Source organism: Bacillus sp. JJ1562 (genome assembly GCF_036962705.1).
Classification (GTDB): domain Bacteria; phylum Bacillota; class Bacilli; order Bacillales; family Bacillaceae_L; genus Ferdinandcohnia.
Genome location: NZ_JBALOQ010000003.1, coordinates 115,344 through 173,014 on the forward strand (window position 1 = coordinate 115,344; position 57,671 = coordinate 173,014).

Annotated in this window: 53 protein-coding genes and 1 other annotated feature (2 of these 54 cut by a window edge); of the genes, 1 reads left to right on the top strand and 52 read right to left on the bottom strand. The window is 37.9% G+C overall.

Features of this window, described 5'->3' with window-relative positions; all coding sequences use genetic code 11:
- From pknB to V7097_RS01560, 13 genes are all read right to left on the bottom strand, one after another.
- Positions 1 to 830: the 5' end (the start) of a Stk1 family PASTA domain-containing Ser/Thr kinase gene (gene pknB, locus V7097_RS01500; RefSeq protein ID WP_335701817.1), read on the bottom strand. The gene continues 1,126 nt to the left of window position 1, outside the view; 830 of the gene's 1,956 nt are visible here — the first part of the coding sequence; the start codon lies at positions 828 to 830; its stop codon lies off the left edge, out of view.
- A gap of 4 nt (positions 831 to 834) precedes the next feature.
- Positions 835 to 1,584, bottom strand: coding sequence for a Stp1/IreP family PP2C-type Ser/Thr phosphatase (locus tag V7097_RS01505; protein WP_335702043.1), 750 nt, complete (start codon positions 1,582 to 1,584; stop codon positions 835 to 837).
- Positions 1,585 to 1,589: 5 nt separating this feature from the next.
- A complete protein-coding gene (gene rlmN / locus V7097_RS01510) occupies positions 1,590 to 2,684 on the bottom strand; it encodes a 23S rRNA (adenine(2503)-C(2))-methyltransferase RlmN (RefSeq protein WP_335701818.1) in 1,095 nt (364 codons plus the stop codon).
- A 4-nt stretch (positions 2,685 to 2,688) separates the two neighbouring features.
- Positions 2,689 to 4,032, bottom strand: a complete 1,344-nt coding sequence (gene rsmB, locus V7097_RS01515; RefSeq protein WP_335701819.1) for a 16S rRNA (cytosine(967)-C(5))-methyltransferase RsmB — start codon at positions 4,030 to 4,032, stop codon at positions 2,689 to 2,691.
- Positions 4,019 to 4,972 (bottom strand): methionyl-tRNA formyltransferase, encoded by a 954-nt coding sequence (fmt, locus tag V7097_RS01520; RefSeq protein WP_335701820.1) that lies wholly within the window; start codon positions 4,970 to 4,972, stop codon positions 4,019 to 4,021. Before fmt ends, rsmB begins: the two co-directional genes overlap by 14 nt.
- An 8-nt stretch (positions 4,973 to 4,980) precedes the next feature.
- Positions 4,981 to 5,454, bottom strand: a complete 474-nt coding sequence (def, locus tag V7097_RS01525; protein WP_335701821.1) for a peptide deformylase — start codon at positions 5,452 to 5,454, stop codon at positions 4,981 to 4,983.
- A gap of 59 nt (positions 5,455 to 5,513) precedes the next feature.
- On the bottom strand, positions 5,514 to 7,928 hold the full coding sequence (priA, locus tag V7097_RS01530; RefSeq protein ID WP_335701822.1) for a primosomal protein N': 2,415 nt from the start codon (positions 7,926 to 7,928) through the stop codon (positions 5,514 to 5,516).
- Complete coding sequence (gene coaBC / locus V7097_RS01535) at positions 7,925 to 9,127, bottom strand: bifunctional phosphopantothenoylcysteine decarboxylase/phosphopantothenate--cysteine ligase CoaBC (protein WP_335701823.1); 1,203 nt, start codon at positions 9,125 to 9,127, stop codon at positions 7,925 to 7,927. The genes priA and coaBC overlap by 4 nt, the downstream gene beginning before the upstream one ends.
- A 245-nt stretch (positions 9,128 to 9,372) precedes the next feature.
- Positions 9,373 to 9,600, bottom strand: coding sequence for a DNA-directed RNA polymerase subunit omega (gene rpoZ / locus V7097_RS01540; RefSeq protein WP_335701824.1), 228 nt, complete (start codon positions 9,598 to 9,600; stop codon positions 9,373 to 9,375).
- The gene (gene gmk, locus V7097_RS01545) at positions 9,600 to 10,217 is read right to left on the bottom strand and encodes a guanylate kinase (protein WP_335701825.1); all 618 of its coding nucleotides are present in this window, start codon (positions 10,215 to 10,217) and stop codon (positions 9,600 to 9,602) included. The genes rpoZ and gmk overlap by 1 nt, the downstream gene beginning before the upstream one ends.
- Positions 10,218 to 10,229: 12 nt before the next feature.
- The gene (gene remA, locus V7097_RS01550) at positions 10,230 to 10,493 is read right to left on the bottom strand and encodes an extracellular matrix/biofilm regulator RemA (RefSeq protein ID WP_010282579.1); all 264 of its coding nucleotides are present in this window, start codon (positions 10,491 to 10,493) and stop codon (positions 10,230 to 10,232) included.
- Between the two features lie 59 nt (positions 10,494 to 10,552).
- Positions 10,553 to 11,428: a YicC/YloC family endoribonuclease gene (locus tag V7097_RS01555; protein WP_335701826.1), complete on the bottom strand. Its 876-nt coding sequence runs from the start codon at positions 11,426 to 11,428 to the stop codon at positions 10,553 to 10,555.
- Between the two features lie 191 nt (positions 11,429 to 11,619).
- Positions 11,620 to 14,310: a calcium-translocating P-type ATPase, SERCA-type gene (locus V7097_RS01560; RefSeq protein WP_335701827.1), complete on the bottom strand. Its 2,691-nt coding sequence runs from the start codon at positions 14,308 to 14,310 to the stop codon at positions 11,620 to 11,622.
- Between the two features lie 168 nt (positions 14,311 to 14,478).
- Between V7097_RS01560 and V7097_RS01565 the strand changes: the two genes are divergently transcribed.
- Positions 14,479 to 16,191: an Rqc2 family fibronectin-binding protein gene (locus tag V7097_RS01565; RefSeq protein WP_335701828.1), complete on the top strand. Its 1,713-nt coding sequence runs from the start codon at positions 14,479 to 14,481 to the stop codon at positions 16,189 to 16,191.
- Between the two features lie 21 nt (positions 16,192 to 16,212).
- On the opposite strand, the gene pyrE is transcribed toward V7097_RS01565, so the two are convergent.
- The 39 genes from pyrE to V7097_RS01760 all read right to left on the bottom strand — a co-directional run.
- Entirely contained in the window at positions 16,213 to 16,845 is a 633-nt protein-coding gene (gene pyrE / locus V7097_RS01570; protein WP_335701829.1) for an orotate phosphoribosyltransferase, read from the bottom strand.
- A complete protein-coding gene (gene pyrF, locus V7097_RS01575) occupies positions 16,842 to 17,558 on the bottom strand; it encodes an orotidine-5'-phosphate decarboxylase (protein WP_335701830.1) in 717 nt (238 codons plus the stop codon). The genes pyrE and pyrF overlap by 4 nt, the downstream gene beginning before the upstream one ends.
- Complete coding sequence (locus V7097_RS01580; protein ID WP_335701831.1) at positions 17,558 to 18,469, bottom strand: dihydroorotate dehydrogenase; 912 nt, start codon at positions 18,467 to 18,469, stop codon at positions 17,558 to 17,560. Before V7097_RS01580 ends, pyrF begins: the two co-directional genes overlap by 1 nt.
- Complete coding sequence (locus V7097_RS01585) at positions 18,466 to 19,245, bottom strand: dihydroorotate dehydrogenase electron transfer subunit (RefSeq protein WP_335701832.1); 780 nt, start codon at positions 19,243 to 19,245, stop codon at positions 18,466 to 18,468. The genes V7097_RS01580 and V7097_RS01585 overlap by 4 nt, the downstream gene beginning before the upstream one ends.
- Positions 19,242 to 22,454, bottom strand: coding sequence for a carbamoyl-phosphate synthase large subunit (gene carB, locus V7097_RS01590; protein ID WP_335701833.1), 3,213 nt, complete (start codon positions 22,452 to 22,454; stop codon positions 19,242 to 19,244). The genes V7097_RS01585 and carB overlap by 4 nt, the downstream gene beginning before the upstream one ends.
- Entirely contained in the window at positions 22,439 to 23,539 is a 1,101-nt protein-coding gene (locus V7097_RS01595; protein WP_335701834.1) for a carbamoyl phosphate synthase small subunit, read from the bottom strand. The genes carB and V7097_RS01595 overlap by 16 nt, the downstream gene beginning before the upstream one ends.
- Positions 23,536 to 24,822, bottom strand: a complete 1,287-nt coding sequence (locus V7097_RS01600) for a dihydroorotase (protein WP_335701835.1) — start codon at positions 24,820 to 24,822, stop codon at positions 23,536 to 23,538. The genes V7097_RS01595 and V7097_RS01600 overlap by 4 nt, the downstream gene beginning before the upstream one ends.
- Positions 24,819 to 25,721 carry an aspartate carbamoyltransferase catalytic subunit gene (locus tag V7097_RS01605; protein ID WP_335701836.1) on the bottom strand — a complete coding sequence of 301 codons (903 nt, stop codon included), beginning with the start codon at positions 25,719 to 25,721 and terminating at the stop codon, positions 24,819 to 24,821. Before V7097_RS01605 ends, V7097_RS01600 begins: the two co-directional genes overlap by 4 nt.
- 158 nt (positions 25,722 to 25,879) lie before the next feature.
- Positions 25,880 to 27,193 carry a solute carrier family 23 protein gene (locus V7097_RS01610; RefSeq protein WP_438824181.1) on the bottom strand — a complete coding sequence of 438 codons (1,314 nt, stop codon included), beginning with the start codon at positions 27,191 to 27,193 and terminating at the stop codon, positions 25,880 to 25,882.
- A 143-nt stretch (positions 27,194 to 27,336) separates the two neighbouring features.
- Complete coding sequence (gene pyrR / locus V7097_RS01615) at positions 27,337 to 27,885, bottom strand: bifunctional pyr operon transcriptional regulator/uracil phosphoribosyltransferase PyrR (RefSeq protein WP_335701838.1); 549 nt, start codon at positions 27,883 to 27,885, stop codon at positions 27,337 to 27,339.
- Positions 27,886 to 28,106: 221 nt separating this feature from the next.
- The gene (locus V7097_RS01620) at positions 28,107 to 29,015 is read right to left on the bottom strand and encodes an RluA family pseudouridine synthase (RefSeq protein WP_335701839.1); all 909 of its coding nucleotides are present in this window, start codon (positions 29,013 to 29,015) and stop codon (positions 28,107 to 28,109) included.
- A complete protein-coding gene (gene lspA, locus V7097_RS01625; protein ID WP_335701840.1) occupies positions 28,990 to 29,478 on the bottom strand; it encodes a signal peptidase II in 489 nt (162 codons plus the stop codon). The genes V7097_RS01620 and lspA overlap by 26 nt, the downstream gene beginning before the upstream one ends.
- A 109-nt stretch (positions 29,479 to 29,587) precedes the next feature.
- Positions 29,588 to 29,962: a TraR/DksA C4-type zinc finger protein gene (locus V7097_RS01630; protein ID WP_335701841.1), complete on the bottom strand. Its 375-nt coding sequence runs from the start codon at positions 29,960 to 29,962 to the stop codon at positions 29,588 to 29,590.
- A gap of 290 nt (positions 29,963 to 30,252) precedes the next feature.
- A complete protein-coding gene (ileS, locus tag V7097_RS01635; protein ID WP_335701842.1) occupies positions 30,253 to 33,021 on the bottom strand; it encodes an isoleucine--tRNA ligase in 2,769 nt (922 codons plus the stop codon).
- Positions 33,022 to 33,128: 107 nt separating this feature from the next.
- Positions 33,129 to 33,393: a binding site (T-box leader), on the bottom strand.
- 71 nt (positions 33,394 to 33,464) lie between these two features.
- The gene (locus tag V7097_RS01640; protein WP_335701843.1) at positions 33,465 to 33,965 is read right to left on the bottom strand and encodes a DivIVA domain-containing protein; all 501 of its coding nucleotides are present in this window, start codon (positions 33,963 to 33,965) and stop codon (positions 33,465 to 33,467) included.
- A gap of 103 nt (positions 33,966 to 34,068) precedes the next feature.
- Positions 34,069 to 34,842, bottom strand: coding sequence for an RNA-binding protein (locus tag V7097_RS01645; RefSeq protein WP_335701844.1), 774 nt, complete (start codon positions 34,840 to 34,842; stop codon positions 34,069 to 34,071).
- A gap of 58 nt (positions 34,843 to 34,900) precedes the next feature.
- Positions 34,901 to 35,161, bottom strand: coding sequence for a YggT family protein (locus V7097_RS01650; RefSeq protein ID WP_335701845.1), 261 nt, complete (start codon positions 35,159 to 35,161; stop codon positions 34,901 to 34,903).
- Between the two features lie 6 nt (positions 35,162 to 35,167).
- The gene (locus V7097_RS01655; RefSeq protein WP_335701846.1) at positions 35,168 to 35,602 is read right to left on the bottom strand and encodes a cell division protein SepF; all 435 of its coding nucleotides are present in this window, start codon (positions 35,600 to 35,602) and stop codon (positions 35,168 to 35,170) included.
- A gap of 264 nt (positions 35,603 to 35,866) precedes the next feature.
- Positions 35,867 to 36,544: a YggS family pyridoxal phosphate-dependent enzyme gene (locus tag V7097_RS01660; RefSeq protein WP_335701847.1), complete on the bottom strand. Its 678-nt coding sequence runs from the start codon at positions 36,542 to 36,544 to the stop codon at positions 35,867 to 35,869.
- 7 nt (positions 36,545 to 36,551) lie between these two features.
- Positions 36,552 to 37,373, bottom strand: coding sequence for a peptidoglycan editing factor PgeF (gene pgeF, locus V7097_RS01665; protein WP_335701848.1), 822 nt, complete (start codon positions 37,371 to 37,373; stop codon positions 36,552 to 36,554).
- Between the two features lie 155 nt (positions 37,374 to 37,528).
- Positions 37,529 to 37,774, bottom strand: a complete 246-nt coding sequence (locus tag V7097_RS01670; protein WP_335701849.1) for a YlmC/YmxH family sporulation protein — start codon at positions 37,772 to 37,774, stop codon at positions 37,529 to 37,531.
- A gap of 178 nt (positions 37,775 to 37,952) precedes the next feature.
- Positions 37,953 to 38,735 (bottom strand): RNA polymerase sporulation sigma factor SigG, encoded by a 783-nt coding sequence (gene sigG / locus V7097_RS01675; protein WP_335701850.1) that lies wholly within the window; start codon positions 38,733 to 38,735, stop codon positions 37,953 to 37,955.
- A gap of 143 nt (positions 38,736 to 38,878) precedes the next feature.
- Positions 38,879 to 39,598, bottom strand: coding sequence for an RNA polymerase sporulation sigma factor SigE (gene sigE / locus V7097_RS01680; RefSeq protein WP_057996837.1), 720 nt, complete (start codon positions 39,596 to 39,598; stop codon positions 38,879 to 38,881).
- Positions 39,599 to 39,674: 76 nt separating this feature from the next.
- Positions 39,675 to 40,601, bottom strand: a complete 927-nt coding sequence (gene spoIIGA, locus V7097_RS01685) for a sigma-E processing peptidase SpoIIGA (protein WP_335701851.1) — start codon at positions 40,599 to 40,601, stop codon at positions 39,675 to 39,677.
- Between the two features lie 391 nt (positions 40,602 to 40,992).
- Positions 40,993 to 42,150 (bottom strand): cell division protein FtsZ, encoded by a 1,158-nt coding sequence (gene ftsZ, locus V7097_RS01690; protein ID WP_335701852.1) that lies wholly within the window; start codon positions 42,148 to 42,150, stop codon positions 40,993 to 40,995.
- Positions 42,151 to 42,196: 46 nt separating this feature from the next.
- Positions 42,197 to 43,489, bottom strand: coding sequence for a cell division protein FtsA (gene ftsA, locus V7097_RS01695; protein ID WP_335701853.1), 1,293 nt, complete (start codon positions 43,487 to 43,489; stop codon positions 42,197 to 42,199).
- Between the two features lie 124 nt (positions 43,490 to 43,613).
- Positions 43,614 to 43,976: a small basic family protein gene (locus V7097_RS01700; protein WP_010282644.1), complete on the bottom strand. Its 363-nt coding sequence runs from the start codon at positions 43,974 to 43,976 to the stop codon at positions 43,614 to 43,616.
- Positions 43,977 to 43,994: 18 nt separating this feature from the next.
- Positions 43,995 to 44,705: a DUF881 domain-containing protein gene (locus V7097_RS01705; RefSeq protein ID WP_438824182.1), complete on the bottom strand. Its 711-nt coding sequence runs from the start codon at positions 44,703 to 44,705 to the stop codon at positions 43,995 to 43,997.
- Positions 44,706 to 44,743: 38 nt separating this feature from the next.
- Positions 44,744 to 45,451 carry a DUF881 domain-containing protein gene (locus V7097_RS01710; RefSeq protein WP_335701855.1) on the bottom strand — a complete coding sequence of 236 codons (708 nt, stop codon included), beginning with the start codon at positions 45,449 to 45,451 and terminating at the stop codon, positions 44,744 to 44,746.
- Positions 45,435 to 46,238 carry a cell division protein FtsQ/DivIB gene (locus V7097_RS01715; protein WP_335701856.1) on the bottom strand — a complete coding sequence of 268 codons (804 nt, stop codon included), beginning with the start codon at positions 46,236 to 46,238 and terminating at the stop codon, positions 45,435 to 45,437. Before V7097_RS01715 ends, V7097_RS01710 begins: the two co-directional genes overlap by 17 nt.
- 205 nt (positions 46,239 to 46,443) lie before the next feature.
- Positions 46,444 to 47,352: a UDP-N-acetylmuramate dehydrogenase gene (murB, locus tag V7097_RS01720; protein WP_335701857.1), complete on the bottom strand. Its 909-nt coding sequence runs from the start codon at positions 47,350 to 47,352 to the stop codon at positions 46,444 to 46,446.
- An 82-nt stretch (positions 47,353 to 47,434) separates the two neighbouring features.
- Positions 47,435 to 48,523, bottom strand: coding sequence for an undecaprenyldiphospho-muramoylpentapeptide beta-N-acetylglucosaminyltransferase (gene murG / locus V7097_RS01725; protein ID WP_335701858.1), 1,089 nt, complete (start codon positions 48,521 to 48,523; stop codon positions 47,435 to 47,437).
- A gap of 107 nt (positions 48,524 to 48,630) precedes the next feature.
- On the bottom strand, positions 48,631 to 49,731 hold the full coding sequence (gene spoVE / locus V7097_RS01730; RefSeq protein ID WP_335702044.1) for a stage V sporulation protein E: 1,101 nt from the start codon (positions 49,729 to 49,731) through the stop codon (positions 48,631 to 48,633).
- 102 nt (positions 49,732 to 49,833) lie between these two features.
- Positions 49,834 to 51,186: a UDP-N-acetylmuramoyl-L-alanine--D-glutamate ligase gene (murD, locus tag V7097_RS01735; protein WP_335701859.1), complete on the bottom strand. Its 1,353-nt coding sequence runs from the start codon at positions 51,184 to 51,186 to the stop codon at positions 49,834 to 49,836.
- Positions 51,187 to 52,161: a phospho-N-acetylmuramoyl-pentapeptide-transferase gene (gene mraY, locus V7097_RS01740; RefSeq protein WP_335701860.1), complete on the bottom strand. Its 975-nt coding sequence runs from the start codon at positions 52,159 to 52,161 to the stop codon at positions 51,187 to 51,189.
- Between the two features lie 2 nt (positions 52,162 to 52,163).
- Complete coding sequence (locus tag V7097_RS01745) at positions 52,164 to 52,610, bottom strand: hypothetical protein (RefSeq protein WP_335701861.1); 447 nt, start codon at positions 52,608 to 52,610, stop codon at positions 52,164 to 52,166.
- Positions 52,611 to 54,074 (bottom strand): UDP-N-acetylmuramoyl-L-alanyl-D-glutamate--2,6-diaminopimelate ligase, encoded by a 1,464-nt coding sequence (locus V7097_RS01750; protein ID WP_335702045.1) that lies wholly within the window; start codon positions 54,072 to 54,074, stop codon positions 52,611 to 52,613. It abuts the gene before it with no gap.
- 188 nt (positions 54,075 to 54,262) lie between these two features.
- Positions 54,263 to 56,218, bottom strand: a complete 1,956-nt coding sequence (locus tag V7097_RS01755; protein ID WP_335701862.1) for a stage V sporulation protein D — start codon at positions 56,216 to 56,218, stop codon at positions 54,263 to 54,265.
- A gap of 147 nt (positions 56,219 to 56,365) precedes the next feature.
- Positions 56,366 to 57,671, bottom strand: partial view of a penicillin-binding protein gene (locus V7097_RS01760; RefSeq protein WP_335701863.1) — the 3' portion only. It continues 914 nt past the right edge of the window; the window shows 1,306 of its 2,220 coding nt (coding positions 915–2,220); the start codon falls outside the window, past its right edge — the gene reads right to left on this strand; the stop codon is at positions 56,366 to 56,368.

Here is a 57,671-nt window from a genome sequence, read left to right on the forward strand (position 1 = left end):
TTTAATCGATTTGGAAAAAGCGCAGTCTGCAAATTTTCTTCCATTTCTTCAACCGTATCATAGCGATGGAATGGGTCTTTTGCAGTTGCTTTTAGTATAATATTTTCAACACTCTGCGGTATTGTAGCATTCCATCTTTTTGGTGATGGTGTATCCGTTTGTAAGTGTTTCAAAGCAATTGATACAGCTGATTCACCTTCAAATGGAACACGACCTGTTAAAAGCTCAAACATGACAATTCCAAGTGAATAGATATCAGACTTTCGTGTTGACATACCACCTCGAGCTTGTTCTGGTGATAAATAATGAACAGAACCTAGCACAGAGTTTGTTTGTGTAATAGTTGTTGAGCTTAGTGCAACTGCAATCCCAAAATCAGTTACCTTTACTGTTCCATCATGATCAATTAAGATATTCTGAGGTTTAATGTCACGATGAACAATTTGATTTTGATGCGCTTGTGTAATTGCTGATGTTAGCTGTAACATAATATTAATCACTTCTTTTGGATGAAGCGGTGCATTTCGCTGTATGTATTGTTTCAAGGTTTGCCCAGGAACATATTCCATTACGATATAATAAATATCCTCTTCTTCCCCAACATCATATATGCTTACAATATTCGGATGTGCCAAGCTTGTTGCTGCATGGGCTTCACGTCTAAACCGTTTGATAAATTCTTCATCATTTGAAAAATCTAAACGGAGCACTTTAATGGCTACATCACGTTCGAGGATTACATCACGTGCGAGGTACACATTAGCCATCCCGCCCCCACCTATGACTTCGAGAATTTTATAACGTCCACTTAATCGTCTTCCAATAAGCATAGAATTATTCGCCCTCACTTTCAGACGTGTAATCGACGATTACGAGTGTGATATTATCTTCTCCACCATGATCATTGGCTAATTGAACGAGTCTTTCACCCTTATTTTCGATAGAGTCGTCACTTTCTATAATGTTTTTTAATTCAGATTCTGAGACTTTATTAGACAAGCCGTCAGAACATATTAAAAGCATATCGCCTTCATCTAAAATTAGCGTTTTTAAGTCCATTTGGACATGCGTTTCCGTACCTAAAGCACGTAAAACGACATTTTTACGTGGATGATGCTCTGCATCTTCCTTAGAAATATGCCCAGAACGAACAAGTTCATTAACAAGTGAATGATCTTCGGTAATTTGTTGGAACCCATGACTATTAAGCAGATAGCAACGGCTATCGCCAATATGAGCAACCGTTGTAAAAAGGTCAGTACATATTGCAGCTACAACAGTCGTTCCCATACCTTTGCACTCATCATTTTCTTGTGAATGTGTAAAAAGGTTTGTATTAATTTTAGAAATATGCTCTTTCAGCCAAGTTTCTGCTGATTCTGAAGTGGTAATCTTTTCACTTTCTTCCCAGAAGGACTGGAGCTGTGATGTTGTCATACTACTGGCAACATCACCAGCTAAATGCCCGCCCATTCCATCAGCTACGACAGCTATTACTTGTCCATCCTTGTTATGATAAACACCACAGCTATCTTCATTGATTTGTCTTACTTTTCCCCGGTTTGTCAAAAAGAACGACTTCATAAGTTTCACCTCGTCTCCTCTTTACGCTCCTTTGCTCGTAATTGACCACAGGCAGCATCGATATCATGACCTTGTTCACGTCGAATTGTTACATTCACACCATGCTTCTTTAATGTCTTTTCAAATTCAAAGATCTGTTCTTTTGGTGTTCTCACATAATCGCGCTCAGGAACATAATTTACTGGAATTAAGTTAACATGACACTTAATTCCCTTTAATAGCTCTGCGAGTTCTTCTGCATGCTCAACTTGATCGTTGACACCACCAAACAACCCATATTCAAAGCTAATTCTTCTCCCTGTTTTTTCAATATAATAGCGAACAGCTTCCATTAAATCAGGCAGTTTATATGCGCGATTAATCGGCATCAGCCTGCTTCTTATTTCTGTATTAGGTGCATGTAAAGAGATTGCAAAATTTATTTGTAATTTTTCATCCGCAAATTTATAGATTTTTGGAATGATCCCACTTGTTGAAACGGTAATATGGCGGGCACCAATATTTAAGCCCTTATCATGATTAATAATTTTTAGGAATGAAAGCATTTGATCGTAATTATCAAATGGTTCACCAATTCCCATGATAACAAGATGACTGACTCGCTCATCAAGCTCATCTAATGCTTTTTGAACCTTTACAACTTGAGCAACAATTTCGCCTGCCTCAAGATTCCGCTTAAGTCCTCCTAATGTTGACGCACAGAAAGTACAGCCGATACGACAACCAACCTGCGTTGTCACACAGATGGAGTTCCCATAGCCATGTCTCATTAAAACGGTTTCGATTGAATATCCGTCATGGAGTTCAAATAAAAACTTCATCGTACCATCAGCAGATGTTTGCTGAATGATCGTTTTAAGAGTCGTAATCGTAAAATGCTCAGCAAGCTTTTGTCGTAGTGTATTTGATAAGTTTGTCATCTCATCAAAGGTTGTAACCCGCTTCGTATATAGCCATTCAAAAATCTGATTTCCGCGAAATTTCTTCTCTCCATTTTCGATGACCCAGTTTTCAAGTTCTTCTAATTGAAGAGAATATATAGATGGTTTTGAATTTGGTAAGTTTTGTTTTTTTCTTCTAGTTGTTTGTACTTCTTCCAATACATTACACCTGCTTTCTTAATCTTGCAATATAAAATCCATCCGTACCAAAATAATGTGGATAAAGTTGAAGTTGTCCATTATTAATATATGGTTTCACTATTTCAGGCAGGTAATTTTCGATTGTTTCATCTAGTATAAAATCTTTATTTTGTTCAATGAAGGTTTTGATCACACCTTCATTTTCTTCGTAATCTATTGTACATGTGCTATACACGAGTATACCATCTTTTTTTAATAAAGATGAAACCTCAGTTAAAATGTCTAATTGTATTTTTGCAAGGTTTGCATTGTCTGATTCTGATTTTGAATATTTAATGTCTGGTTTTCTTCTAATAACGCCAAAGCCTGAGCAAGGTGCATCAACTAGAATTTTATCAAAGCTCCCGGCTTTGAAGCTTTCCCTTAATGTTCTACTATCAGTGGCTTTTGTTTCAACGTTTTCAAGCCCTAACCGTCTTACTGCTTCATTAATTAACTTTATTTTATGTTCATGAAGGTCGATTGAAAAAACCTTACCTGTAGTTTGTAGCAATTCAGCGATATGTGTTGTTTTCCCCCCAGGCGCAGCACAGCTATCAAGAATTTGATCACCTTTTTCTACTCCAAGTGCACGAGCAACGAGCATAGAGCTTTCATCCTGAATGGTTAAATAACCTTCCTTAAAGGCCTTAGTATTAACTAGATTTCCACGAACAGCTTTAATTGCATCAACAGAGACGCTTCCCTCTTCCGCTTCAATACCGTCCTCTTTTAGCATGTGAACAAGCTCTTCTTTCGTTGTTACCGCCGTATTAACACGGGCTGTTTGTTCTGGCGGGGTACAATTTACCTCACACATTTTTCGAGTTTCCTCTAGCCCCATTTGATTGACCCAACGCTTGATAAGCCAAATCGGATGACTAGTTTCAATTGCTAGTCTTTCCACTTCATCTGTAAGTTGATCTAATGATGGCAAGCCCTCACGTTGGATGGAACGTAGCACTCCATTTACAAGTGAAGCCGTACCTTTATGCCCTCTTTTTTTGGCAATTTCGACCGCTTCAAAAAAGATAGCTCGTTCTGGTACTCGGTCTAAATAGACCATTTGGTAAAGGGAAAGCCTCAATAGAATTCTTACCCATGGATCAAGTTTTTTGCTCTTTTTTAAAAATGGAGCTAGATAAAAGTCCAATGTATCACGGCGTTGGATTGTTCCATAGACAATCTCTGTGAGTAGACCTACATCCTTGCCTTTCACGTCATGCTTTTTAATCATTTGGTTCAAGAGGAGATTACTATATGCTTGATTTTTTTCAATATGCAGTAAGATTTCGAGCGCTACATTTCGAACATTAGTCTTCGTCATTATTGTCTCCTAACTGAGCCCCTACCTGTAAATCTGTACCCAACAAGAATTGCTCTGCACTCATCTTTTTCTTTCCTGCAGGCTGAAGCTGGGTGATTTTTATAAAGGTAGTATTCCCAGTCGAAACAATAAACCCATCCTTTTCGATTGAAACAACAGTGCCAGGATTTTTCGATATGGAGGATGATTCCTTTTCGCCCCACCATATTTTTATTACATCCCCATTTAAAGTGGTATAGGCAACAGGCCATGGATGTAGACCGCGAATATGGTTATAAATATCCTCCCCATCTTTTGTCCAGTCTATCTTTTCTTGATCACGTTTAATATTTGAAGCAAAGGTAGCTTTGGAATCATCTTGTTTAATCGGTGTTATTTTATCATCTAAAAGTAATGGAATTGTTTCTGATAAAAGCTTTGAACCAGCCACACTTAATTTGTCATGTAATGAACCAACATGGTCTGTTTCTAAAATTGGAACTTCTACCTGTGTTAATATATCCCCTGCATCTAATTTTTCGACCATATACATAATCGTAACACCTGTTTTTTTCTTTCCTTGAAGGATTGAATAATGAATGGGTGCTCCACCTCGTAGCTCAGGAAGTAATGAGGCATGGACATTTATACACCCAAACTTAGGAGCTTCTAATAATTCTTTTGGCAGGATTTGTCCAAATGCCGCGGTTATGATTAAATCAGGCTTATAGCTTAATACTTGTTCTATTTCTTGTTTTTCTCTTATTTTATTTGGTTGTAGAACTGGGATATTTTGTTTTAATGCCTCAACCTTAACGGGTGGAGGAGTTAAAACTCTTTTTCTTCCAACAGGTCTATCTGGTTGTGTCACCACAGCTACAACCTCGTATCCATCCTCTATTATTTGACGTAAAACAGGTACTGAAAAGTCAGGTGTACCCATAAATACAATTCGTTCCATATCATTACCTACCCTTCAATTTCTCCTTCTTCATAAAAACGATTTACCTTTGAGGTAAATAAAATCCCGTGAAGATGATCAATTTCATGCTGAATTGCACGCGCTAAGAAATCTCGTGCCTCGAATATATATATTTTTCCTCTTCGGTTTTGAGCTCTTACTTTTACGTAATCATTACGTGTTACTTCACCAAAAAGGTCCGGAAAACTGAGACAGCCTTCTGGACCTACCTGTTCACCTTTGCCCTCGAGGATTACAGGATTAATTAATTCAATAAGTCCGCTTTCGTCTCCTATATCAACGATGGCGATTTGTTTTGCAATTCCAACCTGAGGGGCGGCTAACCCAACCCCGTCCGCCTCAAGCATTGTATCATACATATCTTTTATTAGTTTTGCTAGTTTTCGGTCAAAGGTTGACACGATTTCACATTCAACCTCAAGTATTTCATTTGGATATTTAACAATTGGTAATAAAGACAAGCGAGTTCCTCCAACATTCTACTTTTTTATTAGTCTCTCTCTTTTTCCGTAACTTTAAACTACATCATGATATATGGGTTTAAATCAATTGATAATGTGAGTGAGTTTTGTGCAATTTCTCTCTGGTAGCGATCCAAAATTCCTTTTAAAAGCTTATTAAGATTTGGCTCATTTTTGTATTTTATCATGCATTGGTATCGATATCTATTATTAATCCGTGCAATCGGTGAGGTAACCGGGCCTAAGATGATGGACTGATTTGATAAAGACTTTCGTAAATAGATTGCAATTTTCTCAGCAACATCTACCGTTTTTGTTAGCTCCTGGTGTGTTATAGTGACTAGAGCAAGATAATAAAAAGGTGGATAAGCATGGGCCTTTCGAATGCGCATTTCATTTTGATAGAATCCATCATAATTATGATGGCTCGCTAATTCAATGCTATAATGCTCCGGAGTATAGCTTTGAATCACCACTTCACCTGGGAGTTCATGACGTCCCGCTCTTCCGCTTACCTGGGTAAGTAGCTGAAATGTTTTTTCTGACGAACGAAAATCGGGCAGATTGAGCATCGTATCTGCAGTTAATACGCCGACTAATGTGACATTTGGAAAATCTAAGCCTTTTGCAATCATTTGTGTTCCTAATAAAATATCTGCATTCCCGTCACCGAATTCCTTCAATAATTTCTCATGGGCACCTTTTCGGCTCGTTGTATCAACATCCATTCGAATGACCCTTGCCTCTGGTAAAACCTTCGCTAGTTCCTCTTCCACTTTCTGTGTGCCAGTCCCAAAAAATCGGATATGCTCACTTCCACACTCATTACATGTAGTAGGCATAAAGGTCTCATATCCACAATAATGGCATTTTAAACGGTGATGGGGTCTGTGATAGGTTAGTGAAATATCACAATGCGGGCAGTTTCCAACATACCCACAATTTCGACACATGACAAAAGAGGAATGACCACGTTTATTTAAAAATAAAACCGACTGTTCGTTTCGTTCAAGTCTTGCTGTTAATTTTTCAAAAAGGGGAGCTGAGAACATCGAACGATTCCCGTTACGTAATTCCTCACGCATATCAACAATTTCAACAGTCGGTAGAGGCCTTTGATTGACCCTTTCCTTTAATGTAATAAGTTCATAGACATTTTTTGAGGCACGTGCAAAGGATTCGAGAGTAGGTGTTGCACTTCCTAAAATGACAGGAGCATTATGCGACTGACCACGAAAAATCGCTACATCCCGCGCATGGTATCTCGGATTATCTTCCTGCTTATAGCTTGTTTCATGTTCTTCATCAATAATAATAATCCCGATATTTTCAAATGGAGCAAATATTGCGGACCTCGCTCCAACTACAACACTTACTTCCTTACGATAAATTTTTCGCCACTCATCATATTTCTCGCCGATTCCAAGCCCACTATGCATCACTGCAACTCGGGAACCAAAGCGCCCCTTGAATCGACTTACCATCTGTGGAGTAAGTGAGATTTCAGGGACAAGGACAATCGCTTCTTTTCCTTTTTTTAATACCGCATCAATCGCCTGCATATAAACCTCGGTCTTTCCACTACCTGTAACTCCATACATTAAAAACACCTTATGTAGTACATCTTCGATTGAGGCAAGAATTGGGGATATCACATTTTGCTGTTCAATTGTCAATGGCATTGGTGTTGTCTGCTCAAAATGCTTGTCCGCATATGGATCTCGGTAAACCTCTACATTTTGTTCGGTGATAAGACCTTTTTTTACCATTGTTCGAATCGTACTGTCGGTAACGCCAACCTCCTGCAAAAGCTCCTTTAAAAAGATTGGCTTATTATTTTTCAGAAAAAACTCAAGCACTTGTTTCTGTTTTTTCGCGGTCGCGGGTAACTCTTGAACCACTTTTTCAGTTTCCTCTATCGAATGTGATAGTTGGACTTGTTTTATCGTTTTCTTATTGCTACGATTTTTCACATTGTAGACGACCTCAAGAAGACCTTTTTTAATATCCTTTTGGTAAATATGCAATAAATCGTTCTTTTCAGCATCCTCCCAGTGAACCTCATTATGCTGTTCAAAAGAAGCTTGGATTGCCGGTTCCAATTCATTTCTTTTTGATGGATCTAGAAGTCTTATTTCCTTCTCATATTTCGCACGCATTGCGGATGGAAGCATCACTTGTAGAGCAGATATCGTAAAGCAAAGTGTTTTTTCCGTTAACCACTTTCCAATATGAAGAAGCTCTTCATTCAAAGCAGGTGTGAGATCAAGTAAGGAGTGAATTTCCTTCAGCTTTGCTACTTCGCCCTTTTTTGATAGACTCATTACGAAGCCTTGGACTTTACGAGGACCAAATGGGACGACGACCCTCATTCCTGGTACAATTACGTCACTCCATTTATCAGGAACGATATAATCATATGGTTTATCTGTTTGCATTGCAGGAACATCAACAATTATACTGGCAATATTCATTTCTTTTCGCCATCCATCATCTGTTTCACTTCACGAAGTAACGCTTTTGCAACATCAAGCTTTGTCATCATCGGCAGTTCGTTATGTGTTCCATCCTTTTTATAGATGGTTACAAGATTTGTATCCGTACCAAATCCCGCTCCTTGTGTAGTCACATTATTTGCAACAATCATATCAAGATTTTTCGATGATAGTTTCCGTTTTGCATATTCATCAACATTGTCTGTCTCAGCTGCAAAGCCAACTAAAAATTGGTGTTCCTTTTGTTCACCTAATGTTTTTAAAATATCCGTTGTTCTTTCAAGCTCAAGTACAAGGTCTCCAGCTTTCTTTTTCATTTTTCCATCATAGACTTGTTTTGGACGATAATCCGCAACAGCTGCTGATTTAATCACGATATCACTTTGTTTATAAAAGTTCATAACTTGTGTAAACATTTCTTCCGCGGATTCAATAGGAATCATACTCACATTAGGAGGTACGGGAAGATTCGTTGGTCCAGAAACTAAGGTTACTTCAGCACCCATTTTAGTTGCCGCTTCAGCAATCGCATAGCCCATTTTTCCAGTTGAACGATTTGTAAAGAAACGAACTGGGTCAAGCTTCTCACGAGTCGGTCCTGCCGTAATTAAGATCTTTTTTCCTTGTAGTAAAGGTGGCTCTGAAAAATAAGCAGCAATGAGTTCGACTATTTTTTCAGGTTCTTCGAGGCGCCCTTTTCCAACATATCCACAGGCTAAATACCCTTCAGATGGTTCAATAAATTGATACCCACTACTAGCTAAAATATCAATATTACGTATTACTGCAGGATGGTCATACATATGGACATTCATCGCAGGAGCAATCCAGACAGGAGCCGTTGTAGCCAGCAATGTTGTGGTAATCATATTATCTGCGATTCCATTTGCAAGCTTGCCGATTGTATTCGCTGTTGCAGGTGCAACGACAACTAGATCAGCCCAATCAGCAAGATCAATATGTGCAATAACAGCAGGGTTTTTTTCATCGAAGGTATCAAAGTACACATCATTTCTTGAAAGTGCTTGGAATGTTAACGGAGTAACAAATTTCATTGCAGATTCGCTCATGATCACTTTTACTTGGGCACCAGCTTGAGTTAGCTTGCTTGTTAAAGCTACAGTCTTATATACAGCAATCCCACCACTAACACAAAGCAGTATTTTTTTGTTGAGCATTTGAATCCCCCTATTCTAAAAGCTATAGCGCCTTTAAATGAACGTCTACTAAAAACTGCCACGTCCTATGGCAAACGTAGACGTCAGCACATCCTGTGCAAGTCCGACAAGCATAAGACGAACACATTCGAAAAATCCCGATTTCTGGAGTGATTTAACTAGTCCAGAGAGGGGCTAGGCGCTTTGGCTAGACATCAAATATTCTTAAAAAAATAACAACCTACATGAGAGGTTGTTATTTTTGGTTATTCATTAGTTGTTGAATCAACATCAGCTTTTTTATCAGTTGAATAAAAAAGAAGACCGGCATCGATTTCTTCTAGTGCTTTACCAACTGATTTAAAAGATACAGGCTTCTGTACCATTCCGTCATTTTTTTCTTGCATAACTCTTGCCCTCTTAGCAGCAACAGTTACAAGAGTATATTTGGAATTTAATTTATTTAATAGTGAGTCAATAGATGGATTTAACATTAAAAATCAACCTCCAGCATTTGTTTATAGCGTCTTGCCACACGATCACGTCTGCAATGTTCTGCCGTAACGATCGCATTAATCCGTTGGCAGGCACGTTCAACCTGATCATTTTCAACAACATAATCATAAGCGTCCATCATTTCAATTTCTTCTTTTGCAACCTTCATTCTGTTAAGAATTAAATCATCAGTTTCAGTACCCCTCGTAACGATTCTGTTCTTTAATTCCTTCAGACTTGGTGGTGCTAAGAAAATGAAGAGACCTTCTGGGAATGCATTTCTTACTTGAAGTGCTCCTTGTACTTCGATTTCAAGAAAAACATCTTTCCCTTCTTGTAAGGTTGATTCGACATAGTCAATTGGGGTTCCATAATAGTTCCCAACATACTCTGCCCATTCAAGTAGCTTGTTGTTCTCAATTAAACCTTCGAACTCTTCTTTCGATTTGAAGAAGTAATCGACACCGTCCACCTCTCCTTCTCGAGGCTTTCTTGTCGTCATTGAAATGGAGTATTGAAATTTTGTATCAGGTTGTGAAAAAATCTCTTTTCTGACAGTTCCTTTTCCCACACCAGATGGACCTGATAAAACAATTAGTAAACCTCTTTCTTTCATTCGTTCTTAACCCTACCCTTCGTCTGTTAGCTCATCTTCTTTTGATAGTCTCTGTGCAACTGTCTCTGGCTGGACTGCAGATAGTATAATATGGTCACTATCCATAATCATAACAGCACGCGTCCTTCTTCCATATGTAGCATCAATGAGCATACCTCGATCCCTAGCATCTTGAATAATTCGTTTAATCGGAGCAGATTCGGGACTCACAATTGAAATAATTCTGTTGGCCGAGACAATATTTCCGAATCCGATATTTATTAATTTGATTTGCACTTGATCTCCCCCATATGTACCCCTTTATTTTTACCGTGAAAATGGCTTTATAATCAAGCTTATTCAATATTTTGAACTTGCTCTTTTATTTTCTCTAGTAAGCTTTTCATTTCCACAACATGTTTTGCAATTAAAGGGTCGTTTGCCTTTGAACCGATTGTATTGGTTTCTCTGTTCATTTCTTGAACGATAAAATCGAGTTTTCTCCCAATGGGCTCATTTGTTTTTTCGGTTTCCCTAAATTGACTAATATGGCTTTCAAGTCGTGTTAGTTCTTCACTGATATCAGCTTTTTCCGCAAATAATGCAACCTCTGTGAGAATTCGATTTTCATCAAATTCATTTCCCACATACTCTTTAATTCTTTTTTCAATGCGGTCGCGATAAAGGGTGATTACCTTAGGTGCATATTCTTTGATAATATGTACATTCTCTTCGATTTGCCCAAGAAATAAAAAAATATCTTCAATTAACTTCTTACCTTCAACTTCCCTCATTTGTCTCAATTGCAGTGCCGCACTTTCGATGACCTCAAGGACTATAGATTCCAGTTCTTGGTTCGCCGTTTCTTTTTCTTCGATGGAGAGAATATTTTCATTTGAAAGTAACTGACCAGTTGTGATTTGATCAGTAAGCTGGTATTTTTCTTGGATTTTTCTAGTAGAGGTAACTAGGGATTCTAATAAATCCCAGTCAATGGAGATCGTTTTCGTAACAAGTCCTTCATCTTCAATTGCTAGAAATACTTCTACACGACCTCTTTTTACATGTTCTAATATTGCTTTTTTTATTTTATCCTCAAGGAACAGTAGTTGTCTAGGTAATCTTATATTGATTTCACAGAATCGATGGTTTACAGATTTCAGCTCTGCATGTACGGAAGAAGCATTTGTTTCTTTTTTGGCACGCCCAAAACCTGTCATACTTGCTATCATCATATCACTTCCATTTCTAACATAACAGGTGTATCGCTAAATGTATTGTTTGTAATCACAATACTTATTTTACCATTGTTTTCTAAAATCGAATAGTTCTAAACAAATGAAAAAAGGTAATAGAGTATGAACTCCATTACCTCATGAATTATAACATAGTTTTATATCTAAATTCCAAGTCATTCGCTTTTTTAAGCTCGAGCCGCAGTTCTCTTGCTTGTTAATAACGATCCTGCTAGTAGGAATGTTGGGATTGCGGACATTCCTAACACTAGAAGCCAATCTCTTGGTGCAATAGCATATGTTTTAAAGATTGGTTGTAGTGGCGGATAGTAAATCACGATCAACATTAATAAAATAGATGAAACAACCGCCCAAACTAGGTACATATTTTGGAATGGGTTACGGTGGAAAATGGAACGTTCACTTCGACAATCAAATACATGGATTAGCTGAGCCATGACAAGTGTTGCGAATGCGATTGTTTGCGCATAACCTAAATTGTTAGGGTCTCGATGGTACACCACCAAAAAGGCAGCTAGAGTCGCAATACCGATTAAGAATCCACGGCTAATAATTTTCCAGCCCAGTCCTCTAGCAAACACCCCTTCTTTTGGATGTCGTGGTCCATGCTTCATTAAATTACCTTCTGGTTGGTCTAGCCCAAGAGCCATTGCTGGCAATCCATCTGTTACAAGGTTAACCCAAAGTATTTGAATCGGTACGAGTGGCAATGGAAGACCCATTAACATGGCAAATAACATAACTAGAATTTCACCGACATTTGAAGCTAATAAATATCGGATAAATTTTCTAATATTTTCATAGATATTTCTACCTTCTTTAATTGCTGCTTTAATCGTCGCGAAATTATCATCAAGCAAAACTAATGATGAAGCTTCTTTCGCAACATCTGTTCCAGTAATCCCCATTGCAATTCCGATATCGGATGCTTTTATCGCAGGAGCATCGTTAACCCCATCGCCCGTCATCGCAACGATATGTCCCCTGCTTTGAAGGGCTTTAACAATTTTTAGTTTATGTTCAGGCGATACCCTGGCATATACATAGACATCATCAACAATGTCCTCTAGTTCTTCGACATCCATCTTTGAAAGAGCATATCCATCTAACACTTTACCACCAGCTGGTAGAATTCCAAGCTGGGTAGCAATTGCTTTAGCTGTAATGAGATGATCGCCTGTGATCATTATTGTCTTTATTCCTGCATCCTTACACTCTTTGACAGCTGCTTTTACTTCTGGACGTGGAGGATCAATCATCCCTTGAATTCCAATAAAGGTTAAATCGCTTTCTGCCTCACGTTCAGATGCTAATTTTTGATTCGGCCTTAATGGTTTAAAGCCAACCGCAATTGTCCGTAGAGCATTTGAAGCTAATTCTTCAATTGCATTTTTAATTTTATTCTCGTAATCTACTGATAATGGTTGTTGTCTATGATCCCAAAGAACCGATTTACTTATACCAAGTAAGACGTCTGGTGCACCTTTTGTCACAACAAACTGATTTCCTGCTTTATCCTTGACGATAACACTCATCATTTTTCTTGCAGAATCAAATGGGAACTCATCAACTATTTCAAATTGCTCTCCTAAAAATTCATTAGTAAGACCTGCCTTAATGCCCGCTACAAGAAGAGCTCCTTCTGTTGGGTCTCCATCAATGACGATTGTCTCTTCCGTTCGCTTCAATAAAGCGTTATTACATAAAACGCCAAAGGTTAATAATTGTTGAAGAGTTTTGTGATCAGATGGTTTGATTTCTTTTTCCCCTGAAAAAAACTTCCCATCTACATCATAGCCTGTACCTGAAACAGACCAGGTTTTTCCGCCAGACCATAGATGTGTAACTGTCATTTTATTTTGAGTCATTGTACCTGTCTTATCTGAGCATATGACCGAAGCACAGCCTAATGTTTCAACAGCCGGCAGGCGGCGGACAATTGCATTTTTCTTGATCATACGTTGAACACCTAGTGAAAGTGCAACCGTAACAATTGCAGGGAGCCCTTCTGGTATTGCAGCAACAGCCAACGAAACCCCCGCAAGGAACATTTCATATAGTTCATGTCCGTTTATAACACCTACAACCACAACTAAAAGTGTTAAAATTAATGCAACTGTTATTAAGATTTTTCCTAATTGCTCTAATCTTCTTTGCAATGGTGTGATCATCGCTTGTGCTGATTGAAGAAGCTCTGCAATTTGCCCCATTGCTGTATTCATACCAGTTCCAACTACGATACCAATACCACTTCCACGTGTCACCATCGTTCCCATAAAGGCCATATTTTCTTGGTCACCAAGTGAAACTTCTCCTTCACGAATCGGTTCAACATGCTTTGTAACTGGAACAGATTCGCCTGTAAGTGCAGATTCTTCAATTTCTAAGCTTTTCACATCAACTAATCGTATATCTGCTCCAATACGGTCACCACTTGTAAATTTAATAATATCCCCTACAACAAGTTCTTTCGAAAGAATACGAACCCATTCATTTTTTCGGAATACATTTACTTGAGGTGCAGAAAGCTCCTTTAAAGCTTGAAGCGATTTCTCAGCTTTTCGTTCCTGGAAAAAACCTAAAAACCCGTTGATTAAAACAATTGCCATAATTGCGATGGCATCGATGTATTCTCCTAACAACCCAGAAACTAGAGTTGCAGCAAGTAATACAAGTACCATGAAATCCTTAAACTGAGCTAAAAAAAGCAAAAGTGCTGAAGGGCGTTCCGCTTCCTTCAATTCATTATATCCAAATTGCTTGTGCCGCTGTTGTACTTCTTGGTCGTTAAGACCTGTGGAAAGGCTTGTATTAACTTTTTTTTCGACCTCTTCTGACCTAAGCTCATACCACTTCATCCGTCTTTTACACACCCCTCACATAAATCGTTACATCTCTATGAAAGCTTATTCAGTCTCGTCCAAAAAAATGCTATACTTTTTCTAAGTTACCTATTTGTTGGTACAATTAGATTGAAAAGATTTAGAAGGCTTACCTTCTATTGAATTAGAAAAGAGGATACTTGTATGACATTTGATGGGATATTCACAAAGCAAATTGTGAATGAATTAAAACAAACACTTGAAAATGGGAGAATTTCAAAAATCTATCAACCATATAAAAACGAATTAATTTTTCAGGTTCGATCAAATGGACGGAATCATAAGCTATTGCTATCTGCACATCCTAGCTACGCTCGTATTCATGTGACAAATGAATCCTATGATAATCCACATGAACCACCGATGTTTTGTATGCTGCTTCGCAAACATCTTGAAGGTAGCATTATTGAAAATATCCGTCAGGTAGACATGGACAGAATCATCATCTTTGACATAAGAGGTCGAAATGAACTTGGAGATGTCTCATTAAAACAACTAATCATTGAAATTATGGGTAGACATAGTAATATCATCCTTGTTGATACGGAAAAGCAGACAATCCTTGATAGCATTAAGCATGTTTCACCAGCGGTCAATCGTCACCGCACGGTATTACCAGGAAATACATATGTTGCGCCACCTGTCCAAGAAAAGACGGACCCTTTTACAGTCGATGAAGAAGCATTTTTGAAAAAAATCGACTTTAATTCTGGCAAATTAGATCAACAAATTGTGAATAAATTTTCTGGCATTTCCCCGCTATTTGCAAAAGAAGTTGTATTTCGAGCTGGAATAGCCAATCGCAAAACACTGCCAGGACCATTTTTGTCGATGATTGAGACCATTAAGCAAAATCAGATTAATCCACACATCATCACCAAAGGTCAGAAAGACTATTTCTATATCCTTCCTCTACATCATATTGGCGGTGAGGCTAAAGAATTCGCGACGATTAGTGGGATGCTAGATCGTTTTTATTTCGGGAAAGCAGAAAGAGACAGGGTAAAGCAGCAAGGAAACGATCTAGAGCGATTTATTCTTAATGAAAAAACGAAAAATGAGAAGAAAATCAAAAAGCTTGAAGCAACGTTAGTGGAATCGGAAAAAGCTGAAAAATATAAGTTATTTGGTGAGTTAGTGACAGCAAATATTTATGCAATAACCCGGGGCGATAAAGAGATTGAAGTTTTAAATTACTATTCAGATGACAATGAGATGATAAAAATCCCATTAAATCCCCAAAAAACACCATCTGAAAATGCACAAAGCTATTTTTCAAAATACCAGAAGGCAAAGAATGCTGTCGCATATGTAAAACATGAAATTGAGAAGGCTGATGAGGAAATTGCTTACTTTGACTCTCTGTTACAGCAAATCGAATCTGCTGCACCAAAGGATCTACAGGAAATTCGTGAGGAGCTAATGGAGGAAGGTTATCTAAAAAACAAGCAACAAAAAGGACATAAAAAAATGAAGCCTACGAAACCATCCATCGAGCATTATGTGGCGAGTGATGGTACAGAAATCCTTGTTGGTAAAAACAATAAACAAAATGATTATTTAACAAATAAACTAGCAGCAAGAGATGATATTTGGCTTCACACGAAGGACATTCCTGGTTCACATGTCATTATTAGAAGTAAACAACCAGCAAATGATACGATTCTTGAGGCTGCGACTATTGCAGCGTATTTCAGTAAGGCTAAGAACTCATCCTCTGTTCCAGTTGATTACACATTAGTACGTCATGTCAAAAAACCAAATGGTTCAAAGCCAGGCTATGTTATCTATGACAATCAACAAACCGTATATGTTACACCAGAAGAAGATGTAATTATAAAACATAGAAAACCCTAGGAACTCTTCCTAGGGCTTTTTTTATGCTTTACTTGTATTCCATTCAACTGGATTTTCTCTCCAGCTTTGTAGGCTTTCGATATCATTTTCTGATACGACATTTTTTTCAAGAGCTACATTAATTAAAGTAGGATAGTCTGTTAATGTATGAGCACAAAGCTTTGCAGCTTCTAAGCTAGCTGTCGCTGCTGGAAGGTTATATGTGAAGATCGCAACGATTCCTAAAACTTCACAGCCTGCTTCGCGAAGTGCTTCAGCAGCTGTAATCGCACTGCCACCAGTTGAAATAAGGTCTTCAATCACCACAACTTTTTGTCCTTTAACTACCTTACCTTCGATTTGATTTCCTTTACCATGTGCTTTTGCTTTACTACGTACATAGCACATCGGTAAATTTAAAACATCACTTACCCATGCTGCGTGAGGAATTCCTGCAGTTGCGGTTCCGGCTATCACTTCAGTTTCAGGAAAGTGGGTTTGAATCATGTTGGATAATCCCTTAGCGATTTCCTGACGTACATGTGGGAAAGAAAGGGTCATTCGGTTGTCGCAATAAATAGGGGATTTCAATCCTGAAGACCAGGTAAATGGCTCATTTGGCTGTAAAAACACCGCACCAATCTCTAATAAATGACCTGCTATTTCTTTATTCATACTCGTACCCCTTCCCATGCTGCTTGCATTTGTTTATATGTTCGTAACGGGTTAGCTGCACGTGTGATTGAACGACCAACCACAATCGCAGTTGATCCTAATTCACGTGCTTTTTCAGGTGTAACCACTCGCGCTTGATCGCCGATTTCATCATTTGCCTGTCGGATTCCTGGTGTAACTGTCATAAATTTTTTTCCTAGCTTGCTGTTAATGACTGGAACTTCAAGCGACGAACAAACAACACCATCTAAGCCGCTTTTTTTCGTTAAGGCTGCATATTCAACAACCACATCTAATAAATTACGTTCTATTAGCAATTCTTTTCTCATCACATCTTCAGTTGTACTCGTAAGTTGAGTAACGGCAATACACTTAGGTCTTAATTGTCCTGTAATTGTTCCGGCTTCTAGACCCTCAAGAGCTGCTTCCATCATCCTAGACCCTCCTGCTGCATGTACATTAACTAGGTCAACCCCAAGACCTGCAAGGCGTTTCATGCTCGAATATACAGTATTGGGAATATCATGAAGCTTTAAATCTAGGAAAATCGAGTGACCATGCTCTTTTAAAAAATGAATGACAGATGGCCCTTCTTGATAAAATAATTCCATTCCAACTTTTACGAAAAGCTGTTCCTCTTGAAAATCTTTTAAAAAACCTTTCGCATCTGTTAGACTTGGAAAATCAAGAGCGATTATTAGTGGTCGGTGCATTACTTCCAGCTCCTTCCCTGACAATCAGATATATGACTAAATCCATATTTATCTAGTAAACCTGGAAGCTCCTCTATGATGGTAGGGCAGACAAATGGATCAACAAAATTGGCGGTACCCACTGCAACAGCACTTGCACCAGCATAAAAATATTCAAGCACATCTTCAGCCGTTTGAACGCCTCCCATACCGATGATTGGAATTGACACGGTCTGACTCACTTCATGTATCATTCGAATCGCAACAGGTTTGATTGCTGGACCTGATAAGCCACCTGTTTTATTCGCTAAAATAGGTTTCCCGGTTTTCAGGTCGATGCGCATTCCGATTAATGTATTGATCATGGTTAAACCATCTGCACCCGCTTCTTCAATTGCTTTTGCCATTTCAACGATGTTTGAAACATTTGGTGATAATTTTACATAAACCGGTACACTTGATGCTTCTTTCACATATTTCGTAAGCTCTGCCGCAACCTCTGGAATCGTACCAAAAGCGATTCCTCCTGTTTTAACATTCGGACACGAAATATTTAATTCGAGTGCTTGAACATTAGGTGCTTTGGAAATTTCTCTTGCGACCTCGACATAGTCTTCAATTTGTGAACCAGCTACATTAGCGATGATAGGTACATCAAATTGCTCAAGCCATGGTAGCTCTTCAGATAGTACCTTTTCAAGCCCTGGATTTTGTAATCCGATTGCATTTAACATGCCTGCACTTGTTTCTGCCACCCGGGGAGTTGGGTTTCCGAATCTAGGTTCTACAGTTGTTGCCTTAATCATAATCGCACCAAGCCTGCTCAATTCATAAAATTTCGCGTATTCTTTTCCGAATCCAAAGCAACCTGATGCTGGCATGATTGGATTTTTTAGTGATAAACCGGGTAGCTCAACTTGAAGTCTGTTCATAGTACCACCTCTCCAACCTTAAATACTGGACCATCACTGCAAACCTTTTTATAGGAAGAGCCATCTGGGTCATTTTGAAGATGACATACACATGCAAAGCACGCGCCAATCCCACAGCCCATTCTTTCTTCTAATGAGATATATGCATTACGGTCAGGATATGCATTTTCAAGTGCCTTAAGCATCGGTGTTGGACCACAAGAATAAAGAGTATCAAATATAATTCCGTAATTTGTGATAACATCTGTCACAAACCCTTTTGTTCCAACAGACCCATCTACTGTGGCGATATAAGTTTTACCTAACTCACTAAACTTATCTTCATAAAAGACAGCAGATTTTGATTGGAATCCAAGCACGTGGATGACATTTACACCTTTTCCAACTAATTGCTTTGATAATTCATAAAGAGGTGGAACACCAATTCCTCCTCCAACAAGCAATGCTGTTTCCCCTTTCGTGATTTCATCTACTGGAAATCCGTTTCCTAGGGGACCAAGGACATCAACTGTTTGATCGATGTTTTTTTCAGAAAGGACCCGTGTTCCGAGCCCTTCCTTTCTGTAAATTAGTGTGCATTCTTGTTTTTCTAAGTTAATATTTGCAATACTAATGGGTCTTCTTAATAGTGGGTCAATTCCATCACTTACTTTTACATGGACAAATTGCCCTGGCCCACCCATTTCTTGAACCAATGAACCCGCTAGTGTGAGCTCAAAAATATCCTTAGCAATTTGAATATGGCTGACAACCTTCATTTGCTCCTTTTTAATCATGAATGTACCACCTCACGCTTTTGCACGTGAGAACCCATTGATTCACTTGAGAATGTCATCGATTCTAGTACTTTCAAGATTGCTTTAGCTGTATCTAATGAAGTCAAGCAAGCAACCCCATTTTCAACGGTTTCTCGGCGTATTCTAAAGCCATCTCTTGCAGGCTGCTTTCCTTTTGTTAATGTATTAATAACGAAATGTGCTTTTCCTTGACGGATGACATCAATTAAATTTGGTGTTTCTGATCCAATTTTATTGACAACCGTAACTGGGATGTTTGCCTTTTGGATGAAGCTCGCCGTTCCACTTGTTGCAAGTAGTTGATAGCCAATCGTATGGAATCTCTTTGCGATTTCAAGGGCTTCTTCCTTGTCTTTATCTGCTACAGTTAATAACACTGATCCGTAGGTTGGAATCCTGATTCCTGAAGCCACTAGTCCCTTGTATAATGCTTTTTCTAGCGTATAGTCTTTACCCATAACTTCCCCAGTCGATTTCATTTCAGGACCAAGGGAAATATCTACATTGCGAAGCTTAGCAAATGAGAAGACAGGAACCTTTACATATACTCCTTCACTTTCTGGGTGTAATCCTGTTGTGTATCCTAATGAAGGTAAATATTGTCCGAGAATTACCTTTGTCGCGATATTTGCCATTGGTACGCCAGTAATTTTACTTAAAAATGGTACTGTACGGCTTGATCTTGGATTTACCTCGATGACAAATACTTCTTCGTTATACACAACAAATTGAATGTTTAACAGACCGATAATATTTAAACCTTTCGCAAGTGAGATTGTATGGTCAATGATTTGTTGTTTTACATGCTCTGATAACGTTTGTGATGGGTATACGGCAATTGAGTCACCTGAGTGAACTCCAGCACGTTCGATATGTTCCATGATTCCTGGAATATACACTGTTTCCCCATCCGAAATTGCATCAACTTCAATTTCTTTACCTGTTAAATAACGGTCAATAAGGACTGGATGCTGCGGATTGATCTTCACTGCATTTTCCATATAATAAAGAAGTTCTTCAGTTTGGTAAACAATCTCCATTGCTCTTCCACCTAATACATAAGAAGGTCTCACAAGCACTGGGTATCCAATTGCTTCTGCAATCACCACTGCTTCTTCTACAGATGTTGCTGTTTTTCCTTTTGGCTGTGGAATACCAAGTGAAATAACTGTTTGCTCAAATTTATCCCTGTTTTCTGCACGATCTAAATCTTCTAGAGACGTACCTAAGATTTTTACACCACGCTCATCTAATGCACTTGCTAGATTGATAGCTGTTTGACCACCGAACTGGACGACAACACCTTCAGGTTGCTCAAGTTCTACGATATGCATGACATCTTCGATTGTTAATGGCTCAAAATATAGCTTATCTGAAATGCTGAAGTCTGTTGAGACTGTTTCAGGATTGTTGTTAATAATGATTGCCTCATAGCCTGCTTGTTTAATTGCCCAAACAGAATGAACAGTCGCATAATCGAACTCAACTCCCTGTCCAATACGGATTGGTCCTGAACCAAGTACGATCACGCTTTTACGGTCTGTTACAATTGACTCATTTTCATCTGCAAATGTTCCGTAGTAATAAGGTGTTGCTGATTCAAATTCTGCTGCACAGGTATCCACCATTTTATAGACTGGAAAAATTCCCGCTTGTTTACGAGTTTCATAAATTTCAATTTCTGTTTTATTCCAAAGCTTTGCAATTATTGAATCGGCAAAGCCTCTCTTTTTCACAAGTTGTAATGTTTCAAGATTACCAACATTTTGTCGTAAAGTATCTTCAAGCTTAATAATATTTTCAAATTTTTGCAGGAAGAATAAATCAATTTCACACCATTCGTGAATTTGCTGAATCGTGATACCTCTTCTAATTGCTTCCGCAAGATAGAATAGACGTTCATCTCCTGCTTTACGAATTCTTTTTTCAATTGTAGCAAGATCAGCATTTGTTGCATCTTCAAGTTCGATATGAATTACATTTGCCTCAAGGGAACGAACTGCCTTTAAAATCGACTCCTCAAAATTACGACCAATCGCCATGACTTCGCCAGTTGCTTTCATTTGTGTTCCTAGTCGGCGATTAGCAGATTCGAATTTATCAAATGGCCAACGTGGAATTTTTGTAACAACATAGTCGATGGTTGGTTCAAACGCTGCGTATGTCGTACCTGTTACAGGATTTTTCATTTCATCTAAAGTTAGACCTACTGCAATCTTCGCTGCTAGTTTTGCAATTGGATAACCCGTTGCTTTTGATGCTAAGGCAGATGAACGGCTTACACGTGGGTTAACCTCGATAATATAGTAAGTAAAGCTATTTGGATCAAGTGCTAGCTGAACATTACAGCCGCCTTCAATTCCAAGTGCACGAATAATTTTTAAGGATGTATGTCTTAATAACTGATATTCACGATCAGTTAACGTTTGGCATGGCGCCACTACAATAGAATCACCTGTATGAATTCCAACTGGATCCACATTTTCCATGCTACATACAACAATTGCATTATCCGCTGAGTCGCGCATTACTTCAAATTCGATTTCTTTAAATCCTGCAATGCTTTTTTCTAATAAACATTGTGTTACCGGACTATTTTTCAAACCACTTGTTACAATTTCAATTAATTCTTCCTCATTGTTACAAATTCCTCCACCGGTTCCTCCAAGCGTGAAGGCTGGTCTTACAATTACAGGGTAGCCGACTCTTTCAACAAAACTGTATGCTTCTTCTAAGTTATGGATAATATCACTATCTGGCACAGGCTCATTTAGTTCATTCATTAAGTTACGGAATAAATCACGGTCCTCTGCTTTTTCAATGGCAGAAAGGGTAGTTCCAAGAATCTCAACCCCACATTCTTCAAGAATACCTGATTTTGAAAGCTCTACTGCCATATTTAAACCAGTTTGTCCACCAAGAGTTGGTAGGATGGCATCAGGTCTTTCCTTGCGAATGATTTTACTCACAAATTCTAATGTAATTGGCTCAATATATACTTTGTCTGCAATTTCAACGTCTGTCATAATAGTTGCAGGGTTTGAGTTAATGAGAATAACCCGGTATCCTTCTTCCTTTAAAGAAAGACAGGCCTGAGTTCCTGCATAATCAAATTCAGCCGCCTGACCAATTACAATTGGACCAGATCCGATTACTAATATACTTTTAATGTCTAAGCGTTTTGGCATAGCTCTTCGCCTTCTTTCTTGAAGTTTTCAATCATCTGCAAAAAGTCATTAAACAAGCTATTTGCATCGTCAGGTCCTGATGATGCCTCTGGATGAAATTGAACCGTAAATGCTGGATATTCTAAATGGCGTAATCCCTCTACTGTGTCATCATTAAGTGCAATATGTGTAACTTCAAGCTTTGTTTTTTCTAATGATGTTTTATTCACTGTATAACCGTGATTTTGTGATGTAATCGCAATTTTACCTGTATTTAGGTCCTTCACTGGGTGGTTTGCACCTCTATGTCCAAATTTCATTTTTTCAGTTTCTGCGCCATTTGCTAAGGCAAATAATTGATGTCCTAAGCAAACTCCAAATAGTGGTATCTTTCCTAGAACCCCTTTAATCATCTCAATTGCTTCTGGAACATCCTTTGGATCTCCAGGTCCGTTACTTAAAAGAATGCCATCTGGGCTCAAGCGTAAAATTTCTTCTGCTGTTGTATTGTATGGAACGACAATGACATCACAGCCACGTTTATTTAATTCATGTAAAATACTATGCTTCATTCCGAAATCTACTAGTACGATGCGATGACCTCTTCCTGGGCTTGGGTACGCACTTGATGTAGAAACTTGTTTCACTAGGTTTGTTGGTAAAGTCATGTCGTTAAGTTGCTTAACAACATCTTTTACATTGACGTCCATCCCACAAATCGCACCTTTTAATGTGCCATGTTGACGGATCATTCTTGTAAGCTTTCTCGTATCAATTCCTGAGAGACCAGGGATGTTTTTTGATTTGAAATATTCGTCAAGGCTAAATTGACTTCTAAAATTTGAAGGGTGGTCACAAACCTCATTCACGATAAGTCCGCTAATTTTTGGGTGGATTGATTCAAAATCATCTCTATTAATCCCATAGTTTCCAATTAGTGGGTAGGTTAATGTGACAATATGTCCACAGTTCGATGGGTCTGATATGATTTCCTGATATCCCGTCATTCCTGTATTAAAAATAACCTCACCAATATTATCTGTATTGCTTCCAAATCCTTCTCCGATAAATACTGTTCCATCTTCTAAAATAAGCTGTCTCTTCATGCTAAAACACTTCCTTTCTGCCAAACAATGCTGCCATTTACGAGTGTCATGACTGGCCAGCCTTTACATTCCCAGCCACCAAATGGTGTATTTTTTCCTTTTGATTCAAAATTTTCAGGATTAATTGTTTCTTTAGAATTTAGATCAATTACAGTTAAATCTGCATTGTTCCCAACTTCTAACCTTCCAAATGGTAGCTTAAATGTGTTTGCTGGTTTGTTAGTTAAAAGGTCCACTAATTGCTTTAATGTGATTTTATTCGTTTCTACAAAATGAGTATAAAGAAGTGGGAAAGCTGTCTCTAAGCCAACGATGCCAAATGGTGCAAGGGCCATTCCTTGTGCCTTTTCTTCACTTGAGTGCGGAGCATGGTCGGTTGCGATAAAATCGATCGTTCCATCAAGAAGACCTTCAATCAGTGCATCCAAATCCTCTTTCCCGCGTAATGGAGGATTCATTTTATAATTTGTGTCTAGTCCTGGGATATCTTCATCACACAGTAATAAATGATGTGGAGTAACCTCAGCTGTTACATGTATACCCGCACGCTTCGCATCTCTAATCACACGTACTGATTCCTTTGTACTTACGTGACATACATGGTAGTGACAGCCTGTGGCTTCAGCTAATAAAACATCCCTAGCAATATGTACGGATTCACATACAGAAGGAATTCCATTAATTCCATGCTTTTTTGAGAATTCCCCCTCATGAAGAGCACCTTTATTAATGAGAGTATTTTCTTCACAATGAGCAACGATCGGCATATCAATTGCTGCCGCTTGCTTCATTGCTTCTAGCATCATTCCAGCCGATTGAATTCCAACACCGTCATCTGTAAATGCGAATGCTCCAGCTTCTTTTAATCCTTTCATATCTGTTAGCTCCTCGCCAAGTTCACGAATCGAGATAGACGCATATGGAAGGACATTTACATGAGCCGTATCCTTAATTCTTTGTTGCAACCAGTTCATCTGCTCTACTGTATCTGGAACTGGTCTTGTATTTGGCATTGCTGCAATTGTTGTAAAGCCACCCTTTGCAGCTGCAAGGCTTCCCGTTTCGATTGTTTCTTTATGTTCTCCTCCAGGCTCTCGAAGGTGGACATGGACATCAACGAATCCTGCTGATACAAACATACCTTCTACATCAATAACCTCACAATTGGTTTGATCTAGCCCGGCACCTACCGCTTCGATTAAACCATCTGTGATTTTGATATCTCCAGCAATTAGTTCACCATGTTCATTAAGAATTTTTGCGTTTTTTAGTAATGTGCTCATATTAAAATTCCTCCTTCTACCTGCTGTAACACTCTTTTAAGTACTGCCATTCTAACAAATACACCATTTTCCATCTGCTTAAAAATTCTAGAATTTCCTGCTTCGACTAATTCACTTGCCATTTCAACACCACGATTTATTGGAGCTGGATGCATAATAATGCTTCCTTTTTTCATGTTTTTGCCTCGTTTGATCGTTAGACCGTATTTTTCATGGTACTCTTCTTTCGTTAAGCCCATGGATGACTCATGGCGCTCATGCTGAATTCGAAGTAGCATGACGACATCAGCTTCATTAAGTCCTTGGTCGAGGTCGACATATGCACCAAATGGATTTGTACGATCCTGCCACTCTAATGGAGCTGAAAAATGAACCTTAGCTCCGAGTCTTGTTAAACTTTCCGCATTTGATCTTGCTACACGGCTATGACGGATATCTCCAACAATTAAAACATTTAAATCTTGGAATCTAGTAAACTCTTGTTTAATCGTTAATAAATCAAGGAGAGATTGTGTAGGATGATGACCACATCCATCACCTGCATTAATGACTGGAATACTAATCCCATCTCTTAGTTCATTGAAATATTCATCCTTTGGATGACGAATCACGACTGCATTTGCACCGATTGATTGAAGTGTTTTTACAGTGTCATAAAGACTTTCGCCTTTTTGCACACTGGAGTTCATTGCTTCTAAATGCAATACATCAGCACCTAATCTTTTTTCAGCAACCTCAAAGCTAAAGCGTGTACGAGTACTAGGCTCAAAGAAAAGATTAGCTACAAATGTTTGTTTTTCAAGCTTCCATTTGCTCCCTTGGGCAAACAGCTCAGCATCAAAAAGTATGCGGTCAATGTCTTCAATACTTAATTCGGTCATCGTAAGTAAATGATTCATTTTCTCTCCTCCTAATTTTTCATAAAAAACACCCTTACCTAAATTGGTAAGGGTGTTTTAACAAGGTTTTTGGATAAAAAGGTACATCAAAGCTATACCCTTTCGCAAAAACCTTACACCCTTAATAACCTCTCTGGGTTATTTTAAAAGGTGTTGCATTATGCAACAGAGTTTTCATCCTCATGATGAGTCTCATATATATCTTCGTCTTCGTTCACTTCTCCACCAGGAAGAATGATGTTCAGTAATACACCAATTATTGCTGCTAAAGCCATGCCATGAATTTCAAAACCTAATACTTCGATAAATGCCCCACCGATTCCAACTACAAGGATGACCGATGAAATGACTAAGTTTCTGTTTTCACCAAGATCAACCTTGCTATCCACTAACATCCGTAATCCAGATGATGCAATGATACCGAAGAGCAGGATGGAAATTCCACCCATAACCGGAGATGGAATCGAACTAATTAAAGCATTAATCGTTCCACTAAAGCCGAAGAAAATTGCAACAACTGCTGCACCGCCGATTACATAAATACTGAATACACGAGTAATGGCAAGGACGCCAATGTTTTCTCCATACGTTGTATTTGGTGGACCACCAATTAGTGATGCAATCATCGTTGCAACTCCATCACCCATAATAGAACGATGTAAACCTGGCTGTTTAATCAAGTCTTTATGAACAACTTTACTCAAAACCATTTGGTGTCCAATATGCTCTGATAAGGTTACAATCGCTACTGGCACAATTAAGGCAATCATATCCATTGAAAAATGCGGTGTGTATGATACAAACGGGATAATAAAATCTGGCATTTCAATAAATTTTGCTTGTTTTACCGCCGAAAAGTCAACTAATCCAATGGCTAAAGCATATATATATCCACCGATAATTCCGATTAATACCGGGATAAGATTTAAGAAACCCTTAAAGAAGATTGTTGCGATAATCACGATGGCTAATGTTACTAATGCTACTGAAAAATGCTGTAAGCTGTATGCTCCACTTGCATCATTCATTGCCATTCCTACCGCTGTTCCCGCTAGGCTAAGACCGATTACGATGATGACCGGACCAACTACGACAGGTGGTAAAATTCTTACAAGCCATTTATGCCCTGTTGCTTTAATGATTAGAGCTACAACCCCATATACTAAACCTGAAAGTAAGCTTGCCATCATTGCAGCACCTGGACCATCGGCTGCAATTGCTGTTTGAAGTGGGATTATGAAAGCAAAGGATGAGCCTAAGTATGCAGGGACCTGACCCTTTGTAATAAGAAGAAATGCTAGTGTACCTAACCCGCTTGAGATAAGAGCCACCCCAGGACTGATTCCAACTAGATACGGCACAAGGATGGTTGCTCCGAACATTGCAAATAAATGCTGCAGGCTTAGTATTGCGAAGAGGCCTGCTGATGGTTTTTCTTTTATCCCTAAAACAACCTTTTGACGATCATTCATTATGTTTTTCCTCCTCATTTTAAAAACCCTAAAACAAAAAAATCTTTGTGTATTAACACAAAGAGGTACACAAATCCTTACGATACGAGAAGGAATGCTACCCCTTTGTTAGCCTCTCTGGACTACATTTAAAGGGTACTTATTTACTTTTTATGAATCGTTACTTGATCTACTTCATCAATTTCTTCTAATTCCACAACTATTTTTTCAGAGTTGGCAGTTGGAATGTTTTTTCCAACATAATCAGCCCTAATTGGGAACTCACGATGACCTCTGTCTATTAAAACAGCTAATTGTATCTGTGCTGGTCGTCCGATATCAATTAAAGCATCTAATGCAGCTCTTACTGTTCTTCCAGTGTACAAAACATCATCAACTAGGACGACTTTTTTATTAGTTATATCAACTGGTATATCAGACCCTTTTACAATTGGTTCACGGTCTGCTGTTTTTGTAGTTAAATCATCTCGATATAGAGTGATATCTATTTCACCGATAGCAATCTTTTTGCCTTCTATTTGTTCGATTCGACTTGCGATGCGCTTTGCCAAGTAAATTCCTCTTGTCTTGATACCAACGATCACACAATTCTCAATACCTTTGTTTTTTTCAATGATTTCGTGAGCTACTCTAGTTAACGCTCTTCTAATCGCTTGATTGTCTAGTACTACAGCTTTTTCGGTTTCAGCCATTTGCTCCACCTCACTTACATTGTTTACTCCCTCTTAACGAAAAAAGTCCTCCCACCGTTAGTGAGAGGACATAGACAATTAACACATGGGGGTATAGATATCCCTATGTATTTTTCCGTTTCCTTCTCAGCCTCACGGGACTGATTTTAAAGGGGCTCATTTAATTAAGTTAATATTACGATGCATATCGAATTTTGTCAATCCTTTTCTGTGACAAAATTCTAATGACGCAGTTTTTCGAGAAGTTCCTCAAAATATACAGGAAGTGGTGCTTCAAATTCAAGATACTCATTTGTTCTAGGATGAACAAAGCCTAATAGCCCTGCATGTAACGCTTGTCCACCTAAATCCAATGTTTTCTTTGGACCATACTTTGGGTCACCAGCTAGCGGATACCCGATATATTTCATATGAACACGGATTTGATGAGTCCTTCCTGTTTCAAGCTGACATTCAACAAAGGTAAAATCCTTAAATCGTTCTAGAACATTAAAATGAGTGACTGCTACTTTGCTGTTCTCATCCGTAACAGTCATGCTTTGTCGGTCCTTTTTATCTCTCCCAATTGGTGCATCAATCGTACCTTGATCATGTGGAATGACTCCATGGACAATTGCTTTATATTTACGGGTAACTGTTTTATCAACTAATTGATTTACTAGCGATTCATGGGCAATATCATTTTTTGCGACCATTAATAGACCAGAAGTATCTTTATCAATTCGATGAACAATCCCCGGTCGAAGAACTCCATTGATTCCCGATAAATCCTTACAATGGGCCATAAGGCCATTTACAAGTGTCCCACTGAGATGACCTGGCGCAGGATGCACGACCATCCCTTTCGGTTTATTGACAACAAGAACGTCTGCATCTTCATAATAAATATCTAAATTCATTTCTTCCTGAAGAACATCAAGAGGTTCTGGCTCTGGAATTTCAATTTGAATTTTGTCTCCAAGCATTCCTTTATAATTGGGTTTTGTTTTATTTCCATTAACCGTAATGTTTCCATCCTTAATCCAGGACTGAACTTGAGTTCTTGACCATTCTGAATTAACGGCAGAGACAATTTTATCAATTCGGTCATTTTGCTGGTGCTCCTCAATCGTTAGTTCGAATTGATTCATCTGTTTTCTCCTTTTCTAATTTCCCTTCAAATAGTGTTAAAATTAAGATCAAACCAACACCAATAACTAGTGCGGAATCGGCAATATTAAAAATTGGGAAATTATATGTAAAAATGTATGTATCTATAAAATCGACAACTTCCTTACGAAAGATACGGTCGATAAAATTACCAATTGCACCTCCTAGCATTAGTGAAAGCGCAATGCCAAACAGGCGCTGGTTTGGTTTGAGACGTTGAATATACAGAACGAGCATAACAACAACTATAATGGTGACAATATAGAAAAACCACATTTGCCCTTGTAAAATGCCCCATGCTGCACCACGATTACGATGCGAGGTTATGTACAAAAAGTTTGGTATGATTTCAATTGAATCTCCAAGCTCCATATAACGGACAATCACCCATTTTGTCACCTGGTCTAACAAAATCACAAATAAAGCTATTAAATAATAATACACGTAAACGCCCCCATGTTAACAAACTTTACCTTTCTGCATTTTAGCACATGATTGGACAGGTGTACAACGTAATTTGAGGGTTGAAGGAAGCAGAAGTAACAGGGGACCTCTACTTCTGCTCGACTAAATATAGATGGTTTTCGCGTTGAAGGGGTAGAGAATCGCTTCTGTCATATAAATCAGTGAAGGAAAATTCAAAAATGGTTCTAGCTGTTGGAAGAATCCGCAGCTTCTCAATTGGAATTTCAGCACCCGTCTCCTCACAGATTCCAAACATTCCTGAGTTCATTTTATTTAATGCTCTTTCGACATCGTATAGGTCTTCTTTAATATGATTGATTACAATTTTTTCTTTTTCAGATGGCTGGTTCTGTAAGAGTAATTCTTGACTAACCTCATATTGTGTTGACTGCATCAACCTTGATAATAGTTCCTTCTTCGTTAATTCTAACTCCGCTTTAATCTCTGCATACTGATCGTTCATTGGAACGCCTCCTTATCATGCTTTTGATTAAATGCATAAGAACATTTGTAAAGGTGAGTAAGGATAGTGTTACCGATAAAGGTTTCGGTTAAAGCCAACAACTTTTTCCTTTCAGATAAAAATGACGTCCTTTAGACTGTTTCTAATTACATAATACGTTATTCTTTTAGAAAATTGACGGTTGGCAAGCATGTTGTTCGTTTACAGTTATATTAACAAAATATTTCAGGTTATCACCTAGTTGCATAAAAAATGCCATGAACCTTTAGATTCATGACATTTTTTCTTATTTAGTTTGCGTAATTTTCTTTAACAACGGATGCACAACGTGAGCAAAGTGTTGGGTGATCTTGGTCTTCACCAACAGTTGGTGTAACGACCCAACAACGATCACATGTTTCACCTTCCGCAACGCCAACAACGATTTTAACCTGGTCAAAAGCCTGTGCGTTTGCTGGAGCTTCCTCATAAGAACCGCCAATTTCAAATCCTGATACAATGAACAATTGCTTCAAGTTTTCTTCTACAGAATCTAAAAGAGCTTTTGTTTCATTGTTTGGATATAATGTAATGCTAGCAGCTAACGATTTTCCGATGACTTTCTCATTTCTTGCTGTTTCTAGAGCTTTAAGAACATCGTCGCGAAGTTCCATGAATGAATCCCATTTTGCTTCTAATTGATCCGCATTTGGAATTTCAACTGAATTAGGCATATCAACCAATTGAACACTTTCTTCTTTAACAGAATCGATATGAGACCATACCTCATCTGCAGTATGAGGAAGAATTGGTGTTACAAGCCTAGTTAAACTTAATAATGCCTCATGTAAAACCGTTTGAATAGATCGGCGATCATGCTGATTAGCTGGTTCGATATATAAAATATCCTTCGCAAAGTCTAGATAGAATGAGCTTAACTCGATTGTACAGAAATTATGAACAGAGTGATAAACACCCGCAAATTCATAATTTTCATAGGATGTTTTTACCTTATCAATTAGTTTATTTAATTTAACAAGCATATAACGATCAACTTCACGCAATTCATTAACTGGAACTGCATCTGTTTCTGGATTAAAGTCACTTAAGTTACCTAGTAAGAATCGGAATGTATTTCTGATTTTACGGTAAACCTCTGCAACCTGTTTTAAGATTGCGTCAGAAACACGAACGTCTGATTGATAGTCAACAGAGGCTACCCAAAGACGTAAAATATCAGCACCTAGCTGTTTCATAACCTTCGCAGGAACAACAACGTTTCCTATTGACTTACTCATCTTTCGACCTTCACCATCTAGGGCAAAACCATGGCTTAATACCCCTTTATATGGAGCTTTTCCTGTTACCGCTACGGCAGTTGATAATGACGAGTTAAACCAGCCACGATATTGGTCTGAACCCTCTAAATAAAGGTCAGCTGGACGTTGTAGGTCATCTCTTTCTAAAAGGACAGCTTGATGGGATGATCCTGAATCAAACCACACATCCATAATATCTGTTTCCTTTGTAAAAATACCGTTTGGACTTGATTCATGTGTGAATCCTTGTGGCAATAAATCTTTTGCTTCACGCTCAAACCAGACATTTGAACCATATTCTCTAAACAATTCAGATACATGGTTAATTGTTTCATCTGTGATGATTGGTTCACCATTTTCACCATAAAACACTGGAATTGGAACACCCCATGCACGTTGACGGGAAATACACCAATCTCCTCTGTCGCGGACCATGTTAAACAGCCTTGTTTCACCCCATGCTGGAACCCATTTCGTTTCTTTAACAGCTTCCATTAGCTCGTTTCTAAAATCCTTGATGGATGCAAACCATTGGGCTGTTGCTCTAAAGATTGTTGGTTTCTTTGTACGCCAGTCATGTGGATAGGAGTGAGTGATGAAGGAAAGCTTTAATAATGCTCCAACTTCATTTAATTTTTCAGAGATTGCCTTATTAGCCTCATCATAAAATAGGCCCTCGAACCCTGGCGCTTCATCAGTCATATATCCTTTTTCATCAACAGGACAAAGAGCACCGATACCGTATTTTTGGCCAACGATAAAGTCGTCTTCCCCGTGTCCCGGTGCTGTATGAACACATCCAGTACCTGCATCAGTTGTTACATGTTCACCAAGCATCACAAGAGAGTCACGGCCATAGATTGGGTGAGTTGCTACAACCTTTTCTAATTCACGGCCTTTAAACGTCTTTACAACGGAAACATCTTCCCAACCAATTTCTTTTGTTACTGCCTCTAATAATGCAGAAGCAACAACATATTTACTGTTATCAACACTTACAACACTATATTCAAGATCTGGGTGAACGCTAATTCCAAGGTTAGCTGGAATGGTCCATGGAGTTGTTGTCCAGATGATGATTTTTTCGTCACCTTCTAACACTCCTTTACCGTCCTTGATAGGGAACGCTACATAGATGGATGGTGAACGCTTATCTTGATATTCAATCTCAGCCTCAGCAAGAGCAGACTCACTTGAAGGAGACCAATAAACAGGCTTAAGTCCTTTGTAGATGTAGCCTTTTTTCGCCATTTCTCCAAATACTTTGATTTGCTGTGCTTCATATTCTGGTTTTAATGTGATATATGGGTTTTCCCAATCACCACGAACCCCAAGACGTTTAAATTGTTCTCTTTGGTTATTGATCTGCTCGTATGCATATTCTTCACATAGCTTACGGAAGTCTGCAACGCTCATTGCCTTACGATTGACCTTCTTATTCTTTGTAAGTGCTGTTTCAATTGGCAGTCCGTGCGTATCCCAACCTGGCACATATGGTGCACAATAGCCGTTCATTGATTTAAAACGTACGATCATGTCCTTAATAATCTTATTTAAGGCATGCCCCATATGAATATCACCATTCGCATAAGGAGGTCCATCATGTAGAACGAATAATGGACGCCCTTTTGTGCGTTCTTGAACCTTTTGATAAATGTTCATATTTTCCCATTGTTCTTGAATCTGTGGTTCACGGTTTGGAAGATTTCCGCGCATTGGAAAATCTGTTTTTGGCATTAATAACGTGTCTTTGTATTCCATTACCATTTCCTCCTAATAAATAGTTCCAACTTATTTGCAGCTCGTTACAGTATGGATATCTTCGGGTACCTTTAATCAAAAAAATACAAAGAGACCTTCTCATCCCAAAAAGGGACGAGAAGGTCTCTCGCGGTACCACCCTTATAGACGAATATATCTCATTCGTCCACTCGACATTCGTAACGTGAATGATTCGCGAAATGCTTACTTAGAAATGATCAAAAGGAACCTCTTGTACCATTTTTATGTGTTCAGCACCGAACTCCAGGGTGATCTTCATTCTTACTTCTTATATCAGGCTTCCACCATCCCTGACTCGCTTTCAAAATTGATAAGAGTTATAAGAACTACTGTCCCCTTCTTAGCTGCTAGTATATAATTTTTAGTTAAATTAGTTGTTTTAAAATTATATTCGTATTAAACAAAAGAGTCAAGTGTTGAAATTAGTTTTCTTCTGATTCCGCAAAAACTGGCTCAACATTATACTCCATAAGATGATCCCAGTCATCATTATTAAGCATATCTAGCTGTGCTTCAATTAACATTTTAAATCTATTTCTGAATACTTTTGACTGTTTCTTCAATTCTTCGATTTCAATTGATATCTTTCTAGATTTAGATAGGGATTCATTAATAATACGATCCGCATTTTTCTCAGCTTCTTTAATAATCAGCTTTGCTTCTTTTGAAGCGTTGCGTTTCACATCTTCAGCTGTTTCTTGAGCAATTAATATCGATTTATTTAATGTTTCTTCAATATTTGTAAAATGTCCTAGTTTTTCATTTAGCTCGGAAAGCTTTGATTCAAGTTCTTTTTTCTCACGAATAACCATTTCATAATCTTTAATGACTTGATCGAGAAATTCATTTACTTCATCTTCATCATAGCCACGAAAACCTTTATTAAATTCCTTATTATGAATATCTAATGGCGTTAAAGGCACGAATGCCACCTCCAATAATTAATAGATAAATTAGAAATCATTACCTATATGTATGATACTTTACATTTCGACAAAAAAGAAGGATATCCTGCATTCTTTTCAATTATTTTTGTCTTCCTACAACAATTCTCCATTTTTCCTTTTTCGTTTTTCCTTCAATTGAATTGAGTTTACTTCTTCCGAACCCACGAACAGAAAGCATATCCGCTTCCTTACATTCAAATGAAGATTGCTCGATTTTTTTCCAATTCACTTTTACAAGCCCATTCTCAATTAAGACTTGTACTTTTTGTCTGGATAAATTTAAAACGGTAGACAGAACCACATCCAATCGTAAGGAAGAAACAGTGACTGTTTGCTCTGTCCATTCTTCATTTCCCTCAAGTAAATCAATAGTAGCTATTTCGGATAGTGAAATGGTTGCTTTTCCAACAGCCGTAAAATTCATCCGAACGTAATCTGCAATCTCATTTGCAACTACAATTTGAATACGCTCATCCTGAGTTAGAATATCGCCAAATTTGGAACGTTTAAGTCCGAGTGACATCAATGAACCTAGTACTTTGCGATGGTCTACCGTAACAAATTTAACTGGGTACTTCACTTCAAAAAAGGAAAGATTATAATCTGTTTCATTTGGTTCAAAATAGGTTGGATACAATAATGCACGCTTTCGTTCAAGCCCTTCTTTCCCACCAAAAAAATCAACAAGGATTTCCCCATTTGTTCCAATCACTTGTTTTACGATTTCTTGTTCACGTGGATCAAGAAAATCGGTTAGCTTAGGACTATACTGGTTCTCTACAGTCTGCTTCCATTCCAAAACTTGATCAATGAACGCATGCTCTTCTTTTCTAAAATGTTGATATAAATTCATATGTTTAATACCTCGGGTTGAAATAAAGAAAGGGACCTAGAAATGATGGTCCTTTTCCTTAGAACATGGTTTGTAGTGCATGAATTCCTCTACTAGCGAAATTAAGAACTAGAATTGCGACGATTGGAGAAATATCAATCATCCCTAGTGGTGGAATAAATTTGCGGAAAGGCTCTAGATAGGGTTCACAAATTCTTGCTAAAAATTGACCAATTCCTGATTCCCGTGCATTTGGAAACCACGACATTAAAATATAAATGATAAGCGCATACGAATAAAGTACGATCACTTGACTTAAGATACCGAAAATAATACCCATTTTCGACTACCACCCCTTTTCAGCGTATTCTTCGTTGGAAACAATCTCAGAGATATTTCCTGAAACATCAATATTGTCAGGAGTACATAAGAAAATATTTGAACCTATGCGTTGAATATCCCCACCTATTGCATAAACAGTACCACTTAAAAAGTCAACGATTCGTTTAGCTTGATCATGTTGAACTCTCTGTAAGTTAACAACCACCGCTCGTCTATTTTTCAAATGATCAGCAATTTCCTGTGCCTCTGCATACACACGAGGTTCGAATAAAATAACCTTTGAAGACTTTTGAACACTTTGCAAACTTACCACATTTTGCTTTGTAGCAGCTCTTGTAGGCTTTGTAGGCTCAATTTCCTCTTCGTCATATTCTTCCTCATCATAATCATATTCATCTTCTAGTGCAAAAAAACTTTTAAATTTTGTCTTAATGCTCATTTATAACACCTCTCTATTATCAAATGCGCCTTGGCGTATTTGCGCCCAGATTATTTTGGCCCACACGTTGTGGGTCACAAAGACGTTGCCACAGGATGTGGCGTTCTTAGTCTTTGATCATAAACTCGAAAAACTTCCTTTGAAATATCTGAGGCATCCGCCGGAGGCTTTAACTTTATTCAGTCTCTTATAAAATTCCAACTGACTTAAATACTTTTTATCACATTTATCCCTTTTAAAAGCAGTGACTTGTGCTGAATAAAGTTAAAATTCCTTACCAACTAATGAAGTACCTATTCGTATGAAGGTAGCTCCTTCTTCAATTGCAATTTCGTAATCATTCGACATACCCATAGATAGTTCTGTACATGGTGCATCTGGGAAACCTAGAGCTTGTACATTATCTCTTAGCTTTCGAAGACTTTGGAAGCATTCACGAATCTTGTTTTTGTCTTCAGTTAATGGAGCCATTGTCATTAATCCGACAACTTCAATAGAAGGGAATTTTTCCAATTCATTTATGAAAGGCTCAATTTGTTCCGGTATCATTCCATGTTTGGACTCCTCTCCAGACACATTAACTTGTACAAAACATTTTATTTTTCTGCTAGCCCGCTTATGTATTTCCTCTGCTAAGGTAATTCGATCAAGTGAATGAATGTAATCCACCTTATCGATGATGTTTTTTACCTTTCTTGTTTGAAGCGAACCGATAAAATGCCAGGTCGGCTCGTCTCCAATCTCCTCTCGTTTCTTTAACAGACCGTCATCACGATTTTCTCCAATATGCTGAATACCTACTTCAATTGCTTCTTTCGCAGTTTCAACACTTACATATTTCGTAACTGCAATTATTGAAACAGCGTCTGCAGAACGGTTTGAACGTTTACATGCTAGTTCAATGTTTTCATGTATGTTTAAAAGATTTTCTTTTATGCTCATTTAAAAATTAGTCCTCCTTAAAGCCAATAAAACTCATCATTCTTCCCGTCTTCCCGGCATCCCTTCGATGCGAAAAGAAGAGCTGATTCTCACAAGATGTACAATACGAGGAAACTTGAATATTTTCAGGAGGAATTCCTGCTCTAACCATTAGCTGGTAGTTCAGCTCTTTTAAATCTAGCCGATACTGGTTATGACCTATTTTATCGTATGGTTTTGAATCGACATGGTCCAAACCTTTTACGAAATTCATAACGTAATCATCAACAATGTAGCAGCATTTACCAATTGATGGTCCGATGAGAGCTTGGATTTCATCTGGCCTGACATCTTCAGCTCCCCAAGCTCTAACCATTTCACCAGCAATATCCTGAACAGTTCCCTTCCATCCCGCATGCGCAATCCCAATGATTTGTTTCGAAGGTGTAAAAAAATAAAGTGGAACACAGTCCGCAAAGCACAGGGTTAACAGAATATTCTTCTCAGCCGTATATAATCCATCAGTATCCTTGATGCTATCTTCGTATGTAAAAGTGCCTACACCAAGATCATTTTTTGTGACCTTAGCAATTTTATTTTTATGTGTTTGTTCAGAGCATACCCAGGTTTCAAGCGGAAAATGAAGATTGTCTGCAAGTTTCTTACGATTGGAGATAACTAAAGTTTTCTCATCATTAACATGCAGCCCTAGATTGAGGGATTCATATTCCGCTTTACTTTCTCCACCATTTTTAGTCGTAAACCCAACAACCAGTTTTTCTGAAAACTTTCTTAGGGTCCGGACCTCTAAAACCTGTTCTGATTCCTGAATAAATGGTTCAAGCTTCATAACAACATCCTTTATTCGCATGTTCAACCCAGATTACGAAACGGGTTGACAGTATTTTATTTTTTTGAAAAATGAACCCTTCTCCTGCCTATTTTATCACATCTTGGCAAAAGAAAGGAGAATATGTTAGGAAAAATGTCAAAATTTAGCCGTGCTTATTCTATATTATTATGTGATCTTACTAAAATGACATCCTTACCGACTTTTATAATATTCTTCCATGGAATAACAACCTCTTCATCGCGCCCAAATAAACCTAATACTTTTCCATACCCGCCAATAACAATGGATTCGATTTTACCTGTTGTTAGGTTAATATCGATATCACCAATATTGCCAAGTCTTTTTCCGTCGACAACACTTACTACATCCTTTGCCTGAAAATCAGAAATTTTCACCATATTCTCCGCCTCCTTATAGTAAACTATATGACTGGCTCACCGTCTTTTATGAGACAAAAATAGACGGGTTGGAATACAACTCGATCGTTGACGAAAAAAAGACATTCGAATGATACGAATGTCTAGTTATTTCACCTTATTCATGCTATAACTTGTCCACAAAATGGGTTCACTCCCATTAATTGTGGATATTCTTATTCATTTGTTTAATTGCTGCTTTTTCAAGACGTGAAACTTGAGCTTGAGAGATTCCGATTTCTTCAGCAACTTCCATTTGCGTTTTTCCTTGAAAAAATCGTTTGCGAAGGATTAATTTCTCACGATCATTTAATCGTCTCATTCCTTCTTTTAAGGCAATCTCTTCAATCCAATTAGAATCGCGATTCCGCTCATCACTTAGTTGGTCCACCACATAAATAGGATCTCCGCCATCATTATAAATAGGTTCAAATAATGATACAGGGTCTTGAATCGCATCAAGTGCAAAGACGATTTCTTCATGTGGCACTTCAAGCACCTTAGCGATCTCCTCTGCTGTTGGTTCCCTCGATGTTTCACTCATTAAACGCTCTCTTACTTGCAATGCCTTATAGGCAATGTCCCGCAGTGAGCGCGACACCCTGATAGGATTGTTGTCTCGTAAATAGCGCCGAATTTCACCGATGATCATTGGAACCGCATAGGTGGAGAATTTTACGTTTTGACCGAGATCAAAATTGTCGATCGATTTCATTAGGCCGATACAACCGACCTGAAATAAATCATCCACAAATTCTCCTCTGTTGTTGAAACGTTGAATTACACTGAGAACAAGTCGTAAATTTCCATTTACGAGCTTATCGCGGGCTGACAAATCGTCACCACTTTGCATTTGTCTAAATAATTGCCGCATCTCTTCGTTTTTTAATACTGGAAGCTTTGAAGTATCAACACCACAAATTTCTACTTTATTTCGAGTCAATTCTTTCCCTCCTAACAGGAGTTGCTGTACAAAGTTAAGTATCTCCGTTAGAGGGAAAAATATGCATTTTGAATTCACAACTATTTCCAAAGAAGGTGAAAAAAAACAAAAAAATCAACAGCTATCAAGAAAAAAATTTTAATTTACACCATTTTATTAAATTCTTTACGAAGTCGTTTTATGATTCGTTTTTCCAGCCTTGAAATATAGGACTGTGAAATTCCAAGCATGTCTGCAACATCTTTTTGTGTCTTTTCCTCGCCACCAATTAATCCGAAGCGAAGTTCCATAATTTGTTTTTCACGGTCATTAAGCTGATGAAGAGCTTTTACTAATAATTTACGGTCGACGTTTGCTTCTAAATCCTTTGTAATAATGTCTTCCTCTGTTCCTAGAACATCAGAGAGTAATAATTCATTGCCATCCCAATCAATATTTAATGGCTCATCGAAGGACACCTCAGACCTAATTTTATTATTACGGCGTAAATACATTAAAATCTCATTTTCTATACATCTAGAAGCATAAGTGGCGAGTTTAATTTTCTTTTCAGGATTAAATGTATTCACTGCTTTAATCAAGCCGATTGTTCCAATACTTATTAAATCCTCAATATTAATCCCAGTATTTTCAAATTTTCTCGCGATATACACTACAAGTCTTAAGTTTCTTTCAATCAAGATTGACCTGGCAGCCTTGTCACCGCTAGGAAGCTTGTTTAATAGGACCTCTTCCTCATCCTTTGACAGTGGTGGTGGTAATGCCTCACTTCCACCAATATAATAGATCTCATCCGTTTTTAAGCCTAATTTTATTAAAAGCTTATACCACCAATATGTAAGTTTTAATTTTAATTTTGCCACAGGTAAGTTCTCCCTTCTAATTTGTAAAATGTGTGAGTATGATATTTATAGGAATGTGTATCGTTCATTTCTCCCATTAAGAGGCTGTCTTGATGGAGGATGAAATAAGCATTTTCGGATGGACGATGCAATCATATTCCCCATCTGTAGACAATATTGTATGGTTGAAGGCAACAAGGCCTTTTTTCACGATATTTTCTTCATTTCCTTGATAGATCGTAATTTGGTCTGGCTTAACTGCAAGTAGAAATTGATGCTCTTGTCCAACCCCCCGATACGGAATAAGTCTTACACGGCTTTCCCATTTATGAGACTCTGTTGATGTGTCATTCGTTAATAACTCGATATTCTTGGATTGCTCGATTAATGTTCGAGGAAATAGCTCTTCATATTTCGTTGTGTCTAAAATCATAACCGGGCTTTTTGTAATCGGATCAAATAATTGATTTCCACTGTCAACCAAACCTTTTAATTGTAAAGTGACATCATCTATTTCAAGCTTCACATCAACAATCTGGTCATAGAAAACTTGTTTTGTTTCGATGTCCGCTATTCTATTTTTAGAAAAATACCATAAGAGAGGAAAACCGATTAATACAAATCCCCAACTAATTGGATTACCATAACCTCTAGATTGCGTAAGGATTGTGCCATCAAAAACTTGAACATCAAATTCTAAGAAATAATGGACCCCTATCATTCCACCTCCAATCATGAAAGTAGCAAAATAAAAGGTTAATAGCCCCTGTATAAAATATCGAAATCGTTTATAACCAAAAGCAACTCCTACAATTACGATTGAAAAGAGTAGTTTTGTAAAAGGGTGTGACCCAATTGCTGCAAAAGGAGAAACCACGATCAGGACTACTAAAGAACCAATAAAAGCACCAAGTAAGATTCGCCATTTAATAATCTTACGTTTTAAAATCAGTGAAGTTAAAAGTAACAATAAGCCATCAAAGAAGAAGTTTAATAACCAGATTACATCTAAATAAATGGACAACCTATTTCTCCTTTCACCAATAGTCACTCCTTTTTTTCAATCGTAATTAACGTAAACTAGTTAGCTTAAAAGATAGTATATAGTACATCTAATATGGAAGTCTGTCACTTCATGCCGATAATAAAAGAGAAATTTTGAAAGATTAGTTCTTATTTTGTCAGTTTGTTTAGAATAAAGAAGCAATGGAATAAAATGGGGGATAAAAAGAAAAAAGGCATTCGACAATTCGGTTGTCAAATGCCTTTACTATATGTTGGAGGTTTTTTATGTCTAGCTCCAGGCGCCATCGGCTCTATGGTCTAACCCATCGCTTCTGAAGGCAAACTGGCGCCTTCTGTCAGCGCTGTTCTTATGCTTGCCGCCGATATGCGGGCGCCTTACGCTTTTCTATTTACCCTCTTCTTTTACGGTTACGTAAGAATGTTGGGACATCGATTTCATCTTCAACATGAACTGCCCCACGTGTATTTACTTCCTGTACTGGCTCCTCACGCTTCACTTCTCTTCTTGGTGCTACCTGTACCTGTGGTTGTTGTTGTGGCTGTGGTTTAGCACCATATGAAGGACGTGATGGACGTGCTGTTGGTTCAACCACTGCCTCCTGAAAGCCTGTAGCAATGACTGTTACAACAATTTCTTCTTTCAAGTTTTCATTGATAACAGATCCAAAAATCATGTTAACTTCTTGGTCTGATGCTGTTGCAACAATATCGGCAGCTTCTTGAACTTCATAAAGACTAAGGTTTGTTCCACCTGTGATGTTCATAAGGACACCTTGTGCACCATCAATTGAAGTTTCAAGCAATGGACTTGAAATAGCCTTTTTAGCAGCTTCTGCAGCACGATTTTCACCAGTTGCAACACCGATACCCATAAGTGCAGAACCTTTATTAGACATAATTGTTTTTACGTCAGCAAAATCAAGATTGATTAATCCAGGAACAGCGATTAAGTCAGAAATACCTTGTACACCTTGACGTAATACATTATCGGCTTCACGGAATGCTTCAAGCATTGGTGTATTTTTGTCCACAATTTCAAGTAGACGATCATTTGGAATGACGATCAAAGTGTCTACTGATTCTTTCATTGCAGCTATACCGCCAGCAGCTTGTGTTTGACGCTTTCTACCCTCGAATGTGAATGGTCTTGTAACTACACCTACTGTTAGAGCACCTAAATCCTTTGAAATTTGTGCAATCACAGGGGCAGCACCTGTACCTGTTCCACCACCCATACCAGCAGTTACGAATACCATATCTGCTCCTTTAAGAGCTTCTTCGATTTGTTCTCTACTTTCTTCTGCAGCTTTTTTACCTACTTCTGGATTTGCTCCAGCACCTAAACCACGGGTTAATTTCCCACCGATTTGCATTTTCACTTCAGCTTTTGAAAGATTTAAAGCTTGAGCGTCAGTATTAACCGCGATAAACTCAACACCTTGAACACCGTGCTCAATCATTCGGTTAACCGCGTTATTTCCACCGCCACCTACACCTATTACCTTTATAGTAGCTAATTGATCAACATTTGTATCAAACTCTAACATTATAAGATCCTCCTAATTCGCAAATATACTTCTCTTGTAAACTGTGTTATTCAAAGAAGAGACCAAAAAACCTCTTTACCTTTTTCCCAATATTTTGTTCTTCTTTTGAGTTTTTAGGATGACTTTTCGCTTGAGGCTGTCTAGTTGGTCTTTTTTCATGACTTTCCACCTGGACCGTCGTGCTAATTTTTCTTCCTTGAACTCTTGCTTGTTCATATGCGAATTGCAATAGACCAACACCTGTTGCATATTGAGGTTCTCTGACGCCAATATAGTCAGGCTTTGCAATTCTAACATTACTTCGTAATACAAGTTGAGATAGCTCTAATACTCCAGGCATATTTACAACTCCACCTGTAAGAACAAAGCCACCAGGAAGATCTCCTACACCCATTTTTTTAATTTCTTTTTGAACTAATAGTAAAATTTCTTCTAATCTTGCCTCGATGATTTCAGAAATTTCTAATTGGGTAAATTGTTCTTGTTGATCACTGCCAATAATTGGAACATTAAATACTTCTTCATTAGAAGCATCATCGTAGAAGGCATGTCCATGTTTAATTTTAATTTTCTCTGCATCTTCAGTAGATGTGCGCAGACCAATTGCTAAATCCTTTGTAATATGGTCACCACCAACAGGTAAGACACTTGTTGCTTTTAAGTAACCATTATCGAAAAGAGCAATCGTAGTAGAGCCTCCTCCAATATCAACGAGAGCAACTCCTAGGTTTTTCTCGTCATCTGATAATGAGATCGAACCCGACGCAAGTGGCTGTAAAGAAATTGCTGTGATATCAAGGCCTGCTTTTTCTACACAACGAAGGAGGTTATGTAAGATTGTGCGTGAAGTTGTTATAATAGTGCCTTCCACTTCAAGTCTAACACCTAGCATACCACGTGGATCACTAATTTCATCATATCCATCCACAATAAATTGATTTGGAATCATATCGATAATTTCTCTTTCAGGTGGAAGAGAAATAAATTGTGCGGCGTCAATTACACGTAAGACATCTTCATTGCTAATTTCACGGTTTTGACGAGACTCAGTAGAAACTGCCACAACACCGTGGGCATCCTGTAACTGTACATTAATCGCTGGAACAGATACAACTACTTGATTAATAGAAATGCCCACCATTCTTTCTGCTTGTTCAACTGCCTTTTTAATAGAATGAACGGTTTCATCTATGTCTACAATTGAACCTTTTTTCAAACCTTCTGATTTAACATTACCCACACCTATTATATTAAGAGAATCATCAACCATTTCACCGATGATAACCTTAACATTGGATGTACCGATGTCAAGACTAACACATATTTCATTGCTGTTCATTCTGTGGCACCTCCTTTTTCACATAACACATTTAAATATTATTTCGAATAACAAAAGCTTTTTCATATAAATTTTTGTATATGAAAAATATTCAACAACCATAGGGGTTTTCCCTTTATAAAAATCAATTTTTTTCTATTTTATCACGAGAAAGGCTCCATTTGGATAAAATTATTCGTCTGATAACCGCAATATTTTGGAAAAGCCTCACTCCGAATGCAAAAACGGCTACCAAGTACAAGTCTACACCAAGATGTACGCCTAGAAAAGCTAAACTTGCTGCCAATAAAATATTAAAAAAGAAACCAGAAACAAAGACGGACTGATCATAAATATTTTGTAGGTGTGCACGAATACCACCGAATAATGTATCAAGTGCTGCTAAAACCGCAATTGATAAATAATTTGAATACTCTGCTGGAATTTTAAATTCCGATAACAGTCCGAGGATGATTCCGACTATTAGACCGAAAATTGGGAGCCACATGACTATGTTCCACCTTTATCACTTTTTATCTGGTTCCATATTAGGTTGCATTTCTGTAATCCTTATTGAGTCGTCATAAGCAGGTATCGTTACGACTTTGCTTGGTTTTGAGATTTTTAAACGTAAATTGTCAATGAAAAATTGACGCTCCGCTTCCGATGCTTTTAGCTTATTGTATAGTCTTTCTGCATCATCAGCAATGACTTTGATTTCAATTGGCAATGGACTAATGGAATACGAATCAATTTTCGGTCTTCCTTGAATTTCCCGAATCACAGTGGTTGTAATTACTCGGTGACCATCAATTGAAATTGCCTTTGCCTGATAGGAATTTAATTCATTTACTAACCATCTCAACAAACTAGGAGTTATGGTTGTGGCTTGTTTGCCAGCTTCATTGAACGATTGCTCAATTGTAATCGTAATACCAGTGCCAGATACTTGAGTAAGCCCAACTTCTTTCTTTAATTCATCAAGGGTATCTTTAAGGATCATTATTTTACTATCATCACGCTGACTATCATATTGTTCTAGCTTCGCCTCATATGTATAAATTTTAGTTAAAAGATCCGTATATAATTCTTGGGATTGCTTTAAATCCTCGCGCAATTCCCATAAATCCCGGGTATCCCGTACTTCAGGTTCTTTAATGGTTTGAAATTGGACAGCAACCATTAACCCTATTATAGACGTAATGACCGTGAAGCTAATTACTGTTTTTTTGTCCAATAAAACCACCTAGCCTTCTAAAGTAAACCAAATATATCTTAATTTTTCGCATTAATTAATGGGCCCATTTGAATTTGTCCCTTGTTTTCAATTTTCACCACAATATTATCCTGTATCAATTGGTCAGTGATTCCACCATTCATATTTAAAGCAGGCACCAGTACATTTGGATCACCGATTGCCGAAATCACAAATGGAGCTGGAAAAGGGTTACCGTCGACGACAACAACAGGTCCATTGCAGTAAATATAAGAATTAGACTGAAGTCTTTTACCATTAACAGAAACGGCTTGGGCTCCAGATACATAAAGTTCATTTATAACCTTAAATAAATGGCTTTCATGAACTAGATAATTATTCACATCTTGTCCTGACGGTACGTAAGAGGAATCTTCAAGTGTAACTGTAACTCCTGGACCTTTTACACCAATCTCACCTACAACCATACGGTACTTTTCTACTTCCTCGACAAGATTGAAATAAATCTGTTCTTGTTCTTCTTTTGCAAGCTCTTCTTCAATTGCTTGAATTTGATTTTGTTTTTCAATCAAATTTAGTTGTAGTTCATTGTTTTTCTCGTTTTGTTCATTCAACTCTGTTCGAATTTTAGTTTCTTCATTCCATTGTTGTTCAGTAACTCGATTTGATTCCAATTGTTCCTTTGTAAATTGGTACGAGAATGAAATCATAAAGCCCAGGACTAAGCAAACAAATGAGAGAATGACGTGTCTACCCTTCACCTTCACCAGTTACCATCTCCTCATCTTCATTGGTGTTCTCGTATTCGTATGGGATAAATGTTGGAACAACATCTAGTTCAATATATCCATTAAGAGACGGATCCAATTCACTTATGATCGTTGGATAGGCCGTAATATTTTTCGCGAAATTTCTTACCGTCGCTTTTACTTCATACCCATCAATCATATACAGAGTCATCTGAAGAGGATCATACTCTGTAGGTGTATGATGAATTTCGGAAATGAGCTTAGCGATCGACGGTTGGACTTTTTTAAGTTCCTTTGCAAGTAGCTTTAAGGCCTCGTCCTCCCAATCAACTATGATCGGTGCGTCAACTGGAATCGCTTTTGAACCAAACTCCTGTGGTTTTTCAATAATTTCACCATTTTCAAGAATTGGATAAAAAATATTAGACCCACTTATATATCCTACCCTATTCAATTCGCTAACATTTAGCATGATATGATTGGGAAGTCTTTTTTCAATCCTGACTTCCTTGATTTCAGGGTGTTTTTTAATATTTTCGATAACTATATCCTTATCGACCTTCCAAAAGCTTGTCCCAACTTTTAATTTGCTTAAACTTAGTATCTGATTGGATGAAATATTTTGGTTGCCAGTAATGGAGATTTCGCCAATTTTACTGAAAGGAGATTGGAAATAAAGAATTCCGGATAGCAAAAAAAAGAAAAACGTAATATACATAATCAGCCGTCGATTAGCCTTTTGTTTTCTCCGTTGCTTTAGCTTTGGAATTCGATCTTCTATTGTAACAACCTTTTGCTTTGCCAAATACATTCACCCCACTCTAGGAAAGCCCTAGAAATACAATCTTATGTATGTTTATCAATTTTTAGCTAAGATTTACGATTATCAAAAATGCTATAAAACGAAAGAATAAACGGCATGTATACATGCCGTTTATTAGTCGATACAGTAACACATACATGTTATTGTATTATATCATATTTTCCTAAGAAATGGGTGTAGAAACTGTCTACTTTCGACCAATTATTTCAACTTCCGTTTCCATTCGTACACCATGTAAAGAAAAAATTTTCTCTTTTACAAATTCTATTAAATCAAGAACATCCTGGGCTTTTGCATTTTCTGCATTGACAATAAAATTCCCATGCATTTCAGAAATTTTTGCTCCGCCAATGGAATACCCTTTTAGGCCTGATTTTTCAACTAATTGTCCCGCATAATTTGGAAGTGGATTACGGAAAATGCTACCGGCACATGGAAGATCCCATGGTTGGGTATCTCTTCGATATTCTTTATTTTTCTTCATAACTGCAGAAATATCTTCCTTATCGCCTTCTGTTAATTGAAATGTTGCTTCCACCACAATTCCAGGTCTCTTTTTTTGAAGAATTGAGGTGCGGTAGGAATATTCCATCTCCTCATTTGATAGCCATTCAAGGCTACCATCATCAAATAATATATGAGCTTTCGTTAATACTTTTGATACATCAGACCCGTGTGCCCCTGCATTCATATAGACAGCGCCACCGATGGAACCAGGTATCCCACTTGAAAATTCAAGGCCTGATAATCCTTTTCTTGCAATTTGTACTGCTAGACTTACAATTGAAAAACCGGCTCCGACAGTAAGTGTAGTACCATCAAGTTCCATATGGTTAAGACCATTTCCTAGTTTAATGACAGCTCCTTCAATTCCTTTATCAGATACGAGGAGATTTGACCCTCTACCGATTGCTCGCCATTTTATGCCATGATTTTTAATAATCTCAAGCGTCTTTTTTAATGATTCGATACCATTTGGTTCGATAAATATATCAGCCGGACCACCAATCTTAATGGTTGTATGCTTTGATAAAGGTTCATTCACTAAAACCTTGCCAACACTTGCTTCTTGAAGTTCCTTAACTATATTGTCCATATTAACCTCCTTTATCAGCATTTACACTTGGAACAAATATTACTGTAGTATATGCTCCATGTTCGCTTCATGGTACATTTGCCTAGATTAGATCATTCATTACTTTGTATAGCCGTCTTGCGGCATCTGGTATACCTATTTGAGAGGATGCTTTTTTCATTTCCTCAAGTTTTATTTGATTTAAAAGGACCGAATCAATGTCCTTAATAAGCTGAGGGCTTGTTAAATCCTTTTCAAGGCGTAGAATCGCAGCCCCTTTTTCACTTAAGGACCTTGCATTTTTCTCTTGGTGATTATTTGTTACATATGGGCTTGGCACCAAAATACTTGGCAGTCCTAGAGCAGTTAACTCAGCTAATGTCGTCGCACCTGCACGAGCAACTACAAGATCTACACCAGATAGCACTTCTGGCATATTGTGAATAAATGGCTTAATAATGACATTATTAGGATTTCCAACTGCCTTTACCTGATTAAGTACATTTTCATAATGAACCTCACCTGTTACATATAGGAATTGATAATCCTTTTCCTTCACATCAGATAAGGCATTTAAAAAAGCATCATTTAGCGGTTTCGCTCCTCTACTTCCTCCTACTAATAAAACGGACTTTTGGGAGCTGTTAAGACCAACAGATTCTCTACCCACTCGGCCATCTTTACCAATAACTTCTGAAGCCCGTGGGTTCCCTGTTAAAATGACCTTTTCCTTTGGAAAAAACTGAGCGGCTTCTTCAAAACAAATTGCCACTTTATCAACATAGCGGCTTAAAAATTTATTGGTGAGTCCTGGAATACTGTTTTGTTCATGAATAATTGTTGGAATATGTAATTTTGATGCTGCATATACGACTGGTCCACAAACGTAGCCGCCTGTACCAATAACCACATCTGGTTTAAAATCTTTTATCAATTTCTTGCTATCACTGACTCCTCTTAGAAAACGCGCGATTGTTTTAATGTTTTCAAAAGAAAGCTTACGTTTAAACCCTGTGATATGAATCGTTTTAAAAGGAATCCCTTCACGGGTCACAATACCACTTTCTAACCCTTTTTCAGTGCCGATATAAAGAAACTCAGCAGAAGGGTTTAACTTTTTTATTTCTTTGATTAAGGCAAGAGCAGGATAAATATGACCTCCTGTACCTCCACCACTTACTACAATCTTCAAGGCTCATTTCCTCCCATTTGGAAGATTAATTAAAAGTAGATTAACCCTGTTCATATAAACAGGGTTAATCTTTTTTCTAAGTATAACATATTTTCATGTAATTTGGGTTAATACCTTGAATACCTGCTAATATTTAAAAGGACTCCGACTGCCATTAGCATTAAGGTTAGGGATGACCCCCCGTAGCTTAGAAACGGAAGTGTAATTCCCGTTACCGGCATTAGGCCTGTTACAACTCCGATATTAATGATCACTTGAATCGCAATCATTCCAATAATTCCGATTCCTAGAAAACTTCCATATAAATCAGGTGCACCCAGAGCAATCCGTACGCCTCTCCAAAGTAAAATACTAAATAAAATGATAACAAATGAACCACCAATAAAGCCTAATTCTTCTGCTAGGATTGCAAAGATGAAGTCTGTCTGTGGTTCTGGCAGGTAGAAAAACTTCTGCCTACTTTGTCCTAAACCTAAACCGAATAAACCGCCCGGACCAATAGCGTAGAGGGACTGAATGATCTGAAAACCAGTTCCTAACGGATCTTCCCATGGATCTAAAAACGAGGTGATTCGTTTAATTCGATAAGGGGCTGATAAAATTAAGGCAACAAACCCAACCACACCGATTAACCCCAATCCAACAAAGTGGGAGATTCTTGCTCCAGCAACATAAATCATCACGACACAAGTACCCACCATAACCGTTCCTGTCCCTAAATCCGGCTGTAGCATGATCATACCAAATGCGAGAAAAACAAGTGATAGAGATGGCATTAAACCTTTTTTGAAGGACGTAATTTTTTTCTGATTTTCAGAAAGGAATTTCGCTAAAAATGCAATCATCGCTAATTTCATAAATTCTGAAGGTTGGATAGAAAATGCTCCGACTCCAATCCAGCTTTGCGAACCGTTACGTTCCATTCCGATTCCAGGAATTAATACTGCAACCAATAAGACAAAGCAAATAATGATAAGGACTTTTGCCCAAGTTCTCCATGTCCAATAATCTACATTCATTATAAAAAACATTGCAATAACTCCTACACTTGCAAATAGAAGCTGTCTTTTAGCAAAGAAAAACGAATCATCAAATTTATATGTAGCCCATATCGCACTGGCACTGTAAACCATAATCAATCCAACTGCTAAAAGTGAAAGTGTTGTAATTATTAATATGATATCCGGAGTCGTTTTTTGGTTCACAATCAAAACACCTCTACATTCTAGATTCAGAGCTTATGGTGACAATTAGTATGTGGATGTAAGCGATTATTCCACCACAAGCCTTGCTCTAGATTGTCCAAGCCCTTACTTAAGCTTATGCACGGCGTTTATAAAAATGTCTCCTCTTTCTTCAAATGTTTTATGTTGATCCCAGCTTGCGCATGCAGGTGATAATAAAATAACATCACCCTCATTTGAAAGGTTGTAAGCTTCTTTTACCGCTGCTTCAACATTATCGACAATTTTTAAATTTTCTATTCCTGCAAGTTTCCCTGCTCGTTCAAGCTTTTTCGCTGTTTGACCAAACAGAACCATTGCTTTAACACGAGATAATTCAGGGACAAGATCATCAAATTCATTTCCACGATCAAGCCCGCCCGCTAATAAAATAACCGGTTGTTCAAAAGCTGAAATCGCCTTTTTCGTCGCAAGGATGTTTGTTGCTTTTGAATCATTATAAAATTTTCGATTCACAATCGAAGTGACATATTGCAGGCGATGTTTTACCCCTGTGAAGGTGGTTAGCACCTTAATAATCGCATTGTTTGGCGTATCAACGAGCTTTGCAACCGCAACAGCAGCCAAAATATTTTCAAGATTATGGACTCCTGGTAAAACAATATCCTTAATCTCTATAATTTTCTCTTCATCATAATAAACAGCTCGGTCCTTAATGTATGCACCTGTTTGTAATACGCTTGTGGTCGAGAATGGAATTTTCCTTCCTCGACTACACTCTGCACCTCTTACAACATCCTTATCATCGATATTAATGACGCTGTAATCTTCATCCGTTTGATTTTCAAAGATTCTCGCCTTAGCTTTCACATATTCTTCCTTTGTTCCATGATAATCAAGATGTGCATCAAAAATATTTAATAATACAGCAATTTTAGGCGCAAATTCTTCAGTTCCCATTAATTGAAAGGAGGATAGCTCAGTGACGATGATATTTTCCTGCTTTGCTCCTTTTGCAACATCACAGGCCACTGTTCCAATGTTTCCTGCGATCAAAGGGGATTTTTCACCTTGCTTTAGCATTTCAAAAATTAAGGTCGTCGTGGTTGTCTTTCCATTAGATCCTGTAATACCAATAAATTCTGCAGGGGTAATATGATACGCTAGCTCCACTTCTGTAATAATTGGAATTCCTATTTCTTTCGCCTTTACAAGGAGTGGGTTGCTATAAGGGATCCCTGGATTTTTGACAATAAAGTCAAAATGATCATCCAAAATTTCAATTGGATGACCTCCACATACTATCTTTATTCCCATTTTTTCAATTTCCTGAGCAGCCTCGTTTTCTTCAAACGACATCTGGTCATTGACTGTTAGGCGGGCGCCAAGTTCATGCAGAACCTTAGCAGCAGCGAAGCCGCTTTTGGCAAGTCCAAGTATTAAAATATGTTTGTTAGTAAACTTCATCGTATTTTTCAATTAAATCCACACCTCAATATAGATTCCAAGAATCGCACATAATAATTCTACCGTCCAGAATGTCACAACAACCCGCCATTCAGACCATCCCACCAATTCGTAATGGTGATGTAAAGGACTCATTCTAAACACACGTCTACCGGTTGTTTTAAAAGAGATAACTTGAATAATAACAGACAAGGTCTCTATTACAAATACCCCACCGATTAATAAAAGTAAGATTTCAAGCTTAAGTGTAATAGCAACTGTCGCAATCGCACCGCCAAGTGCAAGTGAACCTGTATCACCCATGAATACTTTTGCTGGGTTAGCATTAAACACAAGGAACCCAAGAACCGCACCAACTACAGCCACACAGAAGATGGCAACATCATATTGCGCTTGATTCCACGCTAATACCGCAAACGCCCCAAATGCAATTGCCGCTGTCCCAGATACCAATCCATCTAAACCATCTGTTAAATTGACAGCATTGGAGAACCCAACTAACCAAATAACTAATAGGAGGACATACAGAAGTTTTAAATCAAACTCAAAATCTGTCCCTGGTATTGAAATCGCAGTAGAGAAATTATTTTGTTGATAAATAAAATAAAAAATGATAGCAATAAGGATTTGACCGAACAATTTTTGTCTAGAGGTCAAACCGAGATTCCTTTTTAGGACTACTTTAATAAAGTCATCTAAAAAGCCCAATACCCCATATCCTAATGTTACAAATAAAAGCAAATATGTTGTAACCGATAGTTCCCCTAATCGAGTCGACACCAAAATCGTGGTAAGTAAAATTGAAACCAAAATAATGATTCCACCCATCGTAGGTGTTCCCGATTTTTTTTGGTGGGATTTAGGACCTTCCTCACGGATACTTTGTCCAAATTTTAATCTACGTAAGAACGGGATAAAAATTGGGGAGAGAATGACGCTTATGACAAATCCTATTGCAATCGAATAAATGACTACTTCTTCGATCATCATTATCCCCTCCCTTTTTCAAGCATTGTTAATTTTTTTGCTAATATCTTTATTTCTTCTACTGTTTGTTTGTCTTGCCTCACGTCTTTCGTTTCATTTGTAAATAGTTTAAATTTTGTCATTGTATCATACCTATTTTCTTCGATTTTTTTTAGATAAAATTCTATGATTTGATTGAGTGCTGGTAGTGGATCTGTTACTACGAATACAGGGAAATGATTAGGAAGAAACAACGGTAATTTTTGATCCTTTGGCCAAACGGTTGCAACTGCTCCATTATAAAGGGCTTGTTTTAAACATTCATCCCTTTTTTCTAGTTCAATTGAAATATAGAGTCCTCTTTTCGATAAGACGCCCGAGTCAGTAATCACTTCTTCAAAATCAAAATTCTGATTTTTGATGCCATATGCCTCTTCAAAAAGGGTCCACATATCTTGATTGGATAACAATTAATTCAACTCCTTAATTGCACGAACTGCAACAAGGCGGTCATCAAATGAATGAGTTTTATTCCCAATAATTTGATAGGTTTCATGTCCTTTTCCAGCAATGACTATTATATCATTCTCACCCGCATTTGAAATAGCATAAAAAATTGCTTTTTCACGATCAGGGATGGTGATATAAGATTCACCTACAACCCCCGCTTCCATCTCCTTTAAAATTTCAAGAGGATCTTCAGATCGAGGATTATCTGATGTAAAAATGGGGACATCCGCAAATTTTGTTGCGATTTTAGCCATTAGTGGACGCTTTAACCGGTCTCGGTCTCCACCACATCCAATAATTACATTGATTTTCCCTTTTGAAAATTGTTTAACCGTTTTTAAAACATTTTCTAAGCTATCAGGGGTGTGTGCATAATCGACAATTACAGTAAAATTTTGCCCTTGGTTTACTATTTCAAAACGTCCAGGTATACCCCTAACCTTTTCTATAGCTTTAATAATCCTTGAAATAGGGATTTGAGAAACGATACAAGTTGCGATTGCAGCCAATACATTATAAACACTAAAAAGTCCAATTAAATTCATCTTCACTTCGTAAGAACCAAACGGTGTTTGTAAATCAAATTCTGTCCCAGAGGAGCTCATACGAATGTTAGAAGCCACAATATCAGAATCATGATGTATTCCATATGTAACGATTGTTGCTGCAGTTGCTCTTGCATATTCCTTCGAAACAGGGTCATCATTATTTAGTACAGCGTATTTCGGACTTCCAATTTCAAAGCGATTTCCTAAACTAGTAAACAATAAACCTTTCACTCTTCGATACTCATCAATTGTTCGATGATAATCCAAATGATCCTGTGTCAAATTTGAAAACACCGCAATATTAAAATCACAACCTTGTACCCTTCCCATATCAAGTGCATGGGAAGAAACCTCCATCACAGCTCTGGTTACTTTTTCAGACACCATTTGATGAAAATACTTTTGGAGCATCACTGATTCCGGAGTCGTATTCTTCATTTCAATCGATTGCTCTCCGATTTTTGTATACATCGTTCCAATAAGGCCCGTTTTTTCACCAGCTTCTTTAAAAATTTCTTCAATAATATGACTAATTGATGTTTTCCCATTCGTCCCAGTTACTCCTATTAATTGGAGTCGATGTGTCGGGTGCTGATAAAAAGCATCTGCTATTACCGCCATTGCTCTTCTTGTATCCTTCACCTTGATTACCGGAATGGACACCTGCACCTCTTTTTCTGCGATGATCGCAACTGCACCTCTTGCTTCTGCTTGTGTTGCGAACAAATGACCATCAAATGTACTACCGTGAACACAAAAGAATAAACTTCCCTTTTCTACCTCTCTCGAATCCATTTCAAGAGATGTGATAAAAGGATTAGCATTACCTTTTTCCGTAAAATCATGCAAGTTTGCTAATAAGTCCTGTAATCTCATCATGAATTTTACCATTCCCTCTCGAAAATATCTTTAGGAATTGCATCAGATTAACATAATCCGCTAATGTTGTCTAGTACCCTATTTTCCTTTTAAAAGGACACCTTACCAAAAATTTTATTCCTCTATATTAAAGGTATTCCTTTTTATAGAAAAAAGAAGCCTAAAAGGGGGAATCCTTTGGCTTCTTAGTTCTTATCTTTTGATTCATTTTTATCTGCGGCTTCCCCGAGATGGATCCGTAATGTCGTTCCTTCTTGCACACGTTCTCCAGCATTTGGTGCCTGGTCAACAACAACATTTCCTTCTCCACTAATATCCAATTTTATATTCATTAATTGTTGCTGTAATTCCTTTTTTGTTAATCCAATTACATTTGGAACCTCGAGATATTTTTTATCCGTCCATAATCTAATTTCTTTAGCAATTTGATTTTCGCGCTTTTCGACTCCAAGCAGCGGCAAGCTTTCACGCATGATATTTCCAACTATCGGTGCTGCAACAACTCCACCAAATTGAACTGTTCCTTTCGGATTATCAATAGCAATATAGACGACAATTTGTGGGTCATCAGCAGGTGCAAAACCAATAAATGATACGATATGGTTATTTTGGAGGTATCCTCCACCTTTTTTTGATTTTTGTGCAGTACCCGTTTTACCACCTACCCGATAACCATCCACATAAGCTCCACCACCTGAACCTTTAGCAACAACATTTTCAAGCGCATATCTAACTTGTTTAGATGTTTCTTCAGAGATGACAGTACTCTTTGATTCAGGTGTGTTACTTTTTACCACTTTTCCCGTCACAGGGTCAACCCATTCTTTTGCAACATATGGTTTATACAAGGTTCCTCCATTTACAGCAGCTGCTACAGCTGTAACCTGTTGGATTGGTGTTACTGCAACACCCTGACCAAATGCAGTTGTAGCTAACTCTACCGGCCCTACGTTCTCTGGTTTAAAAAGGATTCCAGTTCCTTCTCCCTGAAGGTCAATGCCTGTTTTTTGGCCAAATCCAAAATCGCGAACATACTTAAATAATGTATCCTTTCCCAATCTTGTACCTAACTCTACAAAACCTGGGTTACACGAGTTTTGAACAACTTCTAGGAATGTTTGATGGCCATGTCCTCCCCGTTTCCAACATTTAAGGGTCGCTCCCCCAACTTTCACGAAACCTGGGTCATTAAAATAGTCATTATCTAAATTTACTTTCCCTTCTTCTAATGAAGCTGCTAAAGTAATAATCTTAAAGGTGGAACCAGGTTCATAGGTACTCCAAACTGGTAGATTACGGTTGTACACCTCTTGTGGAACATTCCGAAAGTTTGCTGGATCAAAATCAGGCCTTGATGACATTCCTAAAATTTCACCATTATTAGGATCCATCGCAATCGCAATGATTCCATCTGGATTATATTGTGCTTGGGCATTATCTAGTTCACGTTCAATAAGAGATTGAATTTTCGTATCAATCGTTAATCTTAAGTCAAGACCATCCTCAGGTGGTGTATAATCATCGGCGATATCTGGCATTCTTCTTCCTTTTGCATCGGAATAGAATTGCACACTTCCTTTTTCACCTTGTAATTCTTCATCATAGTTTTTCTCAAGTCCTGTCAACCCTTGATTATCAATCCCAGCAAAACCTAATACATGGGAAAGATAGCTACCAAATGGATAATGACGTTTCGAATCCTCTGCAATGTATACACCCTTTATCCCAAGCGCACGGACTTCATTTGCTTTTTCATGGGAAATCTTTCTACCCTCGGGATTAATATAGACTTTTGATTCATTTTCAGTAATTTTTTTAAACGCTTTTTCTTTAGACATATTTAAAACAGCAGCAAGCTTTTCTGCTGCTTCAGCAGGATTCTCAATTTGCCGAGGAACGACCAGAACAGTCGGAGCACTCTGGTTCGTTGCAAGGACGACGTCATTTCGGTCGAGAATTTTTCCTCGTTCCGGCTCAAACGGTATATCCCTGCTCCATGAATCCTTTGCCAATGCAGTTAGCTTATCACCAACAAACAATTGAACATATCCTAAGCGAACATCAATAATTATAAATAATAAAAATCCTATAAATAGTACTAACGATAACCTTCTTCGTACTGTCACATTCGAAACTCGCATATAGATGTACCTCCTATTAAACTTGCAAATTAAGGCTCGTCTAAATATATGCTTGTACAAGATTGAATAGACCTAGCAAATGCGCTGGCTCTGAGCGACGATTAAAAAATAAAAAAAAGAACTGAAAAATCAGTTCCTTTCTTGTTCTTACTCACTATTCTCTTCTTCAACTGTTTCTTCAGTTGTTTCTTCAGCTTTTTCTTCTTGTGGTGTGTTTGGTGGTTCTAATTTGACAGATAATTTATCTCCTTCTTTTAGGATAGAACCTGGTGCCAAGCTTTGTTGGACGACATATCCAGTACCACTATATGAAACTTGAATATTTGTTAAATCAGCAATCCGCATGACATCCCTTATTGACCAACTCGTCAAATCTGGCAGGGTTCCTTCCTGATCTGTAAGAAGTAATACCTGTTCATTAGGCAGAATTTTTTCACCTTGTCTTGGACTTTGAGCAATTATATTCTTTCCATTTCCTATAACAGTTGCTTTAAGTTTTAGCTTTTCAATTGATGCTTTAGCATCTTCTATTGATTCTCCTACATAGGAAAGAACTTCAACTTCTTTATCAACATTAACATTATTTTCTGGATTTTGTTCAATTGGTTGAATATTTAAATACTGTAAGCTATTTTTCATAACATGATTGAAAACCATCACAACAGGTTCGTGTCCAATGTCTGTATCCTTAAGCTTAGGCTTCTCTACTGCAACATACACTATTAATTTTGGGTCATCTAATGGTGCCATACCAAGGAATGAATATAAAAAGTTACCTCTCCCCGATAAATACCCACCTTTCGGACTCGGTATTTGAGCAGTACCTGTTTTTCCAGCTACTTGGTAGCCTTCAAGATCATAAGCTTTCCCTGTACCATCTGTTACAACTTTGCGCAATAAATTTAAAACTTTGTTAGCCGTATCTGCCGAAACAGGTTCTCCCGCAATCTGAGGCTTGTGATCCACAACGGTTTTATCTGTATCAGGGTCGACGATTTTATCAACAACATATGGTTTCATCATTTTACCGCCATTAGCAATCGCTGTTGCTGCTTGTACCTGCTGAATCGGAGTAACAGAGGATGCTTGACCAAATGCCGTTGAAACTCTATCAATTTCCCACTTAAAATTGATGATATTTTCAACTTCCCCTTCCAAATCAATCCCCGTTGGTCGATCTAGTCCAAAACGTCCCAAATACTCCAAGAATTTATCCGTTCCTAATTGTTCGTTTGCCATCTTCGCAAACGCAACGTTTGAGGATTTAAGTACACCTTCATCATAGGTAATTGTTCCCCATCCAGACCTATTATGGTCACGAATCGTTTCTCCTCCGGCAGTATAGCTTCCTGAAGCAAAGGAGGCATCTCCATTATAGACTCCTTCTTCAATTGCTGCTGCCAATGTGAAAATTTTCATCGTTGAACCTGGTTCAAACGGATAAGCAATCACA

Bases quoted from the DNA above. Each gene is read 5' to 3' on its own strand.
- V7097_RS01505 (WP_335702043.1), bottom strand. From the start codon at position 1,584: ATGAAGTCGTTCTTTTTGACAAACCGGGGAAAAGTAAGACAAATCAAT.
- rsmB (WP_335701819.1), bottom strand. From the start codon at position 4,032: ATGACGAAGACTAATGTTCGAAATGTAGCGCTCGAAATCTTACTGCAT.
- fmt (WP_335701820.1), bottom strand. From the start codon at position 4,972: ATGGAACGAATTGTATTTATGGGTACACCTGACTTTTCAGTACCTGTT.
- priA (WP_335701822.1), bottom strand. From the start codon at position 7,928: ATGAATATTGCCAGTATAATTGTTGATGTTCCTGCAATGCAAACAGAT.
- coaBC (WP_335701823.1), bottom strand. From the start codon at position 9,127: ATGCTCAACAAAAAAATACTGCTTTGTGTTAGTGGTGGGATTGCTGTA.
- rpoZ (WP_335701824.1), bottom strand. From the start codon at position 9,600: ATGTTAAATCCATCTATTGACTCACTATTAAATAAATTAAATTCCAAA.
- gmk (WP_335701825.1), bottom strand. From the start codon at position 10,217: ATGAAAGAAAGAGGTTTACTAATTGTTTTATCAGGTCCATCTGGTGTG.
- V7097_RS01555 (WP_335701826.1), bottom strand. From the start codon at position 11,428: ATGATAGCAAGTATGACAGGTTTTGGGCGTGCCAAAAAAGAAACAAAT.
- V7097_RS01560 (WP_335701827.1), bottom strand. From the start codon at position 14,310: ATGAAGTGGTATGAGCTTAGGTCAGAAGAGGTCGAAAAAAAAGTTAAT.
- V7097_RS01565 (WP_335701828.1), top strand. From the start codon at position 14,479: ATGACATTTGATGGGATATTCACAAAGCAAATTGTGAATGAATTAAAA.
- pyrE (WP_335701829.1), bottom strand. From the start codon at position 16,845: ATGAATAAAGAAATAGCAGGTCATTTATTAGAGATTGGTGCGGTGTTT.
- pyrF (WP_335701830.1), bottom strand. From the start codon at position 17,558: ATGCACCGACCACTAATAATCGCTCTTGATTTTCCAAGTCTAACAGAT.
- V7097_RS01580 (WP_335701831.1), bottom strand. From the start codon at position 18,469: ATGAACAGACTTCAAGTTGAGCTACCCGGTTTATCACTAAAAAATCCA.
- V7097_RS01585 (WP_335701832.1), bottom strand. From the start codon at position 19,245: ATGATTAAAAAGGAGCAAATGAAGGTTGTCAGCCATATTCAAATTGCT.
- carB (WP_335701833.1), bottom strand. From the start codon at position 22,454: ATGCCAAAACGCTTAGACATTAAAAGTATATTAGTAATCGGATCTGGT.
- V7097_RS01595 (WP_335701834.1), bottom strand. From the start codon at position 23,539: ATGAAGAGACAGCTTATTTTAGAAGATGGAACAGTATTTATCGGAGAA.
- V7097_RS01600 (WP_335701835.1), bottom strand. From the start codon at position 24,822: ATGAGCACATTACTAAAAAACGCAAAAATTCTTAATGAACATGGTGAA.
- V7097_RS01605 (WP_335701836.1), bottom strand. From the start codon at position 25,721: ATGAATCATTTACTTACGATGACCGAATTAAGTATTGAAGACATTGAC.
- V7097_RS01610 (WP_438824181.1), bottom strand. From the start codon at position 27,193: ATGAATGATCGTCAAAAGGTTGTTTTAGGGATAAAAGAAAAACCATCA.
- pyrR (WP_335701838.1), bottom strand. From the start codon at position 27,885: ATGGCTGAAACCGAAAAAGCTGTAGTACTAGACAATCAAGCGATTAGA.
- V7097_RS01620 (WP_335701839.1), bottom strand. From the start codon at position 29,015: ATGAATCAATTCGAACTAACGATTGAGGAGCACCAGCAAAATGACCGA.
- V7097_RS01630 (WP_335701841.1), bottom strand. From the start codon at position 29,962: ATGAACGATCAGTATGCAGAGATTAAAGCGGAGTTAGAATTAACGAAG.
- ileS (WP_335701842.1), bottom strand. From the start codon at position 33,021: ATGGAATACAAAGACACGTTATTAATGCCAAAAACAGATTTTCCAATG.
- V7097_RS01645 (WP_335701844.1), bottom strand. From the start codon at position 34,842: ATGAATTTATATCAACATTTTAGAAAAGAAGAGCATGCGTTCATTGAT.
- V7097_RS01650 (WP_335701845.1), bottom strand. From the start codon at position 35,161: ATGGGTATTATTTTCGGTATCTTAAGTCAAGTGATCGTACTTTATTCG.
- V7097_RS01655 (WP_335701846.1), bottom strand. From the start codon at position 35,602: ATGAGCATTAAGACAAAATTTAAAAGTTTTTTTGCACTAGAAGATGAA.
- V7097_RS01660 (WP_335701847.1), bottom strand. From the start codon at position 36,544: ATGAGCATAAAAGAAAATCTTTTAAACATACATGAAAACATTGAACTA.
- pgeF (WP_335701848.1), bottom strand. From the start codon at position 37,373: ATGAAGCTTGAACCATTTATTCAGGAATCAGAACAGGTTTTAGAGGTC.
- V7097_RS01670 (WP_335701849.1), bottom strand. From the start codon at position 37,774: ATGGTGAAAATTTCTGATTTTCAGGCAAAGGATGTAGTAAGTGTTGTC.
- ftsZ (WP_335701852.1), bottom strand. From the start codon at position 42,150: ATGTTAGAGTTTGATACAAATGTTGATCAATTAGCTACTATAAAGGTA.
- ftsA (WP_335701853.1), bottom strand. From the start codon at position 43,489: ATGAACAGCAATGAAATATGTGTTAGTCTTGACATCGGTACATCCAAT.
- V7097_RS01700 (WP_010282644.1), bottom strand. From the start codon at position 43,976: ATGTGGCTCCCAATTTTCGGTCTAATAGTCGGAATCATCCTCGGACTG.
- murB (WP_335701857.1), bottom strand. From the start codon at position 47,352: ATGGACAATATAGTTAAGGAACTTCAAGAAGCAAGTGTTGGCAAGGTT.
- mraY (WP_335701860.1), bottom strand. From the start codon at position 52,161: ATGATCGAAGAAGTAGTCATTTATTCGATTGCAATAGGATTTGTCATA.
- V7097_RS01750 (WP_335702045.1), bottom strand. From the start codon at position 54,074: ATGAGATTACAGGACTTATTAGCAAACTTGCATGATTTTACGGAAAAA.
- V7097_RS01755 (WP_335701862.1), bottom strand. From the start codon at position 56,218: ATGCGAGTTTCGAATGTGACAGTACGAAGAAGGTTATCGTTAGTACTA.